This window comes from Lysinibacillus sp. F12 (assembly GCF_057773605.1).
The window spans coordinates 557630-615300 of sequence record NZ_JBYMLP010000003.1; the positions used below are offsets into that span (position 1 = coordinate 557630).

At 37.1% G+C, this 57671-nt stretch carries 48 protein-coding genes and 2 pseudogenes (1 of these 50 cut by a window edge); 32 read left to right on the plus strand and 18 right to left on the minus strand.

The genetic code is table 11. The annotated features are described in order from the left end of the window. The 6 genes from AC3CH7_RS16755 to proS form a co-directional block, all read left to right on the plus strand. Positions 1-867 (plus strand): tyrosine recombinase XerC (locus tag AC3CH7_RS16755; RefSeq protein ID WP_488381797.1); only part of this gene is annotated, 867 nt, incomplete at its 5' end. A gap of 53 nt (positions 868-920) precedes the next feature. Beyond that, positions 921-1418 (plus strand): DinB family protein, encoded by a 498-nt coding sequence (locus tag AC3CH7_RS16760; RefSeq protein WP_036168291.1) that lies wholly within the window; start codon positions 921-923, stop codon positions 1416-1418. A 593-nt stretch (positions 1419-2011) separates the two neighbouring features. Further along, a complete protein-coding gene (locus AC3CH7_RS16765; RefSeq protein WP_004230023.1) occupies positions 2012-2161 on the plus strand; it encodes a hypothetical protein in 150 nt (49 codons plus the stop codon). 203 nt (positions 2162-2364) lie between these two features. Further along, positions 2365-2535: a hypothetical protein gene (locus tag AC3CH7_RS16770; protein ID WP_012294474.1), complete on the plus strand. Its 171-nt coding sequence runs from the start codon at positions 2365-2367 to the stop codon at positions 2533-2535. 383 nt (positions 2536-2918) lie between these two features. Continuing rightward, positions 2919-4634, plus strand: a complete 1716-nt coding sequence (locus AC3CH7_RS16775; RefSeq protein WP_227256846.1) for a putative bifunctional diguanylate cyclase/phosphodiesterase — start codon at positions 2919-2921, stop codon at positions 4632-4634. A gap of 332 nt (positions 4635-4966) precedes the next feature. Further along, positions 4967-6403 carry a proline--tRNA ligase gene (proS, locus tag AC3CH7_RS16780; RefSeq protein ID WP_036161675.1) on the plus strand — a complete coding sequence of 479 codons (1437 nt, stop codon included), beginning with the start codon at positions 4967-4969 and terminating at the stop codon, positions 6401-6403. Positions 6404-6446: 43 nt separating this feature from the next. Here proS and AC3CH7_RS16785 read toward each other — a convergent pair. The 5 genes and pseudogenes from AC3CH7_RS16785 to AC3CH7_RS16805 form a co-directional block, all read right to left on the minus strand. Continuing rightward, positions 6447-6761 (minus strand): annotated as a pseudogene (locus AC3CH7_RS16785) (HAD family hydrolase); the annotation flags it as partial. A 173-nt stretch (positions 6762-6934) separates the two neighbouring features. Continuing rightward, the gene (locus tag AC3CH7_RS16790) at positions 6935-8104 is read right to left on the minus strand and encodes an RNA-guided endonuclease InsQ/TnpB family protein (protein WP_036216221.1); all 1170 of its coding nucleotides are present in this window, start codon (positions 8102-8104) and stop codon (positions 6935-6937) included. Continuing rightward, a complete protein-coding gene (locus AC3CH7_RS16795; RefSeq protein WP_207872879.1) occupies positions 8097-8612 on the minus strand; it encodes a MerR family DNA-binding transcriptional regulator in 516 nt (171 codons plus the stop codon). Before AC3CH7_RS16795 ends, AC3CH7_RS16790 begins: the two co-directional genes overlap by 8 nt. A gap of 360 nt (positions 8613-8972) precedes the next feature. Next, positions 8973-9371 (minus strand): HAD family hydrolase, encoded by a 399-nt coding sequence (locus AC3CH7_RS16800; protein WP_012294479.1) that lies wholly within the window; start codon positions 9369-9371, stop codon positions 8973-8975. 4 nt (positions 9372-9375) lie between these two features. Then, complete coding sequence (locus tag AC3CH7_RS16805; protein ID WP_036161679.1) at positions 9376-9873, minus strand: NUDIX hydrolase; 498 nt, start codon at positions 9871-9873, stop codon at positions 9376-9378. 187 nt (positions 9874-10060) lie between these two features. Here AC3CH7_RS16805 and AC3CH7_RS16810 point away from each other — a divergent pair, with 187 nt between their 5' ends. The 5 genes from AC3CH7_RS16810 to AC3CH7_RS16830 all read left to right on the plus strand — a co-directional run bounded on the left by AC3CH7_RS16810 (position 10061) and on the right by AC3CH7_RS16830 (position 16126). Beyond that, positions 10061-10747, plus strand: a complete 687-nt coding sequence (locus tag AC3CH7_RS16810; RefSeq protein ID WP_099805833.1) for a Dph6-related ATP pyrophosphatase — start codon at positions 10061-10063, stop codon at positions 10745-10747. A gap of 238 nt (positions 10748-10985) precedes the next feature. Further along, positions 10986-11312, plus strand: coding sequence for an ArsR/SmtB family transcription factor (locus tag AC3CH7_RS16815; RefSeq protein WP_447402287.1), 327 nt, complete (start codon positions 10986-10988; stop codon positions 11310-11312). Beyond that, positions 11309-11719, plus strand: a complete 411-nt coding sequence (locus AC3CH7_RS16820; RefSeq protein WP_036216232.1) for an SRPBCC family protein — start codon at positions 11309-11311, stop codon at positions 11717-11719. Before AC3CH7_RS16815 ends, AC3CH7_RS16820 begins: the two co-directional genes overlap by 4 nt. A 132-nt stretch (positions 11720-11851) precedes the next feature. After that, a complete protein-coding gene (locus AC3CH7_RS16825) occupies positions 11852-15022 on the plus strand; it encodes an ATP-binding cassette domain-containing protein (RefSeq protein WP_488381654.1) in 3171 nt (1056 codons plus the stop codon). Between the two features lie 150 nt (positions 15023-15172). Then, positions 15173-16126: a nucleoside hydrolase gene (locus tag AC3CH7_RS16830; protein ID WP_447402289.1), complete on the plus strand. Its 954-nt coding sequence runs from the start codon at positions 15173-15175 to the stop codon at positions 16124-16126. Position 16127: 1 nt separating this feature from the next. Here AC3CH7_RS16830 and AC3CH7_RS16835 read toward each other — a convergent pair whose 3' ends face one another. Genes AC3CH7_RS16835 through AC3CH7_RS16845 form a run of 3 tightly spaced genes read right to left on the minus strand, consistent with a single transcriptional unit; the run spans position 16128 to position 19897 of the window. Continuing rightward, complete coding sequence (locus tag AC3CH7_RS16835; protein ID WP_447402290.1) at positions 16128-17252, minus strand: Ger(x)C family spore germination protein; 1125 nt, start codon at positions 17250-17252, stop codon at positions 16128-16130. Then, positions 17239-18360, minus strand: coding sequence for a GerAB/ArcD/ProY family transporter (locus AC3CH7_RS16840; protein WP_447402291.1), 1122 nt, complete (start codon positions 18358-18360; stop codon positions 17239-17241). Before AC3CH7_RS16840 ends, AC3CH7_RS16835 begins: the two co-directional genes overlap by 14 nt. A 16-nt stretch (positions 18361-18376) precedes the next feature. After that, positions 18377-19897: a spore germination protein gene (locus AC3CH7_RS16845; RefSeq protein ID WP_488381655.1), complete on the minus strand. Its 1521-nt coding sequence runs from the start codon at positions 19895-19897 to the stop codon at positions 18377-18379. Positions 19898-20383: 486 nt separating this feature from the next. Here AC3CH7_RS16845 and AC3CH7_RS16850 point away from each other — a divergent pair, with 486 nt between their 5' ends. From AC3CH7_RS16850 to AC3CH7_RS16865, 4 genes are all read left to right on the plus strand, one after another. Then, a complete protein-coding gene (locus AC3CH7_RS16850) occupies positions 20384-21265 on the plus strand; it encodes a GNAT family N-acetyltransferase (RefSeq protein ID WP_488381656.1) in 882 nt (293 codons plus the stop codon). A gap of 143 nt (positions 21266-21408) precedes the next feature. Continuing rightward, positions 21409-21909, plus strand: coding sequence for a glycoside hydrolase family 73 protein (locus tag AC3CH7_RS16855; RefSeq protein ID WP_488381657.1), 501 nt, complete (start codon positions 21409-21411; stop codon positions 21907-21909). Positions 21910-21921: 12 nt separating this feature from the next. Further along, positions 21922-22560: a response regulator transcription factor gene (locus AC3CH7_RS16860; RefSeq protein WP_012294492.1), complete on the plus strand. Its 639-nt coding sequence runs from the start codon at positions 21922-21924 to the stop codon at positions 22558-22560. Continuing rightward, positions 22557-23891 (plus strand): sensor histidine kinase, encoded by a 1335-nt coding sequence (locus tag AC3CH7_RS16865; RefSeq protein ID WP_488381658.1) that lies wholly within the window; start codon positions 22557-22559, stop codon positions 23889-23891. The genes AC3CH7_RS16860 and AC3CH7_RS16865 overlap by 4 nt, the downstream gene beginning before the upstream one ends. 147 nt (positions 23892-24038) lie before the next feature. On the opposite strand, the gene AC3CH7_RS16870 is transcribed toward AC3CH7_RS16865, so the two are convergent. Then, positions 24039-24893, minus strand: coding sequence for a PhzF family phenazine biosynthesis protein (locus AC3CH7_RS16870; RefSeq protein ID WP_036216252.1), 855 nt, complete (start codon positions 24891-24893; stop codon positions 24039-24041). A gap of 157 nt (positions 24894-25050) precedes the next feature. After that, positions 25051-26259 (minus strand): MFS transporter, encoded by a 1209-nt coding sequence (locus AC3CH7_RS16875; protein WP_031415913.1) that lies wholly within the window; start codon positions 26257-26259, stop codon positions 25051-25053. A gap of 149 nt (positions 26260-26408) precedes the next feature. On the opposite strand from AC3CH7_RS16875, the gene AC3CH7_RS16880 reads away from it, so the two are divergent. Next, complete coding sequence (locus AC3CH7_RS16880; protein WP_031415915.1) at positions 26409-26948, plus strand: helix-turn-helix domain-containing protein; 540 nt, start codon at positions 26409-26411, stop codon at positions 26946-26948. 165 nt (positions 26949-27113) lie between these two features. On the opposite strand, the gene qoxD is transcribed toward AC3CH7_RS16880, so the two are convergent. From qoxD to qoxA, 4 genes are all read right to left on the minus strand, one after another. Beyond that, on the minus strand, positions 27114-27398 hold the full coding sequence (qoxD, locus tag AC3CH7_RS16885; protein ID WP_031415917.1) for a cytochrome aa3 quinol oxidase subunit IV: 285 nt from the start codon (positions 27396-27398) through the stop codon (positions 27114-27116). A 1-nt stretch (position 27399) separates the two neighbouring features. After that, positions 27400-27996 (minus strand): cytochrome aa3 quinol oxidase subunit III, encoded by a 597-nt coding sequence (qoxC, locus tag AC3CH7_RS16890; protein ID WP_012294499.1) that lies wholly within the window; start codon positions 27994-27996, stop codon positions 27400-27402. Beyond that, complete coding sequence (gene qoxB / locus AC3CH7_RS16895) at positions 27993-29942, minus strand: cytochrome aa3 quinol oxidase subunit I (protein ID WP_422762326.1); 1950 nt, start codon at positions 29940-29942, stop codon at positions 27993-27995. Before qoxB ends, qoxC begins: the two co-directional genes overlap by 4 nt. Before the next feature lie 68 nt (positions 29943-30010). After that, positions 30011-30889 carry a cytochrome aa3 quinol oxidase subunit II gene (gene qoxA / locus AC3CH7_RS16900; RefSeq protein WP_036161687.1) on the minus strand — a complete coding sequence of 293 codons (879 nt, stop codon included), beginning with the start codon at positions 30887-30889 and terminating at the stop codon, positions 30011-30013. A 350-nt stretch (positions 30890-31239) separates the two neighbouring features. Between qoxA and pdxR the strand changes: the two genes are divergently transcribed. Together pdxR and AC3CH7_RS16910 are read left to right on the plus strand one after the other, a co-directional pair. Further along, complete coding sequence (pdxR, locus tag AC3CH7_RS16905) at positions 31240-32685, plus strand: MocR-like pyridoxine biosynthesis transcription factor PdxR (RefSeq protein ID WP_197148614.1); 1446 nt, start codon at positions 31240-31242, stop codon at positions 32683-32685. Positions 32686-34102: 1417 nt separating this feature from the next. Beyond that, positions 34103-35632 carry a DHA2 family efflux MFS transporter permease subunit gene (locus AC3CH7_RS16910; RefSeq protein WP_036161689.1) on the plus strand — a complete coding sequence of 510 codons (1530 nt, stop codon included), beginning with the start codon at positions 34103-34105 and terminating at the stop codon, positions 35630-35632. A 387-nt stretch (positions 35633-36019) separates the two neighbouring features. Here the strand turns inward: AC3CH7_RS16910 and AC3CH7_RS16915 are convergent, their stop codons facing one another. After that, complete coding sequence (locus tag AC3CH7_RS16915) at positions 36020-36928, minus strand: C40 family peptidase (RefSeq protein WP_488381659.1); 909 nt, start codon at positions 36926-36928, stop codon at positions 36020-36022. A 738-nt stretch (positions 36929-37666) separates the two neighbouring features. Here AC3CH7_RS16915 and AC3CH7_RS16920 point away from each other — a divergent pair. From AC3CH7_RS16920 to AC3CH7_RS16930, 3 genes are all read left to right on the plus strand, one after another. After that, the gene (locus AC3CH7_RS16920) at positions 37667-38626 is read left to right on the plus strand and encodes a 2-hydroxyacid dehydrogenase (RefSeq protein ID WP_197148609.1); all 960 of its coding nucleotides are present in this window, start codon (positions 37667-37669) and stop codon (positions 38624-38626) included. A 65-nt stretch (positions 38627-38691) separates the two neighbouring features. Next, a complete protein-coding gene (locus AC3CH7_RS16925; RefSeq protein WP_012294507.1) occupies positions 38692-39075 on the plus strand; it encodes a cupin domain-containing protein in 384 nt (127 codons plus the stop codon). A 443-nt stretch (positions 39076-39518) separates the two neighbouring features. Further along, complete coding sequence (locus AC3CH7_RS16930) at positions 39519-40769, plus strand: MFS transporter (protein ID WP_012294508.1); 1251 nt, start codon at positions 39519-39521, stop codon at positions 40767-40769. Between the two features lie 251 nt (positions 40770-41020). Here AC3CH7_RS16930 and AC3CH7_RS16935 read toward each other — a convergent pair whose 3' ends face one another. Beyond that, positions 41021-42634, minus strand: a complete 1614-nt coding sequence (locus AC3CH7_RS16935; RefSeq protein ID WP_012294509.1) for a PucR family transcriptional regulator — start codon at positions 42632-42634, stop codon at positions 41021-41023. A 155-nt stretch (positions 42635-42789) separates the two neighbouring features. On the opposite strand from AC3CH7_RS16935, the pseudogene AC3CH7_RS16940 reads away from it, so the two are divergent. From AC3CH7_RS16940 to AC3CH7_RS16980, 9 genes and pseudogenes are all read left to right on the plus strand, one after another. Next, positions 42790-43126: pseudogene (locus AC3CH7_RS16940) on the plus strand (L-lactate permease); the annotation flags it as partial. Between the two features lie 337 nt (positions 43127-43463). Continuing rightward, positions 43464-44693, plus strand: a complete 1230-nt coding sequence (gene allC / locus AC3CH7_RS16945; protein WP_012294511.1) for an allantoate deiminase — start codon at positions 43464-43466, stop codon at positions 44691-44693. Positions 44694-44720: 27 nt separating this feature from the next. Next, entirely contained in the window at positions 44721-45524 is an 804-nt protein-coding gene (gene allE / locus AC3CH7_RS16950) for a (S)-ureidoglycine aminohydrolase (RefSeq protein ID WP_012294512.1), read from the plus strand. Between the two features lie 132 nt (positions 45525-45656). Further along, complete coding sequence (allD, locus tag AC3CH7_RS16955; RefSeq protein WP_012294513.1) at positions 45657-46706, plus strand: ureidoglycolate dehydrogenase; 1050 nt, start codon at positions 45657-45659, stop codon at positions 46704-46706. 18 nt (positions 46707-46724) lie between these two features. Beyond that, the gene (locus tag AC3CH7_RS16960; protein WP_036216262.1) at positions 46725-48479 is read left to right on the plus strand and encodes an acyl-CoA synthetase FdrA; all 1755 of its coding nucleotides are present in this window, start codon (positions 46725-46727) and stop codon (positions 48477-48479) included. Further along, on the plus strand, positions 48479-49744 hold the full coding sequence (locus tag AC3CH7_RS16965) for a YlbE family protein (protein WP_012294515.1): 1266 nt from the start codon (positions 48479-48481) through the stop codon (positions 49742-49744). The genes AC3CH7_RS16960 and AC3CH7_RS16965 overlap by 1 nt, the downstream gene beginning before the upstream one ends. Then, a complete protein-coding gene (locus AC3CH7_RS16970) occupies positions 49741-50511 on the plus strand; it encodes an oxamate carbamoyltransferase subunit AllH family protein (protein ID WP_012294516.1) in 771 nt (256 codons plus the stop codon). Before AC3CH7_RS16965 ends, AC3CH7_RS16970 begins: the two co-directional genes overlap by 4 nt. Before the next feature lie 5 nt (positions 50512-50516). Then, positions 50517-51449 (plus strand): carbamate kinase, encoded by a 933-nt coding sequence (gene arcC / locus AC3CH7_RS16975; protein ID WP_036161696.1) that lies wholly within the window; start codon positions 50517-50519, stop codon positions 51447-51449. A 902-nt stretch (positions 51450-52351) separates the two neighbouring features. Further along, positions 52352-52951, plus strand: coding sequence for a nitroreductase family protein (locus AC3CH7_RS16980; RefSeq protein WP_036216265.1), 600 nt, complete (start codon positions 52352-52354; stop codon positions 52949-52951). Between the two features lie 615 nt (positions 52952-53566). Here AC3CH7_RS16980 and AC3CH7_RS16985 read toward each other — a convergent pair. Together AC3CH7_RS16985 and AC3CH7_RS16990 are read right to left on the minus strand one after the other, a co-directional pair. After that, a complete protein-coding gene (locus AC3CH7_RS16985; RefSeq protein ID WP_036161700.1) occupies positions 53567-53818 on the minus strand; it encodes a GlsB/YeaQ/YmgE family stress response membrane protein in 252 nt (83 codons plus the stop codon). A 708-nt stretch (positions 53819-54526) separates the two neighbouring features. Then, positions 54527-55549 carry an MBL fold metallo-hydrolase gene (locus tag AC3CH7_RS16990; protein WP_036168332.1) on the minus strand — a complete coding sequence of 341 codons (1023 nt, stop codon included), beginning with the start codon at positions 55547-55549 and terminating at the stop codon, positions 54527-54529. Between the two features lie 560 nt (positions 55550-56109). On the opposite strand from AC3CH7_RS16990, the gene AC3CH7_RS16995 reads away from it, so the two are divergent. Both AC3CH7_RS16995 and AC3CH7_RS17000 read left to right on the plus strand, forming a co-directional pair. Next, positions 56110-56685 carry a TetR/AcrR family transcriptional regulator gene (locus AC3CH7_RS16995; protein WP_031415937.1) on the plus strand — a complete coding sequence of 192 codons (576 nt, stop codon included), beginning with the start codon at positions 56110-56112 and terminating at the stop codon, positions 56683-56685. Between the two features lie 559 nt (positions 56686-57244). Beyond that, positions 57245-57671, plus strand: partial view of a TetR/AcrR family transcriptional regulator gene (locus AC3CH7_RS17000; protein WP_036161706.1) — the 5' portion only. Its footprint extends 140 nt past the window's final position; only the first 427 of its 567 coding nucleotides appear in the window; it begins with the start codon at positions 57245-57247; its stop codon lies beyond the right edge, outside the window.

The window sequence follows — 57671 nt, forward strand, 5'->3', positions numbered from 1 at the left end:
CATAACTTGTCTTTATTTTTCCGTTTCCATACAGCTGTTCAGGAGGATCTGAATATAGAAAATTTAGCAGCAATTGATATTGCCACTATTTCAATAGAAGAAATTCGAGAGATTACATTGGAGGACCTTTATTACTTTATGGAATACTGTGAGGTACAGCGTGGTAATTCTGCAGCTTCAAGAGCACGTAAGGTGGCGACATTAAAATCCTTTTTCAAATATTTAAAAGGCAAACGGCGACTTATTGAGGAAAACCCAGCAGAGGAATTAGAATCGCCGAAAATTGGTCGAAAAAGACCTATCTATATGAATTTTCAAGAAGCTACACAATTTATAGATGGCATACCAGTCAATCAGGCGTCACCAAGAAATTACTGTATGATGATGTTTTTCTTAAACTTAGGAATTCGTGTGACGGAGCTATGCCAGCTCAATATTACATCGATACAGGGACGTCATTTAACTGTGGTCGGGAAGGGTAATAAGGAGCGAACTGTCTATTTGAATGATAGCTGTATGCAGGCACTAGCAGACTATGAAAATAGTGGGAAAACACCGTATAAAGGGAACGGAGATGAGCCTCTTTTTGTTTCACAAAAGGGAACACGTTTTACGCGTCAAACGGTTGCCAAAATCGTGAAACGTATTAATCAGCAATCAGGTCTTCAAAAGGAGCGGCTTACACCACATAAGCTGCGCCATACTTCTGCAACAATGATGTATAAAGCTGGTGCTGATATTAGAAGCTTGCAGCATATTTTAGGGCATTCAAGTGTAGCAACCACTCAAATTTATACACATATTGAGGATGAGCAGCTACAGCAGGTTTTAGAAAACAATCCATTTAATATGGTGCAGGAAAGATGATTTACAGCCATCTCTGTCGAATATAATGGTATAACGAATAAAGGGGGTAGCGTATGCTATTATTAGCAAAGAATCAATTTGATGCTACAAGAGAGCAATTACTTCAGGAGATTAACCTTTTAAGTGATGCAGAATTTAATAGCAAGCCAGATGCACAAAGTTGGAGTATAGCACAAATCTGTCATCATCTTATTTTAGTAGAGGAAGCCACTAAGAAGGCTATTACTTGGGGCTTAACATCCCAAGAACAATTGGCTCCTGAACGAAAGGATATGCGACTGCTGTTAGACCGTACACGAAAAATTCAAGCACCAAACATAGTGGAACCTTCGGAAGAGCCCTTCCAGGTTCAAAGGATGCTGGAATTGTTAGCAACCACAAGAGCGGACTTCCTGGGATTTTTAGATACCATTGAGGATGCGGATGCTTTAACCAAGCGTACAATGAAGCATCCGGCTCTTGGTGAATGTCCACTAGATCAATGGATTGAGCAGATTTATCTTCATGAACAACGGCATATTCAACAAATTCAGGAAATAAAAAATAACTGACAACAGACTCCATATTGATGTGAAAACCCATCTATCCTTTAAGCAGATAGATGGGTAATTTTTTGCGTGTTTATCATTAATCATTCTTTTCCATTTATGTCAGTGTAAATGGCTTTAGCTGTACTGTCCACATACTCAGAAAAAAGCACACTCCCATGGCTATAGGGTTCCATGAGGGGGTCAGTATCCAACAAGTGATGCCAGTGCGAATCGGGAACGCAAAGATAGTTGCGGTCCATTAGAGGATGTACATCCTTCTTTATAAATTCATCATGGACAAAAACTCCAATAGCTAGAGGCGCTGCGAGTGTAGGTGTATTGGCTATCTTTTCAAAGCCTAATATTAAAATGATTTCTTCTTCAAAGTGTTTATCTCCCGTAATCAAAAGGTTTAGAAGGCATCGTTATTTTACCATTGAATACCGTAAAACACGCCTTATTTTGGAAACACTACGTTCATAAGCGCAAAGCGATGCAAGCTTGTGGCGATTTTTTTCTATCATAAATACTTGACGTTCCTCATAATCTGTTATATATTAAATAAAAATAAAAACAACTGTTATAAAACAGATTGAACCAAGGAGGAACTTTTCATGTCAAAGTATCGAGATGGGTATGAATTTTATTGTGAAATGTGTGAGCGTTATGGGCTAGAACCAATTTCTTTCCGCTATTATGTATTACAGCTATCACAGCAGCAGCTTTCTGCCTATAATATGCAAGCGAAGCAATTAGGAATTTAAAAGGATATGGTTATGATGGAAGCCGACACGAATATTTTATGAAAAGCCCAGCCATACTAAGTAAAATGGACTGGGCTTTCATCTTTTTGAAGCTAATTTCAGAACATTCATTGATTTCTAAAGTAGAGATGTAGATAGATTATCAAAATAAAATACAGTTATAGTTCCAGGAAAAGTAGCTCAAATGAAAGGAAGAATTAAAGATGACTGATTATCGAGAAGGCTATGAATTTTATCGACATATATGCGAGGAGCATGGATTAGAGCCCATTAATTTTCACTATTATATATTAAATTTATCGCAAGAGCAGTTAAATGCTTATAATGAGCATGCTAAAACATCTGGAGGATCAATAGAATATGAGGTCTCCTAACTATTAAAATGCCTTACTGCTCATAAGTGACAGTAAGGCATTTTTGTCTAATCAATTTTAAATTCTGAACAATTTATACGTTATTAGTTTTTTGTATTTAATAGAGAAATAGCCTAAGGAAAATACTATCAATAGTACAAAAGTATTTAAAAACCTTAAAATTAGACAATGTTTTTGAGTTAATAATAACTAATATTTGTATTTTATATCAAAAACTATTCCAACCTTCCTGTGAATGATTGCATATTTGGGTTGAATTAACTGCTTTTCTAAGACTATAATATAATTACAGAAAAAAGGGCGATATACCACAACTTTATACCTCGCTGTAAAATAAAGCAAAAGTACCAAACCCTTCATATTTTAATGAATGGAGAATGAGAATGATGAATATCACGCCTAGTAGTAATCAAATGAACTACAGTCTTAAAGAATTGCAAGATATTTTTTCCGCTATGAATAGTTCCATTATTGTGGCAATTACAGATCGTACCGGAAAAATTACTTTTGTTAATGATCATTTTTGTAAAATTTCGAAGTATACGCGTGAAGAATTAGTAGGCCAAGATCACCGTTTACTGAACTCAGGCTATCATCCTAAATCTTTCTTTAGAGAGATGTGGAGAACAATTGGAAATGGTGATATGTGGAATGGCGAGGTTTGCAATCGTGCGAAAGATGGCAGTTTATATTGGGTGAAGACTACTATTTTCCCATTCCTTGATGAGCGGGGAAAGCCCTATCAGTATATCGCTATACGCGTCGATATTACAGCGCAAAAGGATATTAAAAAAATTACCCACATAGCCTATCACGATGAATTAACAGGGCTACCAAATCGTCGTAAATTAGAACAGCGTTTAGAAAATGAATTCCATCAATCTCGACGTTCAGGAGAAAAATTTGCGTTATTTTTCATTGATGTGAATCGTTTTAAACACATTAACGATGGACTTGGTCATATTATCGGTGATATGTTTTTAGTGGAAATGTCGAATCGTTTGAGAAATATTGATTATACCTCTAATTCTTTTTATCGTCACAATAGTGATGAATTTGTCATGATTTTAAATGATGTGAATCGTATAGAGGAAATGGCCAAGGAAATAATAGGTGTCTTTAATGAAAGCTTTGTCGTAGATAACTATGAATTTTATGCGAGTATTAGTATTGGCATTAGTATTTTCCCAGATCACGCAAACACGGTAGAAGAATTACTGAAAAATGCTGATATTGCCATGTATGCTGCTAAATCTACGCGAGGAAATCAATATCGCCTTTACCGTGACAATATGGATGAAGCGAACGATAAATGGCTTTTACTAGAAACAAAATTACATCAAGCTTTAAAAAACGATCTTTTAGAATTACATTATCAGCCCAAAATCGATTTAAAAACAGACACAATTATTGGTATGGAGGCTTTATTGCGCTGGTATGATCCCGAATTAGGGCATATTCCGCCAGATCGATTTATTCCATTTGCTGAAGAATGTGGACTCATTAATGATATTGGGGTATGGGTGCTAGGTAAAGCCAGTGCACAGGCTAAACTTTGGAATGAATCCCATAATCTCAGATTACGTGTAGCAGTTAATATTTCACCCATTCATATTAGTACTTCTGGCTTTGTAGAGATGGTGAAGGATGTTATTGCAGAAACAGGCATTGACCCTCAATTATTAGAAATTGAAATTACCGAAATGAGCATGCTCGATTATACAGAAGATCTAATTAATACAATTAATCAATTGAGAGCTCTTGGGATTACGATCTCCTTAGATGATTTCGGGACAGGCTATTCTTCACTAAATTACTTAAAAAAATTCCCTGTGGATGTACTTAAAATTGATCGTGCTTTCGTGCGTGATATCGTTCCTGAAAAATCAGGCATCGCGATGATTTCGGCGATGATTTCTTTAGCTCATGCGCTCAACCTACAAGTAGTTGCTGAAGGTGTTGAGGAGGAGGCTGAATTAAACGTACTTCGCGAGCATGGCTGCGAGTATGTGCAGGGCTATTATTTTAGCAAGCCTCTTTCTGTCGAGGATTTTACAAATGTTATTGTCCAGTCGTTCACTAATAGCTCCAGTTATTAATTGCTATTTATGAATGATTTTGCTAAAGTGAAAGATAATATACATGACAATTTGATGATGTGGCCAAGTAAGTTAGAATAGTGAAACAGAAAATATAGCATTTGCTGAGAGCTATATCACCGCTTCTTTACTGAACACCTACCACGGAGAAGTTATGAAAACATAACCGAGTCGTTTTCGTTACTAAACGCTAGAGGGTTTTAAGCTTAGCTTAAAGCTAAATTCAAGGTGGTACCACGTCATTCCAGCACAAAGACGTCCTTTATACAAGGACAGCTTTGTGCTTTTTTAATTCAGGAAATCGAATACTTAAAAAAATGGAGGTAAGTACGATGTCAAAACAACTAGAAGATTTTTCAAAATGGTATATCGAAACCATTCAAAAAGCAGATTTAATGGATTATACGCCCGTTCGTGGCTGCATCGCCTTTAAACCAGATGGCTACGAAATTTGGGAGCATATACAGGAGGAAATGGACCGTCGTTTTAAAGACACAGGCCATCGTAATGCGTATTTTCCTATGTTAATTCCTGAATCCTTCTTCCAAAAGGAAAAGGATCATATTGAAGGATTCTCACCTGAGCTTCCTTGGGTGACAGAAGCAGCAGGTGAAAAATTAGAAGAACGCTTAGCACTTCGTCCAACATCTGAGACGATGATTGGTCACCTTTATTCAAATTGGATTAAAAGCTACCGTGACCTACCTGTTCTCATTAATCAATGGGCAAATGTCTTCCGATGGGAAAAGAAAACATTGCCTTTCATTCGTACCTCAGAATTCCTTTGGCAGGAAGGGCATACGGCCCATATAGATGAGGAAGATGCACGTAAAGAAACGATGCAAATGCTAGACATTTATAAAGAAGTGGTGGAACAAGTTCTAGCAATTCCAGTCTATGATGGACAAAAAACGCCATCTGAACGTTTTGCAGGAGCTGTCGATACGTATTCAATTGAGGCGATGATGAAAAATGGGAAGGCTGTGCAAGCAGGTACGTCCCATTATTTAGGAACAAAATTTGCGGAAGCCTTTAACATAAAATATTTAAATAAAGCGAATCAGCACGAATATGTCCACACAACATCTTGGGGGACATCTACACGTTTAATTGGTTCAGTCATTATGGTACACGGTGACGAGCAAGGACTAATTTTACCGCCTCGAATTGCTCCAACCCAAGTAGTGTTAATTCCAGTAGGACCATGGAAAAAGAATCCTCAAATTATGGAGCAGCTGGATGCAATTTTTGCGGCTTTAAAAGCGAAGGGGATTCGCGTGCGACTTGATGATTCAGACCAATCGCCAGGCTTTAAATTCAATGAATGGGAACTAAAAGGAGTGCCTGTTCGTATTGAATTGGGACCACGAGATCTTGAAAACAATCAAGCATTATTGAAAGCGCGTGATGAGGACGAAAAACAAACGATTGAATTAGCAACTGTTGTGGCAGCTATTGAGGAAGAATTGACGACCATGCAAGCACGTTTACTAGAAAAGGCTCGTCAATTCCGAAACGAAAATACACATTCTACGATTGATACACTGCCACAATTACAGCAGCACATTGAAACAGCTAAAGAAAACGGCTCTATTCCGGGCTGGGTACTTGCTGGATGGTGTGGGAAGGATGTATGTGAGGAAAAAGTGAAGGAAGAAACAAAATACACAACTCGCAATATTCCATTCAATCCGCCAACAATAAAAACGACTTGTATTTGCTGTGGAAATGAAGCAAAACATACGGTTTGGTTTGCCCAAGCATATTAATAGTACACTAACCCCTGAACGAAAACTCAGGGGTTTTGTTCTTCTATGTGAAGAAATTGAATACATGCTCCAACGAATGAATCTCGGCATATGGCTGAATATCCGTGTCATTTTTGCGCATGGATGGATTAAACCATATGCCCTTTATATGTGCCTGTTGACACCCACCAATATCCTTTACTAAGTCATCCCCAATGAAAAGAGTATTCTCTGGTTTTACATTAAGTCTTTTTAAGGCAATTTCAAAGATCCGTCCATCTGGCTTACTCCATCCTACTTCCTCAGAAATAATGACCGTATCAAAATAGCGGTCTAAATTCGTATAGGATATTTTAGCTTTTTGTCTTTCTACGGAGCCGATGTTAAAACTTTATAAATTCTTACAAAATAAATTGTAATTATAAGGTTAAATTCCCTGTTCAACGAGTCCCGCCTTGCCGAAGCTACTACGGTTTGATATAACTCTCCGAGGGCTTAAATTCCCGTGCATCACACGGTACATATCTAGGATTTAGTTTGGAGTTAAGCTTCCTAGATTGAATAATTCGCTAAATTGATTGAAGCATTCAAATCACGGTCGATTTTCAAGCCACAATCGCACCTGTAAACACGGTCTTTCAGTTTCAAATCAGATTTAATTTGACCGCAACAAGAACACATTTTAGACGATGGGAACCATCTGTCTGCCACTGTCACATCAATACCAAGATAAAATTTGGCTTTGTATTCGAGTTGTCTTCTAAATTCGAAAAACTTTTGATTTGCGACCAATTTTGCCAAGTGTTTGTTCTTCATCATGCCCTTGACATTTAAGTCTTCAACGACTATCTTGCTTGGTTTTTGCTTGATAATCGTCTTTGTAGCTTGATGAAGGTGATTGTCCCTAATGTTCGTCAATCGTCTGTCTACTCGCTTGCGAAGCCTCTCTAATTTTAAAATATTATGGGTCTTCACAAACTTCTTGCCATCTTTGTTTGCCTCGTATTTTCTACTGATTTTATGGGACATCCGCCGATGCTTCTTCTCCAAACGCTTGACTTCACGTTTTTTGTTGATGTTGTCGAAGCTCAAACCTTCCACGTTGGTAACAGCCAGTTCTTTAATTCCCAAGTCAATACCGATGGATAAATCTTGGTTAGGTGTCCAGTATTCTTCTGGGGTTTCAATCCCACAAGTCAGATACCAGTTCTTGTTATCGTATCCGACACGGACGTTGGAGACCTTGATTTTATCCTTTTTGTAATTTCCTTGAGGCAGTCTTCCTTCGTCTTTCATCTTGACGAAGCCTATCTTTTCGAGATAAACCTTGTTCCCGTAGACTTTCAGCTTACGCTCATCATGATAGAAGGAAGGCTTTGACTTGGACTTTTTCTTGAACTGAGGGTAGCCTGCATCGGGGAACGGGATTCCTTTTTTAAGGTTTTCCCGAAACACCTTGAATGCCTTGGTCATATCTTGGAATACGTTACGCCAAGCGTCAGCGCTGATTTCACCTAGCCATAGATAATCCTTATTGGACTTCTTGGCATCAGTAATCATCTGCCTAGCCTGAGCTGTGGAGACGCTATTTCCTTTTTCGTATTCGTCTTTGATATAACCAAGACCAACATTCCAAGCGCCCCTTGCGTGGTTGGCTGTTTTCCATAACATCGACTCTTGTTCTTTCGTGGGATAGAGCTTGATTTTAATGGCTTTAATCATCTTTTTTCAGCTCCTTAATCAGTTCCTTAGTTTTCTTGGAACGTTTCCCTTGGAGCTTGCAACTGAACACTGTGATAATCTGAACCAAATCCTCAACGACTTCCTCCTGTTCGGATTTCTCATTGTGGTCGATGATTTCGATGCTCACATTGTTCTTGTCGCAAATGTTTTTGATGAGTTCGTAGCCGAATCGGACAAGCCTATCCTTGTAAAGAACAACGATTTTAAAAGGCTTTCCTTGCGCCAACAGATACGTCTTCATGTTCTGAACCTGTCGCTTCAAATCTGCTTGCTGCTTCTTGGAGCTGACACGGCAATAACCAACCACAATCTTTTCCTCGGCTATCTTCCCGAGTTGCTCTTGTAATTGTTCTTCTGAATAATACCTATAGCCTGTATCTGGGTTCACGTAGGCGGGCTTCAACTTGCCTTCTTTATCCCAGTTACGCAAAGTCTGAGGATTGACATCAATAAGGTCAGCGAATTTTCTTATCGAATATCTTTGCATTACAATCACCTCTAAAGTAATCATCACACAAATACCTTAAAATATCACAACTATTTTATAAAGTTTTATAAAGTTTTAACCGTTCACTATCAAACGCAACTTTGACAGCAGTTCTCTTATGAACTTCTCATGCTTTCACATGAGCGCAGACTATATGTTTACCCAATTCCTTGGGTAGAGGATTTTTCCACCACCATAAGCTTGTGATGTACTCCCGTCAGCTATACGGGATAGTCGTTGAACGTTCCCCAGTTTAAAGGGGAGTCGATGCGGAAGACCGATTGTTCCATAGCACTTAGGATTTAACCTTATGCCATCCAGATGATTTTTTTTACTTTCGTAACCGTCACGCACGGCTTTCTATATAACATTACAAACATTATTTAATTTGTAACAATTTATAAAGAATTTGTTACCGTTTGTGATAATACCCACTTTCATTTGCTGCTTTATCCGATGAATAATCGTTAATGTATCTTCACTGACAGAAAAGCATTGAGGAAAGTGATGGTTCCAAAAGTCTTGAATAGCATGTTTTGGCATGCCATATTGAGGCGGAAAGTCATCAAAAAAAGAGGCTACCACATCCGTTTTATCACTTTTACCAAAGTATTTTTCATCATATTCCCTAAATTTTTGTCGCATTTCATTTTTTATCGCATGCTCGTCATCCACATAACACATTTTTACTAGCCTAAGAAATAATTTATCTACTGCTTCATCTCGATTCAGTAAGGTGTTATCTAAATCAAATAACATAGCTTTACAACCGTTCAACTAAGTCACGACCTTTCATCCAATCAGTGACGTTTTCCTTTAATAAAAAGGTATCGATAATATCTATCGCTTTCTTAACCATATTAGATGGCAATGCATCTAAAGAAAAATAGGCTAGCTGTAAACTCTCATCGTCAAGCATTGTTAGCTGCCCCTCTATTTGTTCAGCTATAAAGACGGCGGTTACTCCATAAACCTCATCTCCGTTTGGATATAGATAATAGTCCTGTTGACCAGATAGCATGGTTATAAAACGAAGTTGGGAAGTCTGTAGCCCAGTTTCCTCTAATAATTCACGTCTAGCTGTATCCTCTAAGCTTTCGCCAGGTTCCATCGCTCCACCAGGTAACCCCCACATTCTTATATCAGAGCGTAGCTGTAGAAGAATTTGTTTCTCCTCATTAAAGACAATCACCGTCGAGCCTACTAAAATAAGGGGCATTGTCCCAACCTGTTGTCTTAGTGCTTTTACATAATCACTCATAACATTCCTCCTTTTCCCATCAACCGTTAAGTACACCTTAACATAAATATCCAGACTCATCGTATGATTGTGATAAAATAAAAGGGTGGTTTCCTAAAATCAAGGAACTTGACTATGCAATGCGATAGAAGGTTGTATAGGTCTCAAAAAAATTACAAAGAAAGTCAGTTTAAAAGGAGAAATAGAAATGACAGAAACAACTGGCTGGAAAAATAATGCGCGTAATCATCCATTCATCGCTTCATTCAGTGGGGGAAAGGATAGTGTTTTAGCTTTATATAAAGCATCACAGGTGGGGCGAGCAATTGGTCTCATTGTCATGCTGGAGGAGGAAGGGAAGCGCTCTCGATCTCACGGTATGCCACCTGAGCTTATACAGGCTCAAGCCGATTCTATTGGATTGCCAGTGTATACAGCTGCTGCTAGTTGGACGGAATATGAACATGTATTTATCGATCTTTTAAAAAATGCGAGAAATCAAGGGGCAGAGGTGTTAGTTACGGGTGATTTAGATATGCCTCAGCACGGCTGCTGGCATGATGAGGTTACGAAGAAGGTTGGATTAAAGCTTGGCATGCCATTATGGGAGATGAATCATCGGGATGCTGTTGATGAATTTATTCACTTAGGGTTTGTCACGATAGTGGTGACAGTGAATTTATCGTTAGGGATGACAGAAGAGGATTTAGGACGAATACTTACCCCTGATTATATCAAAGAGCTGGAAGAGCGTAATATTGACCCTTGCGGAGAAGGGGGAGAATTCCATACGACAGTTTTGGATGGACCTCTTTTCCGATATCCCATCAAGGTTCGTAAATGTTCTATTATTCGAGATGGGGAATATGCATTTTTACCATTAGAACTTGCTTAAACATAACCTAATCACAACGATGGATGCCTGTTTAATGGCGTATGCTACATGAGGTTACAAAAGCATCACATCCAAAACCAATCATAAAAAATGAGCACAAAGGTGATCACCTTTGTGCTTTTTGTATTTATAAGTATAAAATCCATAACAAAATGTCCAAAATAATAATTGACTAGACACTAAACGGTGTCATATAATTAGGACACCATTTAGTGTCCAATTAGAAAGGGTGGTGGTTTTGAATAATAATCATCAAGAGCGTGATGTGTATGTAGCCATTGCTGACCCTACAAGACGCCAATTGATTAATTTATTAGCAAATGCCGATGAGTTACCGCTGCACGAATTAACAGCTCATTTTGAAATGGGACGTACTGCTGTGTCTAAGCATTTAACGATTCTGAAAGACGCAGGACTTGTGATCGCTCGAAAAGAGGGTAGAGAAACAAGATATAGGCTCAATGCCGCCCCGTTGAAAGAAATACAAGATTGGATATCGATTTACGAAGACTTTTGGAAAGCAAGAATTTCAAAATTACATTTATTATTGGGGGAAGACAAATGAAACCAGATGTAGCATTAGATTTTAAATTTACAAGTTCTATCGAGCAAGTATGGCATGCCTTAACGGATTCGGATACACTTGCAAAATGGATTTGGAACAATGATTTTAAGCCGATTGTAGGTCATAAATTTCAATTCCGTGCTGAGCCAAACGAATGGTGGGATGGCATTGTCGATTGTGAGGTACTTGAAATTGAAGAGCCTCATAAACTATCTTACACATGGAGAAGTGCAGGAGAAACTACAACAGTAACGTGGACTTTGACACAAGCAGCTGATGGTACAACTCAGTTACATCTCGATCAGGGTGGATTTAGTGAAGAAACAAAAGCTCGTCAAGGAGCAATTGAAGGCGCTAAATACGCTTGGACTAACATGGGTAGTCAGCTCGAAAAAGTATTAGCCTAGTAATTGAATCAGCCTTTATGAAAAAGAGCGCAATTCCTTCAAATGAATTGTGTTCTTTCATTTTCCGAAGGTCGTTCTTCATAGGTAAATAAAGTATCCTTGTGAAAATAGTAAACACGGAAGGAAAACAGAATGAAGATTAATCAACTAATTGCTAATAATATTAACCGTTTACATGTCGACTTACCAGAAGACTTATCCCTTGGCATTGCAGGCTTGTCTGGGTCAGGGAAAACCACCTTTTGTCAAACAATAGGGGAAGAGTCCAAAAAGCGTCTTGTTTCTTTATTACCTAAAGCTGAATATCAATATTTATTTCCTGCGATTATGGAAACAAATTTTAGTGCTATTAAAATGGAGGATATGCCATTAGTTCTTTTTCTAGGGAAATCATCCATATCTACAAATCCACGTTCAACTATCGGTACGCATACAGGTGTATTTAAGGAAATACGTGATCGTTTAGCAGAAGAGTTTCAATTATCTCCAGAAGTTTTTTCCTTTAATAATGCGCTAGGCTGGTGTCCGACATGTAAAGGACGTGGTACGACGAAAAATGTTGAATGTAAAAAATGTCAGGGGAAGCGCTACAGTGAGGAGGTAGAACGTCATCAGCTACCATTAAGAGGTGAACTGTATAGTATTTCCGATATTCATCAATTAAGTGTGGAAACGATCTATTCCTTAGCAACGGAATTAAAGATTAGTGAAGAGAAGCAACATATTCTTCAAAATATTATTCAAATGAATATTGGTTATTTAACATTAAACCGCATTATGGGGACATTATCAGGGGGAGAATTAACAAGACTGTATTTGGCTGAGTTTATGGCAACGAGTGAGAATACAGTGATTATTGTTGATGAAATCTCTGTAGGTCTAGATCATGACACACTCCTGAAAATTTTAGAGCAAATTCAACGACTAGGCTCTAAAAATCAAATTTGGCTAATTGATCATTCGGATACAGTTTTAAATACAGCAGATAAACATCTATTCTTTGGACCAGGTAGTGGAAAATACGGAGGAAAAATCGTGGAAGAATCCCCTCGACCACAGCCCATTTACTGGGAACGAAGTCAGGTAAGACCTAAGACCTTCTATCAATTCCGTGACCTATATTGCCGCAATATCCAAATGGACGAAATAGAAATTCCACAAAATCAGCTTGTCACCTTCACAGGAGAGTCGGGCTGTGGAAAATCAACATTGGTGAATGAGTGTATCGCAAAGGATTTTGTAAAACGTTACCCAAAAGATAAATTAGTGATGGTAGGGCAAGATCGAAATCAATCGATTACAAGTCGATCCACCGTTGCGACATTTCTCGATATTAAAAAGAAGTTAACGAAATATAGTGAGGAAATCGATGATATTTTTCAACGCTCGATTGAAGATATTATCGTGGAGCTCCCAAAGGAAGATATTGCTCATAAACGGTTAAGCTTGCTCATCAAACTTGGCCTAGGCTATTTAACGCTGGAAAGAAAAACACAAACACTATCCACGGGTGAATTTCAATGTGTGCATTTAGTGTCAGAGCTGTTTGCCAATTCTCGAAATCCTCACACACTGTTTATTTTTGACGAGCCTTCCAAAGGATTATCCCAAAATATATTAAACCAATTTATTGATAGTGTGAGGGATATTCTGAAAGATGATTCGATTTCCATTGTTATGATTGAGCATAATGCCTATATGCTTGAAAGCTCTGATTATATCGTTGACTTTGGTAAAAGACAGCAGGGGCCAGTGACACATCTTGATGTAGTGGAGCATGAAGCATATTTTAAACAATCGCACCTTACGAAAAGCACCTCTGACCTACAAATCACATCTACTTTTGCATCGAAAAAGGGTATTCATTATTTACAAGACCATCCTATTAGCTATTTTAAAAATGCAGAAAATATATACAAAGGTGGCATTTTAAAAAGCCTATCATCCATGGCCCGCCTCATTTACGGTGAATATGAATCGAATAAGATAGCCCCTGTCATTGCGATTGATCTTGAGAGGCATTTATACAGCCAATATAGCTTTTTATATGAAATAGCTGGTCTTATCAATCATATTGTCGCGGCCCATCCGACCAATAAGGATACAAGAAGCTTTGATTTCTTTAGCCAAGAAAACCATTGTCCGAGCTGTTCAGGTCGATTACAAATAGAAGAATTCGATTTTGATGTAGTCATCCAAGATAAAACAGTGCCATTCTGGGACGGCTTATTGCATCCAGATGTGATGGAGGTTCTAAAATACTATCAGCATTCAAAATTGGCGTTCCTTTTTGAAGAGATACAAAATGAACTGGGGCAAGATATTAGTAAAAGCTATACTGATATGACAGAAGAAGAAAAGCATACATTTTTATATGGTTATTGGGACAAGTCATTTTATGATAAAGCAACAAAATCCTCGAAAAAATGGGAAGGCTTCAATTTTATTATAGGCCGTTATATCGTCATTTCTAAATCCATTATCAAAGAGCAGATGAAGGAAACAAGAAAGATGGTCCCTTGCCCAATTTGTCATGGTTCGGTTCTTAATCACCAAAAGAAATTACGTTTTGGTGACATAGATATTCGAGAAATCATCCATCAACCGATTGATGAGGTCATCAAAATAGTAGGCAATTTACCACCACTTGAAAAAATCAAAGCGATTGTAGGCAGTGATATGTCACTCATACAGGATGTCTCTTTATTGCCAAGGGAAATGCAAGTAGCACTGAAAATGCTGGAAATAGAGCTTGCCAGCTTTGTGGGCTATGAAATTGTTCTACAAAATACATTGCCATTCTGGGATAAAATTAAAGATAATATTGCTTCCATCAGCCGTAAAAACGAGGTTACAATTTGTGATTTCGCTTCTATTTATGAAACGAGAGACACAATTATTGATCAATATTTTACAAATGGTCAATATAAAAAATTAACGTATGTTTATGAAGCTTTAGGCTACAAAAAAATTGTGACGCAAATCAATAAAGTTAAAGGGAGTCATCCATGTCCATTCTGTAAGGGGAAAAAGGTTCTGACGGAAGAAGGGCTACATGACGGTGTCTATAAATTAACGGTTCCATGCGTCAGCTGTGGTGCAACCGGTATTAATGATGAGGGCCAAAAGGCAATTATCGAAGGTATTGACGTGCATACATGGCTAACGGGTACGGTCAGTGATGTTGTAAAGGAAGGAAACCAGTTGGGGGTAGTGGGGAAAATTCCTATTTTCAATCGTATTAGAGAGTTAAATAAACAAGAGATGATGGCGGTTTATCAGTACCTTGAACAGAACCGTTAAAATCCTACGTTCGAAGCCCATTTGCCAATTGCAAGTGGGTTTTTTTATGTATCACTAATTTTTCCAAAAAAGTAAACAATCAGTGGCGTCTTGGTTGTATGAACCGTACTATAAGGATAGGTAAATCGGCAGTACAAGGGAGGCCTTTGTTTGAAGAAAAAAGTATTGTTATTCGGTGACATTGGCATCGACGATACGATAGCATTGATTTATGCAAGATTACACAAAGAAATCGAAATTGTCGGGTTAATTGCCGATTATGGCAATGTATCAAGAAAGGATGCGGTAGCTAATATTTATTATGTTATGAAATTATTTGATTTTCCCGAGGGAATTCCCGTTATTTTAGGTGCAGAGATCCCACTAACCGGCGAACAGCCAACGTATTATCCAGAAATACATGGAGAACATGGACTTGGTCCGATTATCCCGAACGAAGATCATGACATAAAAATCGAAAACTTTTTGGAAATTGTTAATATTATCGAGAAACACAAGAATGATGAACTAATCATTGTCAATATTGGGCGTCTTACATCCTTAGCGACCATGTTTATTCTTTATAATCAGCTCATGCAACATGTGAAGGAAATTTATATTATGGGTGGGGCGTTTTGGGTGCCGGGCAATGTTACGACCGTAGCGGAAGCAAACTTTCACGGGGATCCATTTGCGGTTAATATTGTGCTCACCTATGCAAAAAATGTCACAATTATTCCATTGAATGCTACACAGAAGGCAATTGTTACACCAGGAATGGTTAATTATATAGACTCATTTGGAAAGACGAAAATCCTTAAACCATTGATGGAATACTATACAAAATTTTATCAAGAACGGGACCCATCACTACTAGGTAGCCCCGTCCATGATGCTTTAACGCTAATGGCAGCAATTTATCCTGAGATGTTCATCTATGAGTCATATCCTGTGATGGTTGTTGATAAATTAGATGGACCTGCTAGAGGGCAGAGCATTGCCGAAACACGACCGTTTGAAAATATAAATAGTGGTAAAAAAAGACATCGCATTGCATTTGATATCCACTATGATATATTCTTCCATCACTTTATATCTATTATGACCGGCCATGATTGGCAATAAATTATTCAAAAACACCGTCTCTTAAGACCACAAAGTCAACATTTACATTTACTTTCATATCCTTATACATTTCATGCCATTTGTCCTTTGTTAAATGGGAATATCTCACAACGCTTCTATATTTCTCCCCGAAGCCAAAAATATCGGATTCCACTTTCTGACTATGAGCAATGACTCTTGCTATTTCCTTCGACAATTTTTTTTCAATGGCTTTTTCAAGGGCAATCACGCTGTCTCGGTCACCCTGATTAATATCTGGAAATACTTCTAATACCCTTGATTTGATTTTAATGTTTAAATCAAACGCAGGTGTTTTTGCATCCAGTAATTTCATCTCTCTTGTCGAGTGGATGGCGTCGAAAGCGACCGTTATTTTATCCGCAGGTTTATGGAGTAATTTAGGAGGAATATCTTCTTGCTCCAAAATGGTTTCATATAAACCTACTTTAAACGTATCTCTGACAATTTTTACATAAAAGCTATCCTTTGCAGGAAGTGTACTAACCATTTTGCCACCTTTAAAGAGAGCTACACCACTTAGCTCCACAAATTCACCATCTCTTCTGATGGTAGGCATAGCTAAATCCTGTCCAATGGAATAATAATCATGAGCAATCTGATGAAGAGTCGCCGAAATCATATATTCCTGTTTCACATTTTGCTCGATTAATCTGAAAACATGCTGACCAATATCCTCAATATTTTGGTATTCGTATTTCAAAAATGGGGCTGCTTTACCTTCCACTACGGCCATATAAATACCGTTGCTGACGCTGGCGTTTTCTAGACTAGTATCAATATAATAACGTAAATCTTCTTTCGCCAATTCTTCACCAAACAAAATAACCCTCATTTGACCAACCATTATTTTTTTTGAAAGCTTTCTGTTCGCTTCCATTCGATTCCCTTTACTTGTGTCATTTTCTGTTGTCAAAATTTCCACTTTACTTTGGAACTCTGGATTGACTTCACGAATAACAGCTGTCGCAGCCATTTTGCTTTCTGTCCCTACATCGTAGCCAACTAATGTGGTTAATCCTACTTTATCTAAAACATTGGTTTGAGCACATCCATATAAAAAAACCAATGAGAGCAGCATAATAAAAGAGCATCTAAGCTTGTTCATTTTTGGTCACCTTCTTTGATGAAACCTTCTTTTTTAATATAGCCAAGATCCATAATAAAATAGGGTAAATAAAAATAACATAAAATGCTATATTGCCAAATACGGTGTTAATCGTATTGATTTCTGTACGGGTTTGAATGATCATTGTGAAAATGAAAACGATGAAGGAAAAAAGCCAAACAAATGTCGTGGCGCGTATTTTGACTAATCGAATGGCTCCGCGATATGCGGCCCATAAATACAGACATAAATTCGGTATAATAATGAGCATCCAAAAACAAACGGCTATAAATTCAAAACGTTCTATAAAAGGGAAGCTGATAAAGCTAAACAATGTCAATGTTGCCCAGATGGTTTTTAGTAATTTTCCCTCACTGTAATAAGCAATGGACACCATCATGACTACTAGATAAATCAATGTCGTAAACAATAATCCTAAATGAACGGGCTTGCGAATATTTTTTTTGTCTTTTACAAAGGGATAAATAACATTTAAGATTTCGAAGCCGATAATGGTAAAGGTCATGGAATGGGCACCCTTTAAAATGGAGCGAATGTCGTTTTCTAAAATAGGAAATAAACTTTCCGCTGAGGCATACTTTATTGGAAAGGCTAGCACGGGTAGTATCCATAAGGAAAGTATGATACTGAAAAAGGATACACCGACTATTACTCGAAGCCCACCTGTAAAGGCATAAATAATAATGACTAATAACGTAGCGGACAGAAACCATGTCCCAATACTAGGGAAAATCCATGCGTGAATCACTTCAATATAATTTCGCAAAACAGAAAAAAAGGCGACAGAGCAATAAGTAACATACAACGCATTTAAAAAATTGCCCATCCATTTTCCAAAAATATCTTGTTGGATGCCATATAAATCATGGGAGCCGTATATGTCTAATGTTTTAATCATGCAAAATGTGACTATATGGGTGGCAATGCCTGCTATCAGAACTGAAATCCATGCATCCTGCCTTGCATCTTGATAGATAATGCGTTGAAATCCCTGTATACCGACCCCAATTTGAGCGCTGTGCACGACAAAAAAGAGCAAATAAGCGTTAATCATCTCTTTTGGGTTAAGTTGTATAGGATTGTTCATTTCTTTCACCTTCAGTTCAACTTTTTTCCGGTTTTATTGGCTCAGGCTCGAATTTATTGGTATCTTTTGGTCTTGTTAACGCAGGTCTTTTCGCTGTATAAGGAATAGGCATTCTGATAATACTATCCCGCATTTCTTTCAACCTTGGTGGATAGAAAGGAGACAAATACGGAGCACCCAAACTTGATTGACGTAAAAGATGAATAAGAATAAAACAAAAAGCTAGCATAATGCCATAAAAACCCCAAAAGCCTGCAAGGATAATGATGGGGAAACGAATCAAACGAATCACGTTGCCCATCATATAACTCGGAGAAGTGAAGGAAGCGAGTGCACTTAAAGCAATGATAATCAATAAAATATTACTCGTAATACCTGCCTGTACGGCTGCGGTACCTATTACGATACCGCCAACGATACCGATGGTTTGTCCAATTTTTGTTGGTAGTCTTGCCCCAGCTTCTCGTAGTAATTCAATAATAAACTCTAATAATAACGCTTCGAATATAGGTGGGAAAGGAACTAAGGCTCTGGACTCACTTAATGGCACTAAAAAGGCTTGTGGAATGACCTCGTAATGAAAGGTTAAAGCGGCCACGTAAAAGGGTGTTAAATAGACGGATAAAAAGAAAGCAGATATTCGTAATAAACGAAGAAAGGTAGCAATTTGCCATCTTAAGTTTTGATCTTCCTGGCTTTGAAAAAATTCCGTAAAGGCTTGCGGGCAAATAATAGCCATCGAGCTACCATCAACTAAAACACCTATTTTTCCATCTAATAACGCATCACAAAATCTATCTGGCCTTTCCGTTAGCAGCATTTGAGGGAATACTGACAATGAATTATCATCAATCATTTCTGCCAAAACGGCACTATCAAGTAGCTCATCGACATATAAATCCGTTATTCGTTGGCGCATTGTATGGACCATTTGCACATTAGCAATGCCACTCATATATAGCAGTGAGACAGAGGTATTGGTACGCGTGCCGATTTTCAGTTTTTCATTACAAAGGTTAGGACTTACTATGTAGCGACGGATTAAAGAAATATTTGTAGTTAAGCTTTCATTAAACCCAACCTGTGTTCCAATGACCTGTGATTCATTTTCTGGTGCCGATAATGATCGGGATTCTCGCGTAGCGATATTGCCAATAAGAACTTGGGAGCAGCCGTCTATATGAATAACGACAGATCCATTGACCATCGATTCTACTGTTTCCTGTAGTAGATTGGATTTTACAATTTCGGGGATAGAAAGACTTACCTCAATGCCTTCTAGTGTTTCTTGAGGATTATTGAGCAAATTTGCAATAATGTCATTGTTCAATGTCTGATTATCGACTAAATTATCTATATAAATAAGCGTAATATTATGTGGGATGGCCTTCATTATTAAATCAGCTGGGTTATTCGTTGCATTTTGAATCGACTGAATAAAATGATCAGTTGTCGGGGCGACCCTTACAAGATTTTCTTTTGGTGGCTGTTCAACGGATGGTAGTTGTTTTTTGTTGAAAGCTAGTTTAAATTTCATGCTGAATTGTAGGCTCCCTTCATGGTTAACTTCTTTATAGATTGAACATTTGCAGGATATTCTATACTTATACTATTCTTTTTCAGTCTAACTAACATGGTCGATACATCAGGGAATTCATCTAGACAGCATTTAGCAGAAAGTGGTAAGATTAGAGTATTCTTAAAAACAGAAGGGAAATTAGACATTTATGCTAAAACTTATTATCGCGATTTAAATTCCTATGAATTTAATAGAAGGGCTATTCTATAATGTTAGAAAATTATAGATTTATTTAGTATGGCCCTTTTGCGATAACGAAGAGAAGCATAATCTTGTCTGATTCAAATAAACAGATACTTTAGTAGCCACTAAAGTGGTGAGCATTGTTTTCTGTGTATCAACAAAGGACTTTATGAGGTTTTCTCATAGGGTCTTTTTCTGTTTTTAGGAGGTGAGGATTCCACTAATAAAGATGTATTCCTATATATAATCGGAGGGAAAAACATGAAGAAGTACGAATTGGTGTGTGATTATCGTCATGATGATCGATTAAAGGATAGTTTTAATGATTTAGCCATAAAAACATTTGGTTTGGATTTTCGAGGCTGGTATAACAGAGGGTATTGGAATGACCAATATATTCCTTATTCATTTATACATGAAGGAAAAGTGATCGCCAATGCTTCTGTATACAAAATGTCGATTTGCATAAATGGCGAGCAATTAAAGGGGATTCAGATTGGGACGGTGATGACCGATGAACATCATCGTCATCAAGGTTTGGCAAAGCAATTGATGCTACATATCATGAAGGAGTACGAAGAAGCCTGTGATTTCATGTATCTCTTTGCCAATGAAACAGTACTCGATTTTTATCCAAAGTTTGGCTTTACGCGTATCCATGAAAGTGAATTCAGCTTAGACCTTACTACAAGACCTATACAACGAAAGCAGACTAGCGTCCAACTGCTGACCATTGATCAAAATCTAGCCCTTCTTGAAGCTTATGCGAAAAATCGTTATACCCATTCAAGTGTGATTGCTGTGGAGCAAAATGAAAGCTTATTAATGTTTTATTTTACGTTAGTTTTCCCGCATGCTATTTACTATTTAGAAGAATCAGAAACAATAGTATTAATGGAGGAAGAAGAAGGGGTACTAAATATTTATGATATCATCTCTTTGCATGCTATCAATGTAGAGGATTTGCTAGCAAGTATTGTCAAGAAAACAACCAAAAAAGTAGTGTTTCATTTTACACCAGAGTTTATGATGGAAGGCATGAATGCAACCATCCTGCCAAATGATGACGACGCTTTATTCGTGCTTTCGAAAAAAGCGATTGTGCAAGGGAATTTTATGTTCCCTTTCACATCGCATTGTTAATTGCAATAGGATGGACTCTATACACAAGCTCGTACTTTAAAAAGTGCGGGCTTTTTTTGCCACTTTTCATGTTTTGTCAAATAACTGTAACATTGCTGTTTTACGATACAACCATCAGCTTAATGGAAATGAGGTAAAACACAATGAAAAAAATCAGCATGCTATTACTTACAGTTATTTTAGCCCTATACATGGCCAAGCTATTTGGACAGGGTCATAACGACGAAGTAGCATTTATTGATGAAATCGCACCAATAGCGGTGACATTAAATCAGCAAGGTCAAGAAATATTGCCAAGCATAATTATTGCACAGGCTATATTGGAATCGAATTATGGTAAAAGTGAATTAGCTGTTAACGCAAATAACTTGTTTGGGATGAAGGGCAGGTATCATGGTAAATCCGTTAAAATGCCGACAGTTGAATATGAACATAATAAAAGCTATACAACGGAAGCAGAATTTCGAGCTTACCCCGATTGGAATAGTGCATTAAAGGACCATCGTCAGCTATTATTAGAGGGTACCAGTTGGAATGCACATCAATACGAAGAGGTTTTGGCAGCGTCAACCTATCAAGAAGCTGCCTATGCCTTGAAAAAAAGCAATTATTCGACGGATCCTTTATATAAATATGATCATTAGGAGTTTCATAAAATGAATATACTCATTGCAGATGATGAATTAGCTATGTTAAAGATTTTACAAAACTATTTTCAAAGAGAGGGGTTCACGGTCTTTACCGCAACAAATGGAGAGGAAGCACTTGCCATTTTTTATCAAGAAAAAATTGATTTGGCCATTTTAGATTGGATGATGCCTAAAAAAGATGGGTTGATGGTCTGTCGTGAAATGAAACAAACACAAAAGATAAAGGTCTTACTGCTAACAGCAAGGGACACTGGTGAGGATGAATTTCAGGCGTTGGCAGAGGGGGCCGACGATTATGTCAATAAACCCTTTTATCCCAAAGTACTCATTATGAGGGCGAAAAAATTACTGCAAATCGAAGCTATACAACAGCTACAGAATGTGTCCTTCGATGTGACAAGTAAACGTGTTTGGCGAGCAGGGATAGAAATAGAGTTAACGAAAACGGAATTTGAGCTGTTACGAATTTTTAGCCAAAATCGGAGACAAATCTTGACGAGAGATCAGCTCCTGGATTTAGTGTGGGGATTGGACTATATGGGAGATGCTCGAACAGTGGACACACATATACGACGATTGCGAGAAAAAATAGGGGAGAACATTATCCAAACACATAGAGGTATTGGGTATAGTACAAGCGAATGAAACAGAAAATCGGCACAAAATTAACCATTTATATTACTTTAGTAGTCATACTTACATTTTCTATATCCCTTGGTGTAAGCCAGTTTTTTCTCCCTAAATTTTATCTTTATCAGCTGAATAAAAAAGTATCAGAAGCCTTTGAGACTTATCAAGTTTTAGAGGATGTAGAGTTGGTGGAGCGTCAATTTGATGTCACGATTATAGCAGTTCCATTGGAGGATTCCCTCAATGATCTGAATGAAAATTTAAGACTTCAACTGGCGAGAAAGCATATAGCTCTAAATAAATTTTGGGTTTCCGAGGAAGTACTTCAAACTATCTCGGAAGATAAAGTTGTAGGAAAGCTCTATGATCAGGGGAAACAAAAGTCTAGCTTTATTGTGCATTATGCGAAAGAAGAGGATCAGCTTGTGATGATTGGAGCCACTATGGCACGTTTTACAGATATAGCCTCTTTTATTAATCGTTTTAATTTAGCCTTTCTAATAGTAAGCATTTTAATCATTATTATAGTTACGGGGCTCCTATCTCGAAAAATAACCAATCCATTAAATGAATTGCAACAAGTAGCAAAAGAAATTGGGGAACTGAATTTTCAACAGACGACCATTCAAACGGGTGATGAAATCGAAGAATTAGCAAAAAGTATTAATAAAATGAGTTTAACCCTTGAATCAGCACAGCAATTATTAACCCAACGAAATCTAGATTTAAAGCAATTTATGATGGGCTTAACACATGAGTTGAAAACGCCTCTCGCCCTCATTAATGTTTACTCAAGTGGGATTGAAGATGGGTTGGATGATGGCACCTATTTAACTGTTATTCATCAGCAAGTGGATCGTATGGAGAAAATCATTACAGATATGCTTTATTATGCTCGAACAGAAGAAAATGCTATGTATGTATCACATTTTGACTTTTTCCAGCTACTACAAGAAATCATCCAAAGCTATCAGCCTTTGAAGGGGGATAAGCAGATAGTTCTTCAATCTGACGTAACTACCTTTATGCTGAATAGTGAGCAGGAAAAAGTCTATTATATTGTAGAAAATTTGGTTAGCAATGCACTAAAATACACCTCGGGCAATGAAATAATGATTACCTTTCATTCGGGTATATTGAAAGTAAGTAATCATACAACGCTTCAGGATATTTCTAAAATATGGCAACCATTTTATGTAGGGGAAAGCTCTCGAAATAAACATTTCTCTGGAACAGGGCTTGGTCTCGCTACAGTGAAAAGTCTTGCCGAACAGTTAGACTTTGTAACGGAGTCCACACTATCAAATGGAAAAATAACGTTTACTATAGATTTTACAAGCAAGTAATAATCATAGGTAGTGAATATATGAAAACACGGTTTAGGCATATTCCTAAACCGTGTTCAGACAGAAGACAAACATCTTGTTCAATTAATACTATGTTTGGAATTAAAACGTAGAAAATCTACAGTCTAAGGTTGAGAAATGATATTCTTAACCTTTTTCTATATTTAAAGACTTAGTTTCACAGTAATACCCTTTGCCGCCAACATAAACTTTTTCTATTTCATTCTTGCTATTGGTTGCTAATTTAACTAAAATTTCAGAAGGCGAGTGTAAAGAATAGCCTTGTTCAAATACATAGACTTCTTTTTGCAGGTGATGCTGTTCATAAAGGTAGCAAGCTAATGCACCATTAGAAGTTCCAGTTGCTGCTTCTTCATTGATGTCGTATAGGGGAGCAAAATTTCTGCATATAATACGATTGTCATTAAAAGTATATAGATGCATCCCAACAACATTATAATACTGGCTCATTTCTTTAATTTTTTCAAAATTAGGTTGCAGTGCATGTAATTGTGTTTCATTGGTTATAGGAATTAAAATATCTTTTAAGCCTGTCGAGACAATTTGAATGGGGTATTTATTGTCTATAGCTTTACTATCAAAACAGTTGATGAATTCGTTTGAAGATATAACATCATAGAATATCGGTTTGTTTTGTTCCATGAAAATGATGTCATCTTTTATCGTAATAGTAAGAACACCGCTGTTCGTTTCAATTGTATAGCAATCCCTGAAAAGTTTGTGTAAATGCATCAGTATCGTGAAAGAGCCAATTGTAGCATGACCACATAAATCAACTTCTTCTTTTGGTGTAAAATACTCAAATTTATAATCAGCCATTTCAGATTTTGATATAAATGCAGTTTCCGCATAGCCCAGCTGTTTGGCTATTTCCATTTTTTGAGTAGTGGTCAATGTATTCTCATCAAATACTACTCCTGCTTTATTTCCGCCTTGATGATCCTTGCTAAATGCACTTGCAACATAAACGGTTACGTTCATTAGACATCTTCCTTCCTCATTTATAGTGAATTGTAGCATAGAAAAAACTACGTAAAAACGTTGTTGTATAAATATACAATAAAACAAGAGGCGAACTATTTTAGTATCTGAACTCTCCAAAATAGTTTACCTACAGTCAAAAACGCGGTGCCGTCCTTCATCTACTAGGAAGAACGCGAATAGTAGCTGATTCCTTCTTTGTTTTAACCTTTAACGTCAGCCCCATGATAACGATGATAATAATTAATAAGGTGAAAAGGGCAACGTCAAATGTATTTGTCATATCTTTGATAATCCCAACAAGCATTGGTATGATACCACTAATGATATAGCCACCGAATTGAATCATTGCTGTCCATTCACTTGCCTCTTTTGGTGTAGTCGTTGCATCTAAAGGTAAAATCATTGCTAATGGGAATAAACCACCAGCACCAATCCCTGTTAATGTCGCACAGAAAATAGGGGAGATTCCACCCATAATTAACATGAAAATGCCGATAAAGGAGCTTGAAGCACAAAGTAGCATCCAAGGCTTTCTCTTGGAACTATTATTTATTAAGATGGGAATGATAAAGCTGCAAACCATCTGCATGACAGAAAAAATAGTGACGGTCGTTGCAGCGTAGGCGTCACTATATCCCATATCCTGTACTTTTGGAGCGAGCCATGTCGCGAGGGAATAATAAACACCTGATTGGAAACCGAACATAATCATAAGGAGCCAAACATATCGGTTTCCCCAAGGTAACCGACTTTTTTGATTTGCAGTTTTCTCAAATGACTCTTGAGATGGCTTTGATTTTTTAATGATAGGAATCCAAACAATGATACCTATAAGAGCGAATACCGACCATATCGCTAAAGCTGCGTTCCAAGATTGATGAAATGCATGCATAGCAGGAACAACTAAACCAGCACTTAAAGAGGCTCCAATTCCCATACCCGCAGAATATACACCAATCATAGTAGAAGAATATTTAGGAAATTCCTTTTTGATATAGCCTGAAATCAGTGGACCTGTTATGGCAATCCCTATCCCACTAAGAATAGCAGTTAATAATAAAAGGAAGGGGAAAGTTGCCACTAACCGTAAAGCAGTTGATATACCGATTAATAAAACGGATCCACCAATCGTCCACTCAATACCCCATCGTTCACTTAGCTTGCCAGCCAATGGCGCAAAAATCCCCATACAAAATACGGGTAGTGCCGTTAATAAACTTACTACAACACTTGTCATCTGCAAGTCTACTTGAATATTTTTCAATACTGGCGAGATAGATGTTATCGAAGCTCGTAGATTCATGGAAAGTATAAACAAAGAAAAAACGCTCCAAATAATCGGGAAGTTTTTTGATTTCGCCATCACTGAAAACACCTCTTTTAGTTATTATTTGATATACTATAGTTAACTTTTTGTTTAAAAAATAAACTATGATTAACCGACTTGTATAATATAGTATACTATTGGTACAAAGTCAATGGAAAGGGTGCCATCTATTGCAGGAGGAGCATATGGATTTATCTAGTCAAGTAGGTATGAACTTAAGAGAGATTCGAAAAAATAAAAGGATGAGTCTCGAAGAGCTCGCGAGTGTTAGTAATGTCAGTAAGCTAACATTAGGGAAAATTGAACGGGGGGAAACAAATCCAACTGTTAATATCCTTTGGAAAATATGTAGAGGGCTTCATATTCCATTAATTTCTTTATTATCCTTTGAAGAAAATGTAGAGGTTCATCGTTTTGGATCGGAATATCAATTTGCAGGTCACAATAACGACTGGTTTGTCGAGCCTTTATTCAAAACAAATGGAACTGAATGGTATAGAGGTCGTCTTGATCCTAATAGTGAATATAGTGAGTGTCACTTAGCAGGCTCTGAGGAAGTTGTGCTTGTGTTGAATGGGCAATTGGAGCTGAAGGTCGGAGAGAAAACCCATCTGTTAAACCAATGGGATGTCATTAAGTTCAAGGGTGAAGAACTTCACACGTATATTAATCACTCAGATGAAAAAATACATTTAATGCTGTCATTAACGTATACAACTCCGTGATTGTCCCCTAAAAATTAGGCACGGATGAATGGTAAGGGTTACAAAGTAAAATAGATTGAATCTTTTAAAGAAAGATTTGCTCTCATTCAAAACAAACATCGGTATTTTCACGTAAAAATCGTCCTTACTAAGTTCAAGTAAGGACGATTTTTCACCGTTGTATTATTAAATATAACCCCAAATCATACATAGTAATGTTCCAAAAATGGTAACGAGCGCTATGACTAACCCATAATAAATATTGGTATAGATGGCGGGTTTATCATTCGTTTCACCAGCATGCATAAAGACAACTAACTGTAAGCCTGCCTGAATAAATGCTGTGACTAAAAGTATTGTCATCGTAATAGGCATTGCTATTTGAAAAAAATAGACACACGCTGCAATGATGGTAAGGATTATCGACAAGGCAAATCCCATCACCTGTTTTAGTGGGAATAAATCACTCATTTCACACCATTCCTTTCAAGTAAATGAAGCTGAAGATAAAAATCCAAACCACATCTAAAAAGTGCCAGTATAAGGAGAAGATGAAAGATTTATTGGCTGTTTCAGGCGTTAATCCACGCGTAATTAATTGGTAGACAATAAACATCCCCCAAAACACACCAAATGTGACATGGGCACCATGTGTCCCTAATGTTGTCAAAAGGGTAGCTGTAAAGGCGCTCGTTTGTAAGCCTGCACCAACATGCACATAATGAATAAACTCATAAACCTCAAATCCAATAAATGCTACGCCTAGCAATAGCGTCAACACATAGAACGTAATCATCGCTTTCATATAGCCTTTGCGCATAGCGTGTATGCCTAGACCAATCGTAAAGCTACTAGTGAGAAGAATAAATGTTTCAAATAAAACAGGTGTAATTTCAAAAATATCTGCTCCAGTAGGGCCAGTTCCGGTGCGATCCACTAACACAAAATATGCTGCGAACAGCGTTCCAAAGAGCATGATTTCAGCGCCGATAAAAACCCAAAAGCCTAGTATATTCAATTGATTTTGCTGTGTACTATATTCTAAAGGGAGTGATTGATCGATTTTCATGATTGACTACCTCGCAATTTTGATTCCGTTTCTTTCACTTTTTCGACAGGTACATAGTGTCCAGTGTCTTTTTCCAATGAACGATGAGCCATGCAAATAAAAATACCGATAGTTGTAACAATAGTTGGAATCCACATACCAAATACAAATGAGAAGCCCCAAGCAAAGAATATACAGCCTAGAATGAATGGTATCCCACTGTTATTTGGCATATGAATGTTTTCGTATTTTTCTGGGAACAAATCATGCTGGCGATATTTTGCATCCCATAATGCCTCAGTTGAAATGACATGCGGTACTTTTGCAAAATTATAGTACGGCACTGGATTTGGTGTAGCCCATTCTAATGTACGTGCGTCCCATGGGTCTGAGCCAATGTTTCTTGGTGCATAACGAATGCTGTAATAAACGTTGTATACAATTAACATAAAGCCAATCGTAAGACCAATAGCGCCGACAAAGGAAACCATATTCCACATACCAAAACCTGTGGAAGCTGAGTAAGTATACATGCGGCGTGCTTGTCCATCTAAGCCAGAGAAGAACATCGGCATAAAGGCAAGTAGGGTGCTAAGTGCAATAATCCAAGCCGTCACTTTGCCGATTTTTTCATTTAACATAAAGCCAAACATTTTTGGCCAATAGTAATGTAATCCTGCTAGCATGGCAAATACAACACCAGGAATAATGACCATGTGAAAGTGAGCTACTAAAAACATCGTATTATGGTACTGGTAATCTGCTGCTGACATACCTAGCATTACCCCTGTTACGCCACCAATTGTAAAAGTAGGGATAAACAACATGGCATACAGCATCGGCGTTGTAAAGACAATTTTTCCTTTCCACAGGGTGAATAACCAGTTAAAAATCTTCACCCCAGTGGGCACAGCAATCGCCATCGTTGTTATTGAAAAAATACTATTTGTTAAAGCACCTTGCCCCATTGTAAAGAAATGATGGGTCCATACTAAAAACGATAGGAAGGAGATAATCACCATGGAGCCGACCATCGATTTATAGCCATAGAGATTGCGTCCCGAGAAGGTCGAAATAATTTCACTGTAAAGCCCAAAGGCAGGTAATATGAGAATATAAACCTCAGGATGTCCCCAGACCCAAAAGAAATTCGCCCATAGCATATCCATACCACCATTGGATGTTGTGAAGAAATTCGTAGCAAATAGGCGGTCGAATGTTCCCATGACAAGTGCTACCGTTAATACAGGAAAGGCAAAAACAATAATAACGTTTGCGACTAATGAAGACCACGTAAACATAGGCATTTTCATTAATGTCATTCCTGGAGCACGCATTTTGAGAATGGTAACAATCATATTAATACCAGTAATTAATGTACCTAACCCTGAAATTTGTAGAGCAAACAAGTAATAGTTGACCCCTACAGATTGACTAAATTCATTATTAGCAAGAGGGAAATAATTCGTCCAGCCAGCATCAGGTGAACCCCCAATAACAAAGGAAATATTTAATAGCATAGCTCCCATGAAAAATAGCCAAAAGCTTAATGCATTCAAACGTGGGAAGGCCACGTCTCTTGCGCCGATTTGAAGCGGCACAATGTAATTCATAAAGGCCATAATAAACGGCATCGCCATAAAGATAATCATGACTGTTCCGTGTGTTGTAAATATTTCATTATAATGCTGGGCATCTAGTAATTTATTATCAGGTACTGCCATTTGCGCTCGCATCATAATAGCATCCGCACCACCACGGAATAGCATAAGAATGGCTGAAATTAAATACATAATACCAATGCGTTTATGATCCACTGTTGTTAACCATTCCCGCCAAAGATAACTCCACTTTTTAAAATAAGTTAATCCTACAATAATCGCTATAACCGTTAGACCAATAGCGACCATAGATGCATAAATAGCTGGGCTTGGATGGGGTATAGCAAAACGTTCAAAGTAATCCATCTGACTAGGTCTCCTTTCGACATAAACCTTATCGTAAACTAGTTTCGTTTGAGAAATTCATGATTAATTTATGGAGTGGCATGATCTTTTACGTGGGAAGAGCCATGCTGATGTCCGCCATTTTCACCCTCAGGCGCTGGTAGAAACGTTAAATGCGTTCCATTGAATGTGGCTTGTCCCACATGACCTGGTTGTAGTAACGTATTAAACTTTTCCTCCGTTAATAAATCTGCTGTTTCCTTTACTTCCTTGACCCATTCATCAAATTCATCATGAGTCACCGCTGTAACATTAAACGTATTTTCCGCAAATCCTTTTCCATTAAAGTTTGCATTTCTTCCCATAAACTCTCCGGGCATATCCGCAGCCAAATGCAAGGTATTCACCATATCGGCCATCGCATATTTTTGACCCCCAAGTTGTGGAATCCAGAAGCTAGTAATCGGTCCATACGAATAAAGCTTAAATTCGATTGGACGCTCTGCAGGAATATACAAATAATTTACGGTTTCAATATCTTCTTCTGGATAACTAAAATGCCATTTCCAGTTAGATGTTGCAGCATAAATGACTAAAGGCTTTTCATCTTTGTATTTTTCCGGCGTAGACTCCACCTTGTAATTACTTTGAACTGAAATAATAGACATGTACGCAACAATTAACACAGGGATACCTACACAAATTATTTCAACCATTGTACTTCCCTTAATATGGGGAGGCTTATAGTCGGGACTTTGCTTGGAAGCGCGAAATTTCATTAACATATAAGCTAAAATCACAAAAACGACTAGCACGATAAAGGACATAATCCCTATCGAAAGCATAATATCTTTGGCTTGTACTTGAGCTTGAGGACCTTTTGGGTCTAATACTAAAAGCGGGTCACAGCCCGTTAACATAGTGACAATAGTGAAAAGACCAATTAATCTGAGCCAACTTTTTTTCATAAACAAACCCCTTTAACTGATTCTTTGAAGTGCTATCGGTTACTATAGGCTTGTATGGATTTTGATTCACAATTGATTTTTATGATAGTGGTCCATATTTTGAAAGACAAGGTGTTTTGCAAGATTACACAGAACGTTCTAAAACAACAAAAATAATTTTAGTATAATATTATCGAGAGGAATAAGCGTCAGGTAAGGGTTCTCGTAGAATTCTACGGGTTATAATTAAAAGTGGATGGTGAAAGTAATAAGGAAGTGGATGGTCATTAATCATTAACATTCTATTATGATTGACTTTTTAGCTTTTCAGACAAAGCTAGAAATAAGAGGCAATATAGAGGTGAAAAACTATGAATTGGAAACCAGATCGACATGCAAAAAAAGCTATCTATAAACAACTCGCAGAATATATGGAAAAAGGGATTGCTGATGGAACATTTCCGCCCGATAAACCATTACCATCAGAGCGATATTTAGCGAATACTTTACAAGTAAACAGAAGTACAGTTGTTAGTGCCTATGACGAATTAGAAGCAATGGGACTCATTGAACGCAATAGAGGAAGCGGTACGACCATTAGCAAAGATATTTGGGGAATCACACGAAAGCGAATTCCGAGCTGGAATCGATATATTGAGGCAGGCTCCTTTTTACCGAATCTACCAGTTACGCAAAAAATAAGAAAAGAGGCAGTGGATCATAAACTCATCAATTTAGCAACCGGAGAATTATCGGAGGATCTTTTTCCTAAAAGCGCATTAAGAGAGATTACGGCAACACGCTCTTTCATTGGTAGTCTAGGATATGATCATCCTCAAGGAAGTGAGATTTTACGAACGACCCTAGCAAACCATATAAAAACTAGCAGAGGAATTGATACAAATCCTTCTTCCATCCTCATTACGTCTGGAGCTCAACAAGCATTACATTTGATTGTCCAATGCTTGTTAAAGCCTGGAGATGCTGTCGCGATTGAAGATCCTTCGTATAACTTTAATTTACCAATTTTTAAATCGGCTGGATTAAAAATCCATTATCTTCCTGTTCATAAGGATGGCATTAATCCCGATGATTTGCAAGCCCTTTATAAAAAACATCGAATTAAAATGATATTTTTAAACCCAGATTTTCATAATCCAACTGGATCTTCGTTAAATATAAAGAAACGAGAGGCTATTCTAGACATATCGTCCAAGCTCGGGATTCCGGTAGTAGAAGACGATCCCTATAGCTTAACGGCCTTTTCAGGTGAGAAAAGACCAACTTTAAAATCATTAGATACAAACGGAAATGTATTATACATTAGCTCCTTGTCCAAAATCGTAGCTTCAGGTTTACGAATCGGCTGGATTATTGGTCCTACATCCGTTATTGAAAGACTATCCGATGCCAAGCAACAAATTGACTTTGGCCATTCCAGCTTCACACAATGGATAGCGAATGATTTTTTACAGTCCTCCAATTTTAACCTGCATATCGAGCATTTAGTGAAGGAATTGGAAAGACGCCGAGATACTATTGTCCAAAGTCTCCATACGTACTTAAAGGATGAGGTGACATTTTACGCGCCACAGGGTGGCATTCATATTTGGTGCCAAGTAATGGTAGAAGATTATAATGAAACACAATTACTAGAAGAATCCATTCAACGTGGGGTCATCTATGTGCCTGGCTCTACTATGGGATCACAAAAGGGATTTGTCCGTTTTACGTACGCCAGAGAAGATACCGAGTCAATAGACGAAGGAATCAAAAGGTTTGCAGAAGCACTGCATTGTCTAAATGGAAAAAGATGAATTTTTGTTAATTATAGACAAGTGGATGGTTAAATTAACAATGATGTGGATGGTTAAAAAAGTAGGGAAAGTATTTATGATAGAAACATGGATAACCAACATCCATCAAAGCTATCAACAATCATGGACGTGTGGAACGATTCACAATTATTCGCACAAGTAATGAAATCTGTAAATAGGGAAGGTGATAGAGGAACCTTGACTGTAATGCCGAGGACATTAGGGATGAGGTAGATCACTAATGCTAGTAGGTTTTGCGCTTCACAAAGGTTTAGGGAAAAATGCTAGAAAGCCACTTTTAATAAAGAGGTTATAACATTCACAACACCTATCGTTAATGTTGTCTGAAAGCTTTACCTGTTCGAACAGTCTCATTTTTAGCTTTAGCTGCTGATGAAAAAAATCAAGGCAGTCACTACTTATTATATTTTTATGCCCACGAGAATATAGAAGGGATATAGGCACCCCTTATATATTCAATTAAATCTAGTTAAAAACATCACTTAGCCACCTAGCTCCGCAATACCATCAGCGCGCTAGGTGGCTACTTTTATAGAAAGATTGAGTAAATACCTAGTTTCAATATTCTTGTTTACTCGCTAAGGGGAATGATGGTGGAAGTACAGGTAGGTGTGAAATAATATTAGAACACATATTTACAAGGGGAGATGTGGAATTTTTTACGAAGGTTTTTCAAGATGCAGGGGGGTCATTATAGGATGACTGGAACACGGGTGGTTTCTTGTGCAAGGTCTATTAACAGCCACTCAATTGACATAAAATATCAAATGGTGCACAGATTGAAAGCTCTGGGCTAATTGATACATAGGGAAACTATTTTTATTGCACAAGATGCTTCTGTTGATAAACAGAAGCATTTTTTGATTTTATCAAACGTCGGGGTGATGCAGATGAAATTTTAGTCCTTTGACAACGCCTGTACTGTTGTGTAATGCGTTAGCCCAATATGGTGGCACCATTATTAGTGTTTCGCATGACCGCCGATATTTAAAGGAAGTTGTATCAACCATTTATGAATTAACGAATGATGGCTTAATCAAGAAATCAACAATAAAAAAAGTCAATTCTCTGTAAGAAAAGAATCGACTTTTTACAAAAAAATATATGTACAACACATTGAAATCAACAATGGTTTATGGTAAATTTATAGAGATAGACATTGTATAATTAACGTACCACGTACTTTACCTATTTTAATTATACAATATACTCTATTCTTTCGTCAACAGTTTTATTATTTATTTTTAAAGGAGTGGTTGCTATGAAATCAGCAAAGGCACTACAACAGATGGGAGGAAAACCTACTCAGCTCATTGACGAAGAAGTCGAGACCTAAAAAGATAATCGAAATTCTCAAGAAAATGAAAAAGATAAAAGAAAGTAGGATTGATATTATATGTCGGAGAATACCATGTCTGCCCAGACAAAAACGCCATACGGCATGATTGCCATTTTATTTATTGGGGCATTTGTAGCGATTTTGAATGAAACATTATTAAACATTGCCCTCCCAGCCATTATGACGGAATTTGACGTAAAAGCCACTGCCGTACAATGGCTTTCAACGGGCTATATGTTGATTAACGGTATTTTAATACCTGCGAGTGCGTTCTTTATTCAACGCTTTACGGATAAAAAGCTATTTATTACCGCCATGGCCTTATTTACGCTAGGTACGTTCCTAGCGAGTATTGCACCAGCATTTGGTGTATTATTAGCAGCCCGTATGATACAAGCTGCAGGCTCAGCCATAATGATGCCTTTACTAATGAATGTTATGCTTACAGCATTTCCAGTTGAAAAAAGAGGGGCAGCGATGGGGATGTTTGGTCTCGTGATGATTACTGCTCCCGCAATAGGACCTACACTTTCCGGCTGGATCATTGAACATTATAGCTGGAGAATGTTATTCGATCTTGTTCTGCCAATTGCCATTTTGACATTAATTTTTGCAGCGTTTAAATTGAAGGATGTGACACCACAACGTGCCATTAAGCTTGATGTGATATCACTCATTTTATCAAGTATCGGATTCGGCGGCCTGCTGTATGGTTTTAGTTCAGCAGGGGAAAAAGGTTGGGACGACATACTTGTCTATGGAACAATCATCATCGGGACGATTGCTTTAATTACCTTTGTCCTTCGTCAACTTCGAATGGATGAACCAATGCTTGAGTTTCGTATTTTCAAATATCCTATGTTTGCCTTATCATCGGCAATTTCCATCGTCATTGCGGTGGCCATGTTCTCTGCAATGATTTTAATGCCTATTTATGTGCAAACAATTCGTGGCATTTCACCAATGGATTCAGGTTTATTAATGCTACCAGGTGCTATTGTAATGGGAATCATGTCTCCAATTACCGGGAAGCTCTTTGATAAATATGGCGCAAGAAGTTTAGCCGTATTTGGTTTAATCATCACCATTGTCACATCCTATTACTTTAGTAAAATAAGTATGGATACGGCTTATTCGACACTTGTTCTTCTGTATACATTACGGATGTTTGGGATGTCAATGGTCATGATGCCAGTTATGACTAATGGGCTGAATCAGCTACCAGCGTATAATAATCCACACGGAACAGCAATGAACAATACACTTCAGCAAGTATCCGGTGCTATTGGGTCGGCTGTATTGATTACAGTCATGAACAATAAAACAACTGCCAAGGCAGAAGAAATAGCTGCTAGCGCTATGAATAATATGAGTGCCAATGCACAGACATCTACACAGGGTGCCGCTGAGCTAAAACAACAAATCATGAATGAAGCCATGCTTCATGGTATTAATTATACCTTCTTTATTTCAACATTGATTGCGGTAATCGCACTCATTCTTGCATTCTTTATTAAGAGAGTTCAACCAAATCATGAAAATATGATGACTCATGAGGATGCTGAACAACAAGTAGACGTGAAATAAGTAGTCAAAAACGGGTGTTGCTAATGATAAGCAGCACCCGTTTTTTAGTGAAAATAAACCTCGGCTTCAGCTACAACTATACAGTGGTTATCTACTGGCTTTGTGCGATAGGAGCTGCTGTTGTATTACCCTTTTTACAACACAAACGAAAAGCCTATTTGTAGAAACACTCAATGCTACGGCTGAAATGGTTCTCTATCTTAGTCCAGTGATACCTATTATTTCATGACCATCTAGGCGATTATCGCCTTTATTTTAACGCGATTGGTTCCCTCTAAAAAATGGTGCAACAAAACGTTTAAAAATGCTTTGGGTTGAGGGGCGAGCGGAGAAGGGGAGCTTGACATAAAAAAATGGCGTTTCATCCATGTGAAACACCATTTCATATTATTGAGTTAATCGTTGGATAAAAGCATCTAAATGTTCGATTGTCACATAATCGTTAACACCAAATAAATTATCACCTTTACCTACCGTAATTTTATTGGATGCAAGGATGGATACATAGCTGTTAGCCCAATGAGCTCCAGGAACATCTACAAAGTTTTCTGTTGTTCCTTGTTGTTTTAAGTGGAATGCTTCTACTAAAACTTTTGATAGTTGACCGCGTGTAATAGGTGAACCTGGATTGAATTTCCCGTTTTCATCACCAGTAAAGACACCGATTTTTTTTAGCGCTTCAGCAGCACCTGCATATTTAGACCCTGGCTTTACATCAGGAAAACTTGAATTTGTTTGACTAGTATCTAATTGTAGTTTTTTAGCTATTTTAAGAGCGACTTCTCCACGTGATGAATAAATAGTAAAGTCTATTTCAGCATCTTTTACCTCTCCATAATCCGAGAAGCTTGCAACACGTTTTGCCCCCACGTAACGAGATCCCCAATAATAAGGGTCATTGATTTTATCCATTTTAACCCCTGAACTTGTCGTAGCCGAAATAAAATTGCTGTCACCTATGTAAATGCCAACGTGTGAAACACCGCTTCCCGAAGTATTAAAAAATACAAGATCGCCAGTCTTTAAATTACCTTTTGCGATAGAAGTACCTTGTTGATATTGAGCATTCGATGTACGTTCTAATGAAATACCTACCTTAGAAAATACTAATTGTGTATAGGCTGAACAATCAATACCTGTCTTAATATCTGTGCCCCCATATTTATAAGGAGTGCCAATATATGCTTTAGCTGTATTTGTTATATCTGTATATGTAGCTGCTTGAGCATCGTGAATACCTATTCCTGTAAAGAACATAAAAGACGCAAAAATCGGTAGTAATATTTTTTTCTTCAATTAATCCTTACCCCTTTCAAAAAGCAATCGCTTTTGAACTAAAGTAAGAATATCATGAAACGGTTAAGAGTTATTTTTCAATCATATTACTGATTAACACTTTCCTATGATTCTGACATGTTATTTTTAATCATGTAATGTATCTGCAATAATTATGGTCAATTTTACTAAAAATATATGAATTAATTGGATATTTAGGGATAAAAGAGATATTAATTATATTTATGCTAAATTCCATAATCAATATCTCTTACTAGCAAAATATAAATAGTGGAGATTTAATAATGAATCTTCGTTATAAAAATAGAAAGGAGGGAATTATGGTCAATTGACTTGAATAAATGAAATCTTCATCTAGGTAAGACACTATCAGATAAAGAATATTCAATCAGAGGCAAGTTTCCAATTTAGATAAAGCGTATTTCTAGTTATTTTAAATAGTAGCTTTAGTCAAAAACATGTAATGTCGTTTCTTTTTTTGTTTAAAGTGAACAATGTTATTTAAATGCTCCTATCCTACAATTAAATTAAGCAATTAACATAATAAAAAATAAAAAAGGAAGTGATCGAAAACGAAAATACCTGATTTTTTTGTGCAATATGTGCAAAAAATCTCAACCACCTCTTGCTGTGAAATAACAGTCTTGAAGAGATGCGAATGTCTCTTCTAGAAACCTATGGTAACTAGTTAATCAACAGACGTATTAGTAAAAAAATAATAGGAAGGAATTGATTGAAATGTTAGTCAAATTATTAGAACCATTAAATGTTTCAGATTCGATCATTGAAAAATTAGCGGAGCCAATCAAACAGGCCGGACACGAATTTGTTTATTACAACAAGAAAACAACGGATAGTGCAGAATTAGCAAAACGTAGTGAAGGTGCAGATGTGATTATGATTGCTAATAATCCTTATCCTACAGAAGTGATTGATCAAAATGCCAATTTAAAATTAATAAATGTAGCCTTTACAGGTGTTGATCATGTAGGTATCGGGCAAGCGAGAAATCAAGATGTTATGATATGTAATGCAGCTGGATATGCGAATCAAGCAGTTGCTGAATTAACAATTGGTTTAGTATTAGATGTGTACCGCCGTATCTCTCAGGGTAATAAAGAAATCCATGCCGATCATTTCCCAGGAGCATTCCAAGGTAGTGAAATTAAAGGGAAAACAGTTGGTTTGATTGGTACAGGAAAGATTGGCATGATGACTGCTCGTTTGTTTAAAGCATTTGGCGCAAAAATAGTAGCTTCAGACCAATCTAGAAGAAATCCGGAAGCTGAAGCTTTGGGTATCGAGTACATGGAATTAGATGAGTTATTAGCACAATCAGATATTGTGTCATTACATATACCACTACTTTCAAGTACAAAAGGATTAATCTCTAAAGAAAAATTAGAATTAATGAAAGAATCAGCTATTCTAATCAACTGTGCACGAGGTCCAATTGTTGATAATGATGCATTAGCCGATGCTTTAAATGAAGGGCGAATTGCAGGAGCGGGGATTGACGTATTTGATATGGAACCGCCAATTCCTGGAGACTATAAACTATTACAAGCCAAAAATGTTATTTTAACACCCCATGTAGGCTTCCTTACAAATGAGGCAATGGAACTGCGTGCTAAAATTGCATTTGATAACACCATGGCTTTTTTAGAGGGAAAACCTCAAAATATTATTCGCAGATAATCATTTTCTAATAAACGCTAAATGACGTGGGTATAGTTTGAAATTCGAAACAAGGAGAAAATACTATGACATTAAAACAATTAGCAAGAGAAGATTTAAAAAATCGTATTTTCCATTGGCCTGATATTCAAGAGTTTAGAGAAGAAGAAGCGACAAAACATATTTTTTATGAAACACCTAATACTGTTGGAGCTATATGGTGTATGCGTCCAGGACAAACTTTGCCACTTCACTCACACGAGAAAGCGGATGATATATGGGTTGTTATTGAAGGGACAGCTGATTATTATCCAGAATGTGGTGAAATGGTTCAAATTAAAGCTGGTGATGTTGTCGTTTCACGTGCAGGAGAAAAGCACGGAATGACTAATAATTCTAGTAGAGATTTCGTCATGTTAGGGTTCGCAGGTCCCACACCAATAGGCTTTATTGCGCATAAACATCATTAAATTAACGATCACGTCTGTTGATTAACTAGTTTTCATAGTAAAAAGATTCCTCCTTGATGATCCATTATCTACAAGGTGGAATCTTTTCTGCGATCACAAAGGATTGTCACATGAGAAAAATTCCATTTTTCAAAATAGGATTTGAGCAAAGATGTTTGCACGAGGATGGCGATCAGTCCGATTACCTATAGGGTAGTCGGGCTTATTTTTGTTTATTCGAGCCGAGAAAAGTTTGTAGATACAAAAGCACTGAGTAGGAATCGGTAAATAAGAATGCCATAAGTCATGCATTTATAAACAATTCAAACATTGGCTTTTGTCTAAAATGTGCAATGCTGGTTCTGTTTTTGTTAAAAGTGAACAATGTTATTTACGTACTCATCACCTAAAATTAAATTAAGCACTACATAAGTAAAAAAAAAGAAAAATGGGAGTGTCATATTATGGGACAAACAGTTAAGAATGACCCGAATTATTACAAAAAAATCATTTTTACTCTGTGTTTAGGTTGGGTAGCTATTTGGATTTATCGTACAATACTTACACCAATATATCCACAAATTCAAGAATCGCTTGGTAATATTAGCGATACTCAAGTAGGACTTATTGCTTCTATTTATTTCTTTGCCTATACGGGTATGCAAATTCCATCAGGAATACTCGTTGATAAATTTGGACAAAAACGAGTATTGATCCCTGCGTTTATCATATTTGCATTAGCAGCATTCGTCATTGGATCAAGCACGACAATCACTCAAGTTTATGTAGGCGCCTTAATGGCAGGTCTTTCGACTGGCTCATACTATGGTGCGGCCTTCTCTTTATCCGCTAAATATATGCCAAAAGATAAGAAAAGCTTTTCTAATGCGATCATCAACAGTGGTTCGGCATTAGGGATGGTTATTGGTCTAGTAGGCTCATCTGTATTAGTAGGTGGCCTTGAAATCCAATGGAATTACATGCTTTATATGATAGCAGTCTTAATTGTAGCTGTAACATTTGTGTTTATCTTATTTGTTAAACAAGACAAAAAAGCTACAAACGAAACATCCGAAGATAAAATAACAGCACAAGCCACAGTATCTCAAGGCGTAGAATTATTCTCGATAAAAAAATTAGTTATTTACTTCGTCTATTTTGCAACATGTTATGGTTATTACATGATAGTGACATGGTTACCATCATTCCTTGTCGGAGAAAAAGGATTTGAACAAGGTTCAGTAGGATATGTAGCTGCTTTAGTTGCAGTCACAGCAGTACCTGGTGCATTGATATTTTCTAAGTATATTGATAAAAATGCACATATGCGTCAGAAATTAATAATCTTCTTGTTAATTGGGGCAGCCGTAACTATTAGTTTAACCGTATTTGCACCTAACCCTTCTGTCCTCTATGCAGCATTAATTTTATACGGTTTATTAGGTAAACTTGCCATTGATCCAGTTTTAATCACATATGTAACGGATTCAGTACCTTCCAACAGCATGGCCAAAGCACTAGGTATCTTTAACTTCTTTGGAATGACTTCATCAGTTATTGCGCCAACTCTTACAGGTTATATTGGTGATATCACTGGTTCAAAAGTATTAGCATTCTATATTGCAGCAATACTTCTTGCAGCAGCAGCGATTTTATTCTTCCTGGTCGTGATGTTGAAAGAGAAGAAAGCAACCCATCCCCTAACTAATGAATAAAGTAAAGCTACCTATTAGCGGAGATTTAATACATCTCCCGCTGATAGGTAGTTTTGTTATTGCTGCCCAAAAGCGACGATGCTCGTGGAACCGTTGTGAAAGCAGCTTCATTTAAATGTGGATTCAATCGAATAAGCGTGTCGGTTTATTGATAATAGCTTGAGTAGGAGCTGCTACATTGAATGGTAAAATAGGTAAAAAGAATCCCGCTAAAAAGCATTCATAACAGCTTTTTAGCGGGATTTTTAAGTTTAAAAATTTACTTTCTCTGAGGCAAATAATGCTAATCGTAGATCCAATGAAATATCAGGCGATTCGATAGACTGACCTAAAATCTCTTCACATTTTTTAATACGATATTTTACTGTATTTCGATGAATAAATATATCTTCAGAGGTCTTTGTCAGATCACAATGATTCGCCAAATAGATTTTCAATGTATGCTTTAGTTCTTTTTCTTTTGTCGATTTTGGATAGGCTAATGAACCTAGTGTGTACGTGATAAACGGTTTTAATTTATTGGCTGGAATGAGTTGTAACAATTCTTCTACACTTTTAGATTTATAGAGTTCAATAAATTCCACTTTACTACTTTCAGACTTATGATCAAAAGCTTCATTCGCTTCAAAATAAGAGAGTGGTAACTGTGAGAATTCAGTCACTTCATTACCAATACCGAATGACAGTGTACTATTAAAAAGTTTATGATACTCTTTTTGGATATATTTGCAGTAATCTAAATAATATTGATGTTTAGTTTGTAATAGGATCGTAAATCGATGATTACCTGGAGACCTATAAACACTGATAGAAGGATCAATGTCAGTAAATTTATGTGTTAGCCACTCAAAAGTCATTTGATAACGTTCATTCAAATAGATATTATTTTCCACATCCCTTTCTTGATCAATCGCACAAACGATCACTTGATAGAAATTGGATGGGTGAATATGGTGCTTTTTTAAAAACTCAGGGTGCTGTTTGACTGAAATAAGATTATCAGGATGCTCAGACATCAATGTTTCGAAAAATCGGTTGACATCTTGTTGTTCCGCTTCTTTGATTTTACTGTTTTTATAAATGGCGAGACTGAGTGTATTGACGGCTTGTTCTATGGCAAGCAAACTAAATGGATAGGTGAGCGTATTAACATTTGAAACCATCAAATAATACGGGAAATATTTAAATGCTGGAACTTCAAATATAATATGCTCCTCTTGGAAAGATGCTTTATTATTAGGTGAAATTTGCTTGGAATTAACACATCTTTTGAAGTAACTAAGATTTTTTTGAATTTGCTCTGATTGTTCTTGGAAGTGATGGCTCATCGTTTTAATTTGATGAAAAGGATTTAAGAGCATCACAGGGACTCTAAGAAGTCTGCTCATACGTTCAATCATCATTTCCAAGCTCAAACCTCTCATCAGCATGGTATTTAATTCTTGTTGGATATCTAATGCAAAATATAACTTTTCAGTTTCTTCATCCAAGATATAGGATGATATATGATGTGTAATGGATCCGAGATTCCAACTATCAGGGATTCTAATAATGGGGAATTTTAACTTGTTTGCAAATTCTATTACTTCATCATCAATTTTTTCTAAAAAACGCGATAATTTAACGCCTATGCCAGCAACTTGTATATCATTTAATTCTAGAATGAGATCCTTTAATCCGGATTGGTCGTGTTGATAACACATACCCGTAGTGACGATAAATGAATGAGGTGCTGTGAAATTTTTAATATCTGGTGTTTCCGTAATATCGACCATTTCTACTTCTCTATCTAAATCTCCCTCATCATTTAATAATGTTAAATCAGAAAATTGTTGGACAGACATGATTTCTTTTAATGTTGTCATAAGGATCATCTCCTTTATATTTGTTAGAAAAAGACCAAAATAATAAGAAATATATTTGTAAAACGCTACAAGGATAACCTATCACTCTGATTGTATACTATTTTTGAAGGTTAATATACGTATAATTCTTTATTTCGAAATAGTAAAGGAGGAATCTTACAATCGTACTTGTAATGACTTTTGCCAATCTTTCTGACTTCTCTGGGCTTAGCACTTCTCTAGGACCCGACCTGCCAAAACGGATGAATTCTTCCCATTTGTTAGTCCAGTATTAGGATGGATGGGTGTCTTTCTAACGGAATCGGTTGTAAATAATCATGCACTATTCGAAAGCTTACAGGCAGTTACTGGGAAGCAGATTGGCATCTCGCGTTTATGCTAATAGCAGCTAACACTGCTGGGGGAAGCAAAGCAAAAGTGATTTCTCCACAATCTATCCCGATTGCAGCAGCAGCCGTTCATCAAACCGGGGATGAGTCAAAAACCTTTCAATAGCCAATACGATATAACTGGCTTGCTCCTATTTGTAAGGTTCATGATTTATCCTTTAATCATTTTAATAGGGACTATACCACATAGATTTACTATGTGGTTTTTGTTTTTTAGTAAGGATAGAATGGATGATTTACTCCACTCATACCCCGTCTTAAAGCCTTTCCATAATCAATAGCAAAAAGCGTTCTTTTTTACTCCGACAGCTACTTGCTCCTTATCCATATCTATTTGTCTAAAGTGCATAAAAAGACTATCCATTATTGTTCATTGTGTCAATGAATGGTTATGGGGGAGGACCTATAATAAAAGTGTAGAAGGAAGGAGTGAAAGAGGTATGGATATTCAATCAACTTTTGAAATGTTAGATAAGAAATTTACAGGTTTTGGTGGCTTAGAACAAGGTGGAATTACACGCCTTTTATATTCTCAAGAATGGAATGATGCAGTTCGTGAACTGGAAAAAACATTCAAAGAAGAAGGATTAGAAGCAAGCTTTGACGATATCGGGAACTTAACTGGGCGTCTGGTTGGCAGTAAATATCCGGAAGAAACCATTTTAACAGGATCACATATCGACACAGTAGTTGAAGGGGGTCATCTAGATGGCCAATTCGGTATCTTAGCTGCACTAGTGGCTGTGAAATATTTAAAAGCTAAACACGGCCAACCACTACGCTCATTAGAAGTATTATCTCTTGCAGAAGAAGAAGGCAGTCGATTCCCTTACACATTCTGGGGTAGCAAAAACTTCTTTAACTTAGCTAAAAAATCGGATGTTGACACAATTGCAGATGCTGAGGGCATTAAGTTCGAAGACGCGATGCGTAAATCAGGCTTTGATTATCGTAAAACTACTGACGTTCGTAATGACATCAAAGCATTTGTTGAAATTCATATTGAACAAGGCAAAGTGCTAGAGACAGAAAACAAAACAATCGGTGTTGTTAATGGCATCGTTGGTCAAAAACGCTTCACGATCAATTTAAAAGGTGAAGCAAACCACGCTGGTACTACGCCAATGTCATTACGTCGCGATACAGTTGTTGCCTATAGTGAAATTGTCTCAAATTTAACAAAACGTGCTAGAGAAATTGGGGAACCACTTGTATTAACGTTTGGTCATATCACACTTGTACCAAACACAGTAAATGTAGTTCCTGGTGAAATTACGTTCTCAGTAGACTGTCGTCATATTGATCAGCAAATATTAAATGATTTTGCAGTAGAAATCGAAGACAAAATTAAATTAGTCGCTGAAGCAAATAGCATGACTTATGACATTAATTTATGGATGGATGAAGCACCAACATTGATGGACAAAAAAATTGTTCAAATCATTGAGCAAGCAGCAAAGAACAATGTAGGGAATCAATATAAAGTGATGCCATCTGGTGCAGGACATGACTCACAAATCTTTGCACAATATGTTCCAACGGCAATGTTATTTGTACCTTCTATTGGTGGAATTAGTCACAACATTAGTGAAGAAACGAAGATAGAAGACCTTGTTAAAGGTATTGAAGTATTAAGTGATGTACTTTATGAACTAGCATACAAAGAATAAAAATAATGAAAAAGGAGCCAGATACTTATGGGTTACTTAAATCAAGTTCAAGGATACAGAGAAGGTTTATTAGAAACACGTTCTGTCATTAAAAAAGACAATTATGCGGTAATCACACCAGATGGCCTAGTTAATAATGTTGTACCTGGCTTCAAAGATTGTGACGTCACAATTTTAGGGTCCCCGCGTTTAGGTGCAAGATTTGTAGATTACTTAGTAACAGTAAAAAACCAAGGTGGAAACAAAGCGGGCTTCGCTGGTGATGGTATTCAATCTTTTGTATACGTTGTTTATGGCAAAATCAATGCTTTTGCAGATGGTAAAAAATACGAATTAACTGAAGGTGGGTATTTATATGTGCCTCCACACTTACAGTTAACTTTTGAAAATAATAATAACGGTGAAGATAGCCGTTTATTCTTATACAAAAAACGTTATCAACCTCTTAAAGGACAACCTCTTAAAGGGTTTACGCCAGAAGTCGTTACAGGTAATGTGCACGACATCGAACAAGAGGCATATGAAGGTATGAAAGAAGTATTAATTCAAGACTTATTACCAAAAGAAATTGGCTATGATATGAACATTCATATTCTTTCATTCAAACCAGGTGCTTCACATGGTTACATTGAAACACACGTTCAAGAACACGGCGCTTATGTTTTAAGCGGGCGAGGCATGTACAACTTAGACAATGAATGGATGCCGGTTGATAAAGGTGATTATATCTTTATGGGCGCTTATGTACCACAAGCAACCTATGCAATTGGTTTAGATGAACCATTCTCATACATTTATTCTAAAGATGCAAATAGAGATATTGATTTATAAAAAGGGAGTCTATTATCTCCGATAGTGAACCAAAGATAAATTAGGCATCTTAGTTACAAAAAAATTTCTAAAATAAAATTCTGATTATTCAGAATGTGAAACAAAATATTAATTAAATGAGGAGTAAACAAGATGCGTGTATCTAAAGAAGAACTATTTAATTTAATGAAGCAAAAGTTTATAAAAGCTGGATTAAATGAAGGAGCGGCACATGATGTTGCAGACGTATTAACATACGCTGATCATAGAGGTATTCATTCACATGGTGCTGTACGTGTTGAATACTATTCTGAACGAATTGCAAAAGGCGGGATTACAAACAATCCCAACTACACATTTGAACAAACAGGACCAGCATCTGCGATCTTTAATGGGGATAATGGTCCAGGTCACCAAATAGCAAAACAAGCGATGGAAAAAGCGATTGAAATGGCTAAAAAATCAGGTGTTGCCGTTGTTGGTATGAAAAATATCTCACATAGTGGTGCTTTAGGTTACTTTGTTGAAATGGCAGCAGAACAAGATATGGTTGCTCTAAGTATGTGTCAATCAGATCCAATGGTCGTACCGTTTGGCGGAACTGAACCTTATTTTGGGACAAACCCGATTGCTTATAGTGCACCATCTGCTGATGACCGCATCATTACATTTGATATGGCGACTACTGTCCAAGCATGGGGCAAAATCTTAGATGCAAGAAGTAAAAATGCATCGATTCCAGACACATGGGCTGTGGATGCTACTGGTGCACCTACAACGAATGCAAGAGATGTTCATGCACTCCTACCAATTGCAGGTCCAAAAGGATACGGCTTGATGATGATGGTAGATATTTTATCAGGTAGTCTTCTAGGAGTCCCACATGGTATCCATGTATCTTCTATGTATCAAGACTTAACTAAAGGACGCGATTTAGGTCAAATTCATATCGTCATTAACCCTGCCTATTTCACAGATCTGGATGCTTTCAAGCTACAAATTACAACTATGCTCAATGAATTAAAAGCACAGCCTGCGGCAGAGGGCTATGGAGAAATTTATTATCCAGGTGAACGCGGTATATTAAGAAGTAAGGAATATGATAAGGAAGGTATTGAAATCGTAGACGACATTTACAACTATCTTGTGTCAGACGACGTTCATTACGATCGTTATCATGGAAAAAATAGATTTGCAGAATAATAAAATTGGAGGTTCATCATGTTATACACAATTATAAAAGAAAACACTTATAAAGACTCCATCGTGTTAATGCTTTTATCCAACAAGTTGTCTGCAATTGATGGTGTAAACAAAGTATCGATCATGATGGGAACACCAGCGAATAAGGACATTTTTAAATCTTCTGGCTTAGGCACGGATGAATTAGAAAAAGCAAAGCCAAATGATATCGTCATCGTTGTAGATACAGAGCAGGAAGAAAAAGTAGACGAAGTGAAAGAAGAAGTAGAAATCGCTTTAAAAGGTGATTCAGATTCACAAAATACGTCTAAAGGTCAAGAAGCTCATAACTGGAAACGTGCAATGGAGCTTGCGAACAATCCAAATTTAGCGTTAATTTCAATTCCTGGTCAATATGCCGCAATGGAAGCGGAAAACGCATTGAACGAAGGTTTACATGTGTTCATGTTTAGTGACAATGTTTCGAAAGAAGACGAAGTGAAACTAAAACAAAAAGCGCATGAAAAAGGGTTATTAGTGATGGGTCCAGACTGTGGCACTGCCCTTATTCACGGTGTCCCCATTGCTTTTACAAATAACGTCAACGAAGGCGATATCGGTATTGTTGGGGCATCAGGTACAGGGATTCAAGAAGTCACTACAATTATTGACCGTTATGGTAAAGGTGTTACAAATGCTCTTGGAACAGGTGGACGTGATTTATCGACGGAGGTTGGTGCTATCACGATGTTAGATAGCATCAAAGCGTTAAATCAAGATCCAAAAGTAAAAGTCATTACAGTGATCTCCAAACCACCTGCAGAGGAAGTACAACGCAAAGTATTAAACTTATTAAGAAATATTGATAAACCAGTGGTTACGCTATTTTTAGGTGACAAACCTTCCTATCAAGAAGAGAACATCTATCATGCTTATACACTTGAAGAAGCAGCAGTTGTAGCTGTCCAATTATCAAATGGTGATAAACCGAATTTTGAACCGACAACAGCTGATGTTAACGTTGTATTAAAAGAATCACAAGTTGGTATTAAAGGTTATTATTCAGGTGGTACATTAGCATCTGAAGCGGCTATGCTAGTGAGAGATGCTTTTAAAGATACAATGACTGAAGAGAAAAGCGAAAGCTATGTTTTAAAAACAAACACTCATGAAATCATTGATTTAGGTGATGATGTTTATACAAAAGGTAAACCACATCCGATGATTGACCCTGAAAAACGTATCGAAATGCTTGAAAAATCTATGAATGACCCTGAAACTGCAGTCATTATGATTGATAACGTAATCGGTAACGGTGGTCATGAAGATATGGCTAGTGAGCTAGCACCAACCATCAAACGTATTTTGGATAATGCACGTCAAGAAGGTCGTCAGCTTGCAGTGCTTGCAACGGTTGTAGGTACAGCACAGGATATTCAAGGTTACGATAAACAAATTGCCATTTTAAAAGAGAGTGGTGCAATTATTTGTAAAACCAATGATCAAATGGTCCGCACAGCTATCCAACTTGTAGGTGGTAAAGTGGAACAACCAATTACTGATGTACAAAAATTTGACTATACAGAAGAAAGCTTAGTAGTGGATGAGAAAATCATGTCCTTCATCAATATGAAACCTAGCGTTATCAATATTGGGCTAAAAAGCTTTACGGAAGCTGTTCAAAACAGTGGCTCAGAGTGTGTTCAATTTAACTGGCGCCCAATTGCTGGTGGCGATGAGAAGTTAATGAAAGTACTTCAATTCTTAAACTATTATGAAGGAGGCACAATCTAATGGGATACAAAACAATAAATGAAGCGAACGAAGCCGTTATCCAAAAGATCATAGCAGCAGCACCATTTTTAACGGATGTTGTACCTGCTAAATCTGTGATTCCTGAATTAGAAGAGTACGTGTTATTACATGCTGGACCTCCAATTAAATATGAAAACATGACAGACCCAATGCAAGGTTCCTGTGTTGGCGCAATCCTTTTTGAAGGATGGGCAGAAGACGAAAAGAATGCACGTGAATTACTTGAAAACGATAAAATCAAATTCATTCCATGTCATCATGTGAATGCGGTTGGACCAATGGGTGGTATTACTTCACCTAACATGCCAGTCCTTGTTGTTATTAACAAGGAGAGTGGTAACGAAGCGTATTGTCAAATGAACGAAGGGATTGGCGCAGTATTACGTTTCGGCGCTTATAATGAGCAAGTCATCAATCGTTTACACTGGATGAAAGATGTATTAGGTCCCGTATTAAGTAAAGCCTTAAAAAGAATTGATGGAGGCTTGAACGTCAACGTATTGATTGCTAAAGCTATTGCTATGGGAGATGAGTTCCACCAGCGAAATATTGCAGCTTCACTTGCATTTTTAAAAGAACTATCTCCAGTAATTGCTTCATTAGATGACGTTGAAAAAGATCAACGTACAGAAGTAATCCAATTCTTAGCTGACACAGACCAATTTTTCTTAAATATTGCTATGGCGACTGGAAAAGCGATGATGGATGCAGCACGGACAATCGAACACGGTACAGTTGTTACCGCAATGTGCCGAAACGGTGAAAACTTTGGTATTCGTATTGCCGGTATGGGAGACGAATGGTTTACTGGTCCTGTTAATACCCCGCAAGGATTATATTTCACTGGTTACTCAGCAGAAGATGCCAACACAGATATCGGTGATTCAGCGATTACAGAAACAATTGGTGTCGGAGGTATGGCGATGATTGCAGCACCTGCCGTAACACGCTTTGTTGGTTCGGGTGGATTTAATGATGCGCTTGAAACAAGTAATCAAATGACTGAAATCTGTATTAGCGAAAATCCAAACTTTGTCATCCCAACTTGGGACTTTAAAGGCGCATGCTTAGGTATTGATGCACGGAAAGTTGTTGAAACAGGGATCACACCAGTTATCAACACTGGTATTGCCCATAAAATTGCGGGGTACGGACAAATTGGTGCCGGTACAGTACATCCGCCAATCGAATGTTTTGAGAAAGCTATCACAGCATATGCTGAAAAGCTAGGATTTAAAGGATGATTTTACAAGCAAGTGCGGTTGGTTCAATCGCACTTCAATTATTGAATGAAGGAAAAACCTTTACCGTGCACAGTATGTTTGAAAAAGGTTTAAATATGGTTGATCAAGATGGAGAATTGATATTTGTTGGTACCGATGAAAATGGGACATTTCCGTTCGGGATCTTGCTTGATCCTCAAACGAGACAAACAGTAAAAACCAATATTAAGGTAGGCGATACATTAATATTTCGGAATAATCGTCTTTTTCATAACCGCTTCGAAATGGTGTTTAATATAAAAATACTACCGTTATATATGGATTTTGAACATGCAAATATAAATAAATTGAAAGAAAATTTTAAATACATTTCATTTACATCCTATGAATCATCAGATTTTGAACGAGCACGTGTATTATCCTTAATTAATCAATTACAAGATCCAACCCAAAATCTTGACGAGACATTCCGTTACTTTATTGGGCGTGGACAAGGTTTAACACCAACTGGTGATGATATACTAGTCGGCATATTGTACGGACATTTTATTAAAAATTTTATCGAACCTAAACATCTAGAAACACTAAAAGCTCTAATCAAGGAACCTTTAACAACCATTGTCAGTAAGCGTTTCTTAACCTGTGCTATAGACGGTGTATTTAGTTCGAAGATTACAGCATTGCAACATGATCCATCTTTAGAAAGCATGAACAGGCTTATAAAAGTAGGATCATCATCTGGAATGGATACGTTATATGGCATTTACTTGTCATTAACTAAGGAGTGAAAGAAATGGGGAAAAGTGTAGTTATTGCTTTAGGTGGTAATGCTATTTTACAGCCGAAACAAGAAGCAACTTATGATAATCAATTCAAAAATGTAGTGTCGGCAACAGGCCATATGGTAGAAATTCGAGAAGCGGGTCATAACATCGTCATTACACATGGTAATGGTCCGCAAGTGGGGAATATCATTGCCCAAAATGAAGCTGCGAAAAATGTAGTCGAACCACTACCAATTCATGTCTGCAACGCAGAATCACAAGGTTTCATTGGTTATATGATGGAAACAGCTTTAAAAAACCATATGAAAGAACGTGGCATAGCTACAAATGTAGTGACATTGCTAACGATGGTTGAAGTCGACAAGGATGATCAAGCTTTTAAAAATCCGACTAAACCAATCGGTGTATTTTTTTCAGAAGAAGAAGCGCATCGTTTAGAAGAACAAGGCTTTACTATGGCAGAAGATGCTGGGCGAGGATATAGACGAGTTGTCCCTTCACCAGAACCAAAAGTGATTCATGGTATCGATGAAATTAAACGTTTACTTGATGAAACGATTGTTATTTCATCTGGTGGTGGCGGTATACCTGTATATCGTGAAGACAGTGGTCAATTACATGGTATTGAAGCAGTTATTGACAAAGACCGTTCAGGATTAAAGCTAGCACAACAAGTGAATGCAGAAGTTTTCATGATGCTAACAGATGTACCAAATGTCTATATTAATTTCGGTAAAGAAAATGAGCAAAAGCTAAGCCACATTACTGTGGCAGAAGCTGAACAGTATGTTAAAGAAGGACAATTCCCGGCGGGTAGTATGTTACCAAAAATGCAAGCAGCTATAGAATTTGCAAAATTAGGGAAAGAGTCAATCATTTGTTCAATCGATCAAGCAGTAGCTGCATTAGATGGAAAAGCAGGTACACGTATTACAAAATAAGTTTAAAGGATGGTTCAAGAACCATCATCCATTAAGTTTGCAACGTCATGAAGTGAGGAATCACGGACTATAGACGTTGCAAACTTTTTTTCATTTGTGGAATTAGTGTGAAAAAGGAGTTTGAGACATTAACTGTTTAGAAAGAGGCTTAAGTAGTACAGGTACATTTTATGTCCATTACTCTAATATCTTTGCTGCCATTGAAGTGGAGGACCTGTCTTACTAAATTTTTATTAATTATTGGTTTAGTTGGTAGCCAGGAGCCATTTTTCCCCTTTCGTACTCGTCAATAACAGGAGGAAGGTAAATTCCGGAGTATCATCACATACTATTAGGTGGTGCTGGAAAACGAGAAGGCGAAACCAGTAGTTGATTTTGTTGAGGAAAAGATGAGGAAATTATGGCTGTTATATAGATTTTAGAATAAGACTTTAAGAGATATAGTAAATCAGTAATTTTTCGCACATTCCTTTATAAAACGAAATGGTTTTAACACTTAATCCTCAAAGTTAAACTTTGAGGTCTTATTTATATACCGAAAAAAATTAACTTTTCTTAAGCTATAGTTATTTTATTATTGATGAGATGGACTAGGAGTAACAACTTTCACAGAACATCTATTGTACTGTTGATTTTTGATTAAACAAAATGATTGAATCTTTTCTCCAATTTACCCCTGAATATTCTTACTTTTGTTTGGGTAATATATTTTTGAACATTAAACGTGATTATATAACTTTCAATTCTTTTTTGATTTAAAAGTAGGAGTGACGGACAAGTCAGTTTGTTTTACTTGGTGGAGGTCTTAGAAATAAAATGGCCATTTGAAAATTTTAAAAAAGTTTTGGTAAGTAAAAATCTCGAAGCGCCAGGTGCAATTTAAATTTCAGGAGGAAAAAATGATGACAAAAGATTTCTACACTACACTTAAAGAAAGACGTTCTTACTACGGAATTAGTAAAGAGGTAAAAATATCGGATGAAAGAATTAAAGAAATTGTAGAATTTGCTGTGAAATATACTCCGTCAGCATTTAATTCCCAAACAGCTCGTATTGTTGTATTATCTGGTGACGCACATAATAAATTATGGGACATCACTACTGAAACATTAAGAAAAGTAGTAGGCGATCAAGATTTTTCAGGAACTCAACAAAAAATGGATTCCTTTAAGGCAGGTTATGGCACAGTATTATTCTTTGAAGATCAGGCTGTAGTTAAATCGCTTCAGGAGCAATTTGCACCCTATGCTGAGAACTTTCCAATTTGGTCAAATCAAGCATCAGGTATGCATCAATTGGTCGTATGGGCAGGTTTGGAAGCAGAAGGATTAGGAGCTTCTTTACAACATTATAATCCACTAATTGATGATGAAGTGAAAAAAGAATGGAATATACCTGAAAATTGGAAACTTATTGCACAAATGCCCTTCGGTAACCCAACGGTAACACCAGGTGAAAAAGATTTCCGACCGCTTGAAGAGCGAATGAAATTTATCAAATAATTAATTACAATATACCCCAAATGTTTCAAACCCGTACCGTCATTCATGGTAAGGGCTATGTTGTGAAAACGAGTATGGTAAAATTACAGCATCTACAATCAAATATATAAACGAATGGGAGAGCCTGTTCAGGGTTCTCCTTTTTAAGAATCTGGTGTTAAAAAAGAGCGAAAGTCCCCCTGTAGGTATCTGTTGGAAAGGGGAGCTTTAAAGTTCTTAATCCTTGATATAGCCGGCGGGATACTTTGCGGAAATGAAACGATATGTATACATCAACTAATCAGGTTCCATTTTTTATTTTCTCCATATAATTAATTGGAGAAGGAGAGGATGTTAAAATGTTGGAGAGTGAAAGATTAGTTTAGTTAATTATACAGAAGATGATATTAGTGTTTCAGAGAGCTTGCTAAATAATCCTATATGGTAAGGCACATAGTAAATGGAGAAGTTCGTGATAAAGAACAAATTCATAAATTAGCATCAAAGTACGGTCCTCCACAGATAAGTTTGTGGAGGACCGCCTTTTTATTATAAACAAAGTCAGCATTTATAGTCGGTTACATGTGATTCATTTAACCGTCTTGAAATAAAAACTAAACGAAGTAATTTAGCGTACTACGCTTGACGCAATGATTTCATTATTAAGCTTACAATGAACACTAGTATAATGGCTCCAATGAGAGCAGGGAAGATGTAGAAATCAGAAATTTTAGGACCCCAACTTCCTAGAAGCATCCCACCAATCCAAGCACCGATAATCCCTGCAATAATATTACCAATAATGCCACCTGGAATATCTTTTCCTAAAATTATTCCTGCAAGCCAACCGATAATCCCGCCAATTATTAAAAACCAAATAAAACTCATACTATCCATCTCCTATTTTGTATTTTAAGTATTTCGCTACAGTGTTATATAACCCTTATGAACACCTTTCAAACTATAAGGAGAAAAAAATTAAAATTGGTCTTATGTTTAAAGAAGAACTTATGTTCAACAATCGGGCGCAATTGTTGAACAACATAGATATTGCTTAATAAGACTCTCTTTTGGTGAACTTATTTTCAGAAGAGAGTCTTTTCATTTATCATGGAATATGGATTTATGAGATTTTCTAATCAAACTTTCTCCTAAAGCCACAAATTATTCTGGTGGATATTAATACGTTTTTAGGAGAGTGTGATATTTTTTACCTCAGGCCCATAAGATATTTCATTGGTCATTCGTTCCTTCTCTAGTGACGAGGGGGTACAACCAGTTTCTGCAAGTGTAATTGCTACGGAACACCTGAATGCAGAAATTCCAAGAGAGTTAACAGAAGTGAAATCTATCCACTTTAGGTGTTGTTTTGCATTTTACATATAAAAAAGCTATCCAAGGGGGATAGCTTTTTTATATGTAATTCCGAGAAGTCTAAAGCTTCCTCCTTTAATCTTAATCATACTGGTAATTGCCTCGTAATCAGAAAAATTTTCAAGCTTTATAGAAATGCCTAACAGTGAGACAGGTAGTTGGTTCCTTGAATTATTTGTGGTAAGAGATGTACGAATCCAATCGCCTCTGCAGATGTATACTCTATTCCTGCCACACGCTCATAGGGTCCCATGGCTTAATTCGATTGCCATATTTCTCGGATAAAAAAGCTTTCATGTCTTCCAGTTTTGTAGGAACCTCGTTCCAATTTGGAAGAGATGGCAACCCGCGTTTGCTTTTTAAAAGAATATCTACCGTAACATATAAACGTTCTGGCTGAATCCAATGAAGGAAGCGAGAAATATCGATTTCCTTAGTTAGGGACAAGGAATCAATCTCGTCATTGTAATGCTTGTTGAACTCGCTTATCACGTTCAAGAGGTAGTCTCTCTGTTCCTTCACGAAATCCAGGCCGCATATGGCGCCATGCCCTGGAACAACGATTTCAGGTTGAATGTCATCAATAATGCGATCAAGTACTTTAATCCAGTTGAGGGTTCCTTCTTCACTGTATGCCGTACAACCGTTAAACACGACATCGCCGGCGAACAGCACTTTTTCTTTTGGCATCCACAACAGCAAGTCACTGTCAGAGTGGGCCGGAGCTACATTGTAAATCATAACTTCAGTATCGCCAAGCCGTATGTTAATATCGTCCTTTAACTCTATATTCGGGTGCACCCATTCTACGCCCTCCAGGTCGAATCCTTCAAATTCCGCTGCAAAAAACTGCTCTCCCTGAGTCGATTCTGGAGAATGTTTCCCTCTTTTGATGACGCTATCCATCCAAGCTATATTTTCAGAAAGACGCTCCCTGGCCGCTTCCTTGTGCATAATAATGCAAGCTTCTTCAAACACTTTGTTCCCCCAAGTATGGTCGCTGTTATAGTGCGAGTTCACCACGTAGGCGGGAGAGCCGCCATTGCTTACTTCCTTAAAAGCCTCTCGCATTTCTTGCGCATGGAACAGATCAAAGAACGTGTCATACACCAGACCTTCGCCTTTGTTGATAAACCCAGCATTGGCCCAACTGATACCACGATACGGCGAAATACCGGCAAAGACGCCATCTGCGACTTCAAAAAATTTAACCCGAGGTTTTTGTATAATACTTTTATACTGCATAACAATTCCCCTTTACATATATGTTTATTGAGGTTAGTCACCCTATATCTTTATTATAGAGAATGGAAAACAAAAAGCAAGCGAGCACTTGCGTGCATTCATTCTATTATGTAATATGATAATAACTGAACAACACCACACTACATGGATGGAGGCGCTATAAACATGAAACTGGTAACCTTTCAAATCGAAACTTCGAAAGGAGATTTTTTGGGCTTGTCATTAATGAGAAATTTGTCGTGTCTTTTGCCGCAATCATGAAAAAGCAAGGGACATTCAATACGCTGTTAGACAGCCGCATCAATTCAATGAAAATGAAATCTGTCCAATTAAAGGGGTAAAACTGCTGCCGCCGATTCCGAACCCGGCTGCACTTATTGATTTCGGGATGACGCCAAGACATCTGAGAAATGCTGGCGTAAATCTGCTGAAAAGAGAACACACATGAGCGAAAAGAGAGGAGTTTAAATAAACGTTTACGAAGATGATGAACCCCGACCCTATTGTCTATATATAACTTGTTGTATAATGGGTTTAACATATGCAAAAGGAGTAATACAATGCATACTTCAGACAGAATCATTGAGGCCGCGACACGGCTCATAAAAAAGAATGGCTATCGGGGAGTAAGCACTAAAGCCATCGCAGCGGAAGCTACAGTCAATGAATCTACAATTTTCCGGCACTTTGGAAGCAAGCAAGGCATACTGGAAGCCATCATTGAAAGGCATTCGGATATCCCACAATTTGAGAAGCTGTTAATGGAGGAAGCGACCGATAATCCGGAAGTTGATCTGCTGAATGTAAGCCAGCAGTACCGCTTGTTTTTCCATAAAAATAAGGATATTATTTTGATTGGCATCCGCGAAAAAGGCATATTTCCTGAATTAGACAGAGTGCTGGCAGAACCACCAGTGAAGCTGCACTCTTTGCTCGTTGAATATTTTGAACGACTGCAGAAGAAAAAAATCATAGCCAGTCATGATGCGCGTCTTGCCGCCATGTCTTTTCTCTCGACGTGCTACGGCTTTCAGATGAGCGAGCTGATTCACCAGCAATATCAGTCTCACTTCGTCACCGAGGAAGAGTTCTACAAGTACATTGTCTCATCGTTCGTTAAAGCAATATTGTCTTAGTCATAAAAAGGCTGTAGCCGTTTATACGAAATCTTATGGGTATGCTTCACTTGATGAAATAAAAGAAGGTATATTCCAAAGTGTAATTAATAAAATTCAATAGATATCAAATTTTAATTATCTAGTGTATTAAAGAATTTTCTGAAGTCGAAATAAAATTACATTATAAAAACATGAGACAAATAATAACATCTTTGGTTGAAATACAGGGTAATGCATCTTATCAATTCAACGTCTATAGGTAGTTGCATTGTAGAAATAAGTTAATGTATTAAGGAACAATAAAGTCATAAAAATTATTAAAGAAAGCTGCTGTCTGTATTTTACAGTCGGCAGCTTTTTCAAAATCTGTTTTTTGAAGAAATTAAGGCGACAGTCACCAATAATAAATCTATTAAATAAAACTCCACAACAAGCTTCCCCCAAAAAAATGAAATTATTAGCAGTAAAATCAATTAAAGTATAGCTTTTTTAATCAATTTTTTTATTAAACTAACAAAAATACTTGCAATACGCATTGTAGTACTGTACAGTACTAATTATGACAAAGGTAAAATTAATGAATCAAAAACGTGTGATTGAAGTCGCTGCAACATTATTTTTAGAAAAAGGGTTTGCTTATACTAGCATGGATGAATTAGTTCGTGTAAGCAAAGTTTCAAAGTCTAATGTGTATTATCACTTTTCTAATAAGGAAGAATTGTTGGAAGGGGTCGTGGATTATTGGATTGAAATGTATCAATCTGCAATTGATGACTTACTATCTCAAAACCAATTATTAGTTGAAGATCGTATCCAACTGTTTTTAAAGCAATTATCACAAGGAGTTCAGACGAGGGAATATAAGGGGAGCTGTCCGTTTATTACGCTCTATATTCAAAGTCCAACAAATGCCACTAAAGTAAAAGAGAAAATAGGTCTTTTTTTTCAAGGATTACAAACGAAAGTTTCTCTATTACTTAAACAAGGGGTAGAGAATGGTGAAT

Coding starts and splice junctions, on each gene's coding strand:
- AC3CH7_RS16760 (WP_036168291.1), top strand. CDS start 921: ATGCTATTATTAGCAAAGAATCAATTTGATGCTACAAGAGAGCAATTA.
- AC3CH7_RS16765 (WP_004230023.1), top strand. CDS start 2,012: ATGTCAAAGTATCGAGATGGGTATGAATTTTATTGTGAAATGTGTGAG.
- AC3CH7_RS16770 (WP_012294474.1), top strand. CDS start 2,365: ATGACTGATTATCGAGAAGGCTATGAATTTTATCGACATATATGCGAG.
- AC3CH7_RS16775 (WP_227256846.1), top strand. CDS start 2,919: ATGATGAATATCACGCCTAGTAGTAATCAAATGAACTACAGTCTTAAA.
- proS (WP_036161675.1), top strand. CDS start 4,967: ATGTCAAAACAACTAGAAGATTTTTCAAAATGGTATATCGAAACCATT.
- AC3CH7_RS16790 (WP_036216221.1), bottom strand. CDS start 8,104: ATGATTAAAGCCATTAAAATCAAGCTCTATCCCACGAAAGAACAAGAG.
- AC3CH7_RS16795 (WP_207872879.1), bottom strand. CDS start 8,612: ATGCAAAGATATTCGATAAGAAAATTCGCTGACCTTATTGATGTCAAT.
- AC3CH7_RS16800 (WP_012294479.1), bottom strand. CDS start 9,371: ATGTTATTTGATTTAGATAACACCTTACTGAATCGAGATGAAGCAGTA.
- AC3CH7_RS16805 (WP_036161679.1), bottom strand. CDS start 9,873: ATGAGTGATTATGTAAAAGCACTAAGACAACAGGTTGGGACAATGCCC.
- AC3CH7_RS16810 (WP_099805833.1), top strand. CDS start 10,061: ATGACAGAAACAACTGGCTGGAAAAATAATGCGCGTAATCATCCATTC.
- AC3CH7_RS16820 (WP_036216232.1), top strand. CDS start 11,309: ATGAAACCAGATGTAGCATTAGATTTTAAATTTACAAGTTCTATCGAG.
- AC3CH7_RS16825 (WP_488381654.1), top strand. CDS start 11,852: ATGAAGATTAATCAACTAATTGCTAATAATATTAACCGTTTACATGTC.
- AC3CH7_RS16835 (WP_447402290.1), bottom strand. CDS start 17,252: ATGAACAAGCTTAGATGCTCTTTTATTATGCTGCTCTCATTGGTTTTT.
- AC3CH7_RS16840 (WP_447402291.1), bottom strand. CDS start 18,360: ATGAACAATCCTATACAACTTAACCCAAAAGAGATGATTAACGCTTAT.
- AC3CH7_RS16845 (WP_488381655.1), bottom strand. CDS start 19,897: ATGAAATTTAAACTAGCTTTCAACAAAAAACAACTACCATCCGTTGAA.
- AC3CH7_RS16850 (WP_488381656.1), top strand. CDS start 20,384: ATGAAGAAGTACGAATTGGTGTGTGATTATCGTCATGATGATCGATTA.
- AC3CH7_RS16855 (WP_488381657.1), top strand. CDS start 21,409: ATGAAAAAAATCAGCATGCTATTACTTACAGTTATTTTAGCCCTATAC.
- AC3CH7_RS16860 (WP_012294492.1), top strand. CDS start 21,922: ATGAATATACTCATTGCAGATGATGAATTAGCTATGTTAAAGATTTTA.
- AC3CH7_RS16865 (WP_488381658.1), top strand. CDS start 22,557: ATGAAACAGAAAATCGGCACAAAATTAACCATTTATATTACTTTAGTA.
- AC3CH7_RS16870 (WP_036216252.1), bottom strand. CDS start 24,893: ATGAACGTAACCGTTTATGTTGCAAGTGCATTTAGCAAGGATCATCAA.
- AC3CH7_RS16875 (WP_031415913.1), bottom strand. CDS start 26,259: ATGGCGAAATCAAAAAACTTCCCGATTATTTGGAGCGTTTTTTCTTTG.
- AC3CH7_RS16880 (WP_031415915.1), top strand. CDS start 26,409: ATGGATTTATCTAGTCAAGTAGGTATGAACTTAAGAGAGATTCGAAAA.
- qoxD (WP_031415917.1), bottom strand. CDS start 27,398: ATGAGTGATTTATTCCCACTAAAACAGGTGATGGGATTTGCCTTGTCG.
- qoxC (WP_012294499.1), bottom strand. CDS start 27,996: ATGAAAATCGATCAATCACTCCCTTTAGAATATAGTACACAGCAAAAT.
- qoxB (WP_422762326.1), bottom strand. CDS start 29,942: ATGGATTACTTTGAACGTTTTGCTATACCCCATCCAAGCCCAGCTATT.
- qoxA (WP_036161687.1), bottom strand. CDS start 30,889: ATGAAAAAAAGTTGGCTCAGATTAATTGGTCTTTTCACTATTGTCACT.
- pdxR (WP_197148614.1), top strand. CDS start 31,240: ATGAATTGGAAACCAGATCGACATGCAAAAAAAGCTATCTATAAACAA.
- AC3CH7_RS16910 (WP_036161689.1), top strand. CDS start 34,103: ATGTCGGAGAATACCATGTCTGCCCAGACAAAAACGCCATACGGCATG.
- AC3CH7_RS16920 (WP_197148609.1), top strand. CDS start 37,667: ATGTTAGTCAAATTATTAGAACCATTAAATGTTTCAGATTCGATCATT.
- AC3CH7_RS16925 (WP_012294507.1), top strand. CDS start 38,692: ATGACATTAAAACAATTAGCAAGAGAAGATTTAAAAAATCGTATTTTC.
- AC3CH7_RS16930 (WP_012294508.1), top strand. CDS start 39,519: ATGGGACAAACAGTTAAGAATGACCCGAATTATTACAAAAAAATCATT.
- AC3CH7_RS16935 (WP_012294509.1), bottom strand. CDS start 42,634: ATGACAACATTAAAAGAAATCATGTCTGTCCAACAATTTTCTGATTTA.
- allC (WP_012294511.1), top strand. CDS start 43,464: ATGGATATTCAATCAACTTTTGAAATGTTAGATAAGAAATTTACAGGT.
- allE (WP_012294512.1), top strand. CDS start 44,721: ATGGGTTACTTAAATCAAGTTCAAGGATACAGAGAAGGTTTATTAGAA.
- allD (WP_012294513.1), top strand. CDS start 45,657: ATGCGTGTATCTAAAGAAGAACTATTTAATTTAATGAAGCAAAAGTTT.
- AC3CH7_RS16960 (WP_036216262.1), top strand. CDS start 46,725: ATGTTATACACAATTATAAAAGAAAACACTTATAAAGACTCCATCGTG.
- AC3CH7_RS16965 (WP_012294515.1), top strand. CDS start 48,479: ATGGGATACAAAACAATAAATGAAGCGAACGAAGCCGTTATCCAAAAG.
- AC3CH7_RS16970 (WP_012294516.1), top strand. CDS start 49,741: ATGATTTTACAAGCAAGTGCGGTTGGTTCAATCGCACTTCAATTATTG.
- arcC (WP_036161696.1), top strand. CDS start 50,517: ATGGGGAAAAGTGTAGTTATTGCTTTAGGTGGTAATGCTATTTTACAG.
- AC3CH7_RS16980 (WP_036216265.1), top strand. CDS start 52,352: ATGACAAAAGATTTCTACACTACACTTAAAGAAAGACGTTCTTACTAC.
- AC3CH7_RS16985 (WP_036161700.1), bottom strand. CDS start 53,818: ATGAGTTTTATTTGGTTTTTAATAATTGGCGGGATTATCGGTTGGCTT.
- AC3CH7_RS16990 (WP_036168332.1), bottom strand. CDS start 55,549: ATGCAGTATAAAAGTATTATACAAAAACCTCGGGTTAAATTTTTTGAA.
- AC3CH7_RS16995 (WP_031415937.1), top strand. CDS start 56,110: ATGCATACTTCAGACAGAATCATTGAGGCCGCGACACGGCTCATAAAA.